Origin of the sequence: Flavobacterium sp. FlaQc-49 (assembly GCF_044005985.1) — a bacterium.
Taxonomy (GTDB): Bacteria; Bacteroidota; Bacteroidia; order Flavobacteriales; family Flavobacteriaceae; genus Flavobacterium; species Flavobacterium cupriresistens.
The window spans coordinates 1-57,671 of record NZ_JBIPCS010000010.1 but is presented as its reverse complement, the minus strand read 5'-3'; the positions used below and the strand labels follow the sequence as shown (position 1 = coordinate 57,671).

Here is a 57,671-nt window from a genome sequence, read left to right as displayed (position 1 = left end):
GGACGGCAGAAGAAATCGATTTACATCAGGATTTAAATGACTGGAATAATAAATTGTCAGATGAAGAACGTTATTTTGTAAAACACATTTTAGCCTTTTTTGCTGCTTCTGACGGAATTGTAAACGAAAACCTTGCAGAGAACTTTGTAAACGAAGTACAATATGCTGAAGCTAAATTCTTTTATGGTTTTCAAATCATGATGGAAAACATTCACAGCGAAACCTATTCTCTTCTAATTGATACTTATGTAAAAGACGAAGCAGAAAAAGCGGAGTTGTTTAATGCCTTAGAAGTTTTCCCTGCTATTGCTAAAAAAGCAGAGTGGGCTTTGAAATGGATCGAATCGGATTCGTTTGCAGAAAGACTTATTGCTTTTGCAGCCGTTGAAGGAATATTTTTCTCAGGTGCTTTTTGCTCTATTTTCTGGTTGAAAAAACGTGGATTAATGCCAGGTTTAACATTTTCTAACGAACTAATCTCTCGTGACGAAGGTGTACATTGTGATTTTGCAGTGCATTTGCATAATCACCATTTGATAAACAAAGTTCCAAAAGACAGAATTAAAGAAATTATAGTAGATGCCTTAAGTATCGAAAGAGAGTTTGTTACAGAATCTCTTCCGGTAAGTTTGATCGGTATGAATGCTACTTTAATGACACAATATTTGGAATTTGTTGCAGACAGACTACTTGTAGAGTTAGGTTGTGAAAGAGTGTATGGATCTGCAAATCCATTTGACTTCATGGACATGATCTCTTTACAAGGTAAAACCAATTTCTTCGAAAAAAGGGTTTCAGAATATCAAAAAGCCGGAGTTATGAATAGTGGTTCAGGCGGAGATAGTGATTCTCAGAAAATTAGCTTTGATGCAGATTTTTAAACAACAAGAATAATTTTAGTGGCACCCCAACACACTAAAAATGATGAAATTTTTATAACGTATTTTTAAGATTGAACTCCTTTTCCAAATCGAGGATTCAATTATTTTAACTCAATTTCAATTTGTTTTTCAAATTGGAATCAGCTAACTATTGAGAATCCTGTAATTCTCAAAATAAAATAATAAAACACACAATGTTTAAGTATTGGAATTCGTTATTCCAATGTCTTTCATTTTTTCAATAACAATAAAAAAGTAAGCTTATGTATGTAATAAAAAGAGATGGACGTAAAGAGCCGGTAATGTTTGATAAAATTACAGACAGAATCAAAAAATTGTGTTACGGTTTGAATGAACTTGTAGATCCTGTAAAAGTAGCCATGCGTGTTATTGAAGGATTGTATGATGGTGTTTCTACTTCGGAATTGGATAATCTTGCTGCTGAAACAGCTGCTTCTATGACGATTACACATCCCGATTATGCGCAATTAGCAGCTCGAATCGCAGTTTCTAATTTACATTCTAATACGACAAAATCGTTTTCAGAAACGATGTCGGATATGTATCATTACGTTAATCCAAGAACAGGAAAAGAAGCTCCTTTATTGGCAGACGATGTTTTCGAAGTAATTAAGAATAATTCTCAGGTTTTGGATTCAACTATAATTTATAACCGTGATTTTAATTATGATTATTTTGGATTTAAAACATTAGAGCGTTCTTATCTATTAAAAATAAACGGTAAAATTGTAGAGCGACCACAACATATGTTGATGCGTGTTTCTATCGGAATTCATAAAGACGATATTGCTTCTGCGATTGAGACTTATGAGTTGATGTCTAAGAAATTCTTTACGCACGCTACACCAACTTTGTTTAATTCAGGAACGCCAAAACCTCAAATGTCTTCTTGTTTCTTATTGACAATGAAAGACGATAGTATTGATGGTATTTACGATACTTTGAAACAAACGGCTAAGATTTCGCAATCGGCAGGAGGAATTGGTTTAGCGATTCACAATGTTAGAGCAACAGGTTCTTATATCAGCGGAACTAACGGAACTTCTAATGGAATTGTTCCAATGCTTCGTGTATACGATATGACGGCTCGTTATGTGGATCAAGGTGGAGGAAAACGTAAAGGAAGTTTTGCTATGTACATTGAACCTTGGCATGCTGACATTTTTGATTTCCTTGATTTAAGAAAAAACCACGGTAAAGAAGAAATGAGAACCCGTGATTTATTTCTTGGAATGTGGATTCCGGATTTATTCATGAAGAGAGTTCAGGAAGATTCAACATGGACGTTAATGTGTCCAAACGAATGCCCTGGATTATCAGAAGTACACAGTGAAGAATTTGATGCTTTGTACTTAAGTTATGAAGCAGAAGGAAAAGGAAGAAAAACAGTAAAAGCGAGAGAAATTTGGGAGAAAATCCTGGAGTCTCAAGTAGAAACAGGACTTCCGTACATGTTGTATAAAGATGCGGCTAACCGTAAATCGAATCAAAAGAATTTAGGAACCATTCGTTCTTCAAATTTATGTACGGAGATTATTGAGTACACTTCTCCTGATGAAGTTGCTGTTTGTAACTTAGCTTCTATTTCATTGCCAATGTTTGTTGAAAACGGCAAATTTGATCACGATAAATTATTTGATGTTACCAAACGTGTAACTTTGAATTTAAATAAAGTAATTGACAGAAATTACTATCCGGTAAAAGAAGCAGAAAATTCTAATGTACGTCACAGACCAATTGGTTTGGGAGTTCAAGGATTGGCAGATGCTTTTATCATGTTAAGAATGCCTTTTACAAGTGACGAAGCAAAACAGCTGAATCACGAAATTTTCGAAACTTTATACTTTGCTGCCGTTACCGCTTCTATGGAATTGGCTAAAGTAGAAGGGCCGTACTCTACATTTGAAGGATCTCCAATTTCTAAAGGAGAATTCCAATACAATTTGTGGGGAATGAAAGACGAAGAATTGTCAGGACGTTGGGACTGGGCTGCTTTACGTAAAGAAGTTATGGAACATGGAGTTCGTAACTCTTTATTAGTAGCGCCAATGCCAACAGCATCGACTTCTCAGATCTTAGGGAACAACGAAGCTTTTGAGCCTTATACTTCTAATATTTACACCAGAAGAACACTTTCAGGAGAGTTTATCGTGGTAAACAAACATTTACTAGAAGACTTAGTAAAACTGGGAATCTGGAATGAAACGTTGAAACAGGAAATCATGCGTCACAATGGATCTATCCAAAACATTGACGGAATTCCGGCGGATATCAAAGAATTGTATAAAACAGTTTGGGAAATGTCTATGAAAGATATCTTAGACATGTCACGTCAGAGAGGGTACTTTATTGACCAGTCTCAATCGCTAAACTTGTTCATGCAGGATGCTAATTTCTCTAAACTGACTTCTATGCACTTTTACGCATGGCAATCGGGTTTAAAAACAGGAATGTATTACCTAAGAACGAAATCTGCGGTAGATGCGATTAAATTCACTCTAAACAACGATAAAAAAGAAGAAACAGCACCAGCAGCGTCTACAACAGCAGCACCGGTAACTGTAGCTTCGGAAACAGAGCCTATTAGCGTTGAAGAATACAAAGCAATGTTACTTAAAGCACAAGCAGCAGATCCTGAGGATTGCGAAATGTGCGGGTCTTAATTTTAGAGATTAGATCTGAGATTTTAGATTTTTAATATAGTGTCATCAGACAAAATGGAAAAGCAGTTATTGTAATGATAGCTGCTTTTTTTTGATATCAATAATTTTATGATAAAAGTGATAATGGAAAGTTGGAGAGATGGACTTCAAAAAATTTCTTTGACAAAATTACAGAATGAGAATCTTGGGATTTCTTTAATGAATTCAAAAACAAATACAGATAGGCTTTTGGATGATTGTAGTGTGATTTTAGAGATCGAAGATGAAAAGCTGGCTACAGCGTTTTTGGAAGAAGCGAATAAAATTGGAGTTAATTGTAACATTGTACCAAAATAAAATGGACTTGAATAAGCTTATTATTGAAAATAAAAACGAATATTATAATTTGGCAATTGAATATTTAAAGAGAATAGATATTGAAGAGTATGGGCAAGGAGAGTTTAATACAAGTATTCCAAAATCTATTTCGGTTTTAATAGATCATGATTTTATACCGACTCCGTGTATCAAAATTAGATTAAATCTTCTCTTGGATCAGAAAGAGACTGGAAAGTATTTTTTATACATTAATCAGGAAAAAGAATTTATAGACGAGTTTCTTATGTTTGATTAAGAATACTTTTTTCTTCTTCTTCTTCAAGAAACGTAATTAAAGGAAATCGGAATAAAGAATCAGCCTGTTGTTGGGTTGTTCTCATTAGTTTTTTAGTCGCAATCGTGTCATTTCGCGGCACGACACTCGAGCGAAAGCGACTGACGAAGTAAATCACACTCAATATCCCATACAGTGCGTGCTCAGCGAGTGTGATTTCTCCTTCGTCGGAAAGATTTAATGGATTAAAAATAATTTTGTTTGTAACCCTAATCCAATTATTAAAAATCTGATTTATTAAGTGAAACAGTAATAAAATCTATTCCTGCAATAAAGATGTTGACCAGCCAAAATTGATTATGTTTGCGTACCTTACAGAATCTAAAATGTATTAAAAATGAATGTTAAGCTAACAGATAAAGATAAAATTAGTGTAACGAATCCGGATGAATTATACGAAATCATGCGACAGATTTTGTTTCGTGATAATAAAATAGACCGTGAGAAGGAACATTTCTGGATGATAGGGCTAAACATGGCAAACACAATCGTGTATATAGAATTAGTGAGTATGGGGAGCGTAAAAGCTTCACAAGCAGAACCAATGAATGTTTATAGAGTTGCGGTATTAAAAGGTGTTACAAGTGTGATCGCTGTGCATAACCATCCGAGTGGTAATTTAACTCCCTCTGAAGCCGACAAGGATACTACAGACCGATTAATACAAGTGGGGAAAATTTTAGATATAAAATTTTTAGACCATTTTATTATTAGTGCAGAAAAATATATGAGTTTTGTTAATATTGGATTGATGGCTCAATTAGAAAAAAGTTTAAAATATGTTGTTCCTTATAAAATAGAAGAAATAATCCGCAAACAGGAAATGGAAATCAGATTAGGGAAAGAAAAAGCGGATAAATTAAAAGAAACGACGAATCAATTAAAGGAAACAACAAACCAATTAAAAGAATCGGCAAAAGAATTTAAGGAAACCGCAAAAATAGAAAAGTCTTTAAGGATTGAATTTGAACAAAAAATTGAAACGGCTATCATCAATCTATTAAAACAGAAAATGACAATAGAACAAATCGCAGCTATTTTGAATCTTACTCCAAAAGAAGTAGAGCAAGTTAGTAAAAAGATAAAATCATAAAAGTCTTAATTTTTAGCATTCGTGTCCTTTCGGTACGAGAAATCACATCTAATATTCCATACAGTGCGCGCTCAGCGAGTGTGATTTCTCATTCTTCGAAATTACAAGCGGAGTGTGTTTTGCTCTCATAAGTTTTTTAGGTACAATCGTGTCATTTTCGAGGCATGAGAAATCATATTCAATATTCCGTACAGTTTGTCATCCTGAGGAACGAAGGATCTACGTTTGCTGAATCCGTACCGTTGAACTTCACTTTGCGGATTATCTCGTGAAGATACTTCGTTCCTCAGTATGACAAAATTGTGAAAAATAGAAACGGAGCACCTTTTGTTCATTTCGAGCGAAGTCGAGAAATCACACAAGAAACTCCATACAGTTTGTCATCCTGAGTAGCGAAGGATCTACGTTTGCAGAATCGATACCGCTGAACTTCACTTTCCGGATTATCTCGTGAAGATACTTCGTTTCTCAGTATGACAAAATTGAGAAAAATAGAAACGGAGCACCTTTTGTCGTTTCGAGCGAAGTCGAGAAATGACATAAGAAGTAGAAAGCGTACCGACTTAGATACTTTTAATTTCAGAATCTAGGTAAAATCTCAGTGTCTCAGCAACTCAGTAACTCAGAATCTTCCTCAAAACCAATTAACTATATCTCATTTTAAGACTTATTTTTTACATTATCGTACAAAAGAGGGTAATTTTGTTAAGGAATCCCTTTTTGTTTCATAAAATGTATTAATTTTTTTGGTGCAGTAAAAATAATTTATACATTCGCAGAGTATTTATTGAAAAACACAAACAAAATGACTAATAACCGTTTTTATTTTAGCAACTCTTTTTATTTCTTCTTTAGTAGAAGTGAGGATTGTGCTATGGTTATTTGAGAAAAGTAAAAGACAAATAAAACTAATATACAATCCTGATGAAAATCAGGATTTTTTTTTGAATATATGACAACGAAAATTGCAATACAAGGTATAAAAGGTTCCTTCCATCATCAGGTAGTGAAAGAGTATTTCTCTGAAAATGTGACTATTGATGAGTGTTTGTCTTTTGAGGAATTAATTGACAGTCTGCTTTCCGGAAAATCCGATCAGGCCGTAATGGCGATTGAAAACTCGATTGCAGGGCCAATTATTCCTAATTATGCTTTGATTGATAAGAATAATTTACACATTATTGGAGAACATTATTTGAGCATTCATCAGAATTTAATGGCTTTGAAAGGGCAGAAAATAGAGGATATAAAAGAAGTTCATTCGCACCCGATGGCTATTTTGCAATGCATGGATTTCTTGAAAAAATATCCCAATATTAAATTGGTTGAAGATAAAGATACAGCAGAAACAGCCAGAAGAATTCAGGAAAAACAACTCACCGGAATTGCAGCAATTGCGAGTAAAACGGCTTCTGAAATGTATGATTTAGGGATTCTGGCACCGGAGATTCAGACGATCAAAAATAATATGACCCGTTTTGTGATCATTAAAAAGCAGAATTCATTTTTGCCAGAGGACGAAATCAACAGAGCGTCAATCAAATTTGAGTTGGATCATAAAAGAGGAAGTTTGGCAGCAGTTTTAAATGTAATGAGTGACTGTCAATTGAATTTAACAAAAATTCAGTCGCTCCCGAAAATTGAAACGCCTTGGAAATATTCGTTTTTCGTAGACGTAACCTTCGAGAAATACGAAGATTTTGCCAAAGCAAAAGCGTTACTGAATATAATGGCAGAGTATTTTAAAGTGTTAGGAGAATATAAGAATACGAAACCATAGGAGGGGGGAAATTCCAAAATTTTGAAATTCCAAATTCCAAATCTTAATTAATACGGCTAAGGGATAAAGCAAATATTTTAAAGGGTTAGGAGAATATAAGAATACGAAACCATAGGAGGGGTGGAAATTCCAAAATTTTTGAAATTCCAAATTCCAAATCTTAATTAATATGGCTAAGGCCTAAAGCTTAAAGCATAAAGCAAAAAAAAACATGATTACAACAGCAAAACGATTAGATACAGTTGAAGAATACTACTTCTCTTCCAAATTGAGAGAAGTGAGACAACTGCAATCTGAAGGAAAGTCTATCATCAATATGGGTATCGGAAGCCCGGATTTGAGTCCGTCGAAAGCAGTTATTGAGGCGGTGCAATTGGCCATTCAGGAAGAGCATGCGCATGGCTATCAAAGTTATCAGGGATTGCCGGAATTGAGAAAAGGGATGGCAGATTTTTATCAGAATCAGTTTGGTGTTGACGTGAATCCGAATACGGAGATTTTACCGTTAATGGGGTCAAAAGAAGGAATCATGCATATTTCGCTGGCTTTTTTGAATGAAGGTGATCATGTTTTAATTCCGAACCCAGGTTATCCGACCTATACTTCGGTGACTAATTTGGTAGGAGCTGTTCCGGTATATTATGATTTGAAAGAAGCCAACGCTTGGGAGCCGGATTTCGAAGCTTTAGAGAAATTAGACCTTTCGAAAGTAAAAATCATGTGGTTGGGTTATCCGCATATGCCAACAGGAGCAAGAGGAAGTTTAGCGTTATTTGAAAAATTGGTTGCTTTTGCTAAAAAACACAACATTTTATTGGTCAATGACAATCCGTATAGTTTTGTTTTGAATGATAATCCGATGAGTTTATTGCAGGTTGAAGGGGCAAAAGAAGTGGCTTTGGAATTGAATTCACTTAGTAAAACTTTCAACATGGCAGGCTGGAGAGTCGGAATGGTTTTAGGAAACGCAGAAGTTATTGATGCGGTACTGAAAGTCAAAAGTAACATGGACAGCGGTATGTTTTACGGAATTCAAAAAGGAGCGGTTGCTGCTTTAAATTTTGGTAAATCCTGGTTTGAAGAACAAAATAAAATTTACAAACGCCGTCGTGAATTGACAAATCAACTGGCAGAAAAATTAGGCTGTAAAGTGTATGCAGAAGGCGTTGGACTTTTTGTATGGGCAAAATTGCCGGAAGGAATTGCATCTGCAGAAAAGTTCATAGACGAAATATTATACGAGAAACATATTTTCATCACGCCCGGAACTATTTTCGGAAGCAATGGTGAGGGATACATTAGATTCTCATTGTGTGTGAAAGAAGAAAAAGTACAAGAAGCGATAGATCGATTTTAGATTTTAGAGTTCAGATTTTAGATTTTAGATTGTTTGGATGACGAAAACGGTCAGGCTGAGCGAAGTTGAAGTGATAGATTGAATTGAGAGTTCAGATTTCTGATTTTAGAATGTAGATTTTAGATTTTTGACTCAGTTTGTCATTCCGAGGAACGAGGAATCTCCGTTGCAAGGTCGACAAAGATTGGTTTTTTTGATTAAGGAGTTACTTGCGAAGATTCCTCGTTCCTCGGAATGACAAAAAATGATGAAAATATAAAGGTCTTGAAAAAACAAAAAGCCCTAGCCCTGATAGAAGCGGCATCCTTTTATGGTGGGGTTCACCATAAAAGATACAGCGGATAGCAGGAGTAAGCTTTAAATAAAAATAAAAATGAAAGTATACGTAATAGGAATAGGGTTAATAGGAGGCTCGATGGTGTTAGACATCAAAGAGAAACATTCGAAGGCGACTATTTTTGGAATTGACAATAACGAAGAACACTTGCAGGAAGCTATTGATTTGGGGGTTATTGATCAGGTAGGGAAGTTGGAAGATCTTGGGGAAGCCGATTTTGTAATCGTTTCGGTTCCGGTAGATGTTGCACTGACGATTTTGCCGAAAGTGTTGGATTTGGTTGGAGAGAAAACGATTGTTTTTGAAGTAGGTTCTACCAAAAAACCAATTTGCGATGCCGTAACAAATCACCCCAAAAGAAGGAACTTTATTGCTACTCACCCGATTGCAGGAACAGAATTTTCGGGACCGTCGGCAGCAATAAAAGGACTGTTTCAAGGGAAAACGAATATTATTTGTGAAGTAGAAAAAACTACTTTCAAATTGCAGGAAAAGGCATTGCAACTTTTTGCAGAAATCGGAATGCGGATTCGATATATGGATCCGATTTCGCACGACAAACACATCGCTTACGTTTCGCATTTGTCGCACATTAGTTCGTTTATGCTAGGGAAAACGGTAATGAATAAAGAAAAAGACGAACAGGATATTTTTGATATGGCGGGAAGTGGATTCGAAAGTACCGTTCGTTTGGCCAAAAGTTCACCGGCTATGTGGACACCAATTTTTAAACAAAACAAAGAGTATGTAATTGAAACCTTAGAAGGATATATTGCGAATCTGACTCAGTTTAAAGATTTATTAGCAGATGATAATTATAATGCCATTTTTGAAGAAATGGAAAGTGTAAATAAAATTAAAGAGATATTAAACGGAATTACTATTAAAAAATAAACTAAAAAAAAAGATGGAAAATAAAAAAGAAATGAGAAAGTGGTTAGAAGATTTCAATTTAAATCACCCACTTGTGATAGCTGGACCATGTAGTGCAGAAACAGAAGATCAGGTATTGAAAATTGCGCGTGAATTAAAAGATTCTAAAGTAAGTGTATTCAGAGCCGGAATCTGGAAACCAAGAACGCGTCCGGGAGGATTTGAAGGTGTAGGTGAAATTGGATTGAAATGGTTACAAAAAGCCAAAGCAGAAACTGGTTTACTTATGGGAACTGAGGTAGCAACTGCAGCACACTGTAAATTGGCTTTAGAGCACGATATTGATGTTTTATGGGTTGGAGCCCGTACAACTGCAAATCCTTTTGCGGTTCAGGAAATTGCTGACACTTTAAAAGGTACTGATAAAATTGTTTTGGTGAAAAACCCTGTAAACCCGGATTTAGCTTTATGGTTAGGTGGTGTTGAGCGTTTGCATATGGCTGGAATTGAGAAATTAGGGGTTATTCACAGAGGTTTCTCTACTTACGAAAAAACAAAATACAGAAATATTCCGGAATGGCAGATTGCAATCGAATTGCAAAATAAATTCCCTGATTTACCTTTAATCATCGATCCATCTCATATTACCGGAGATCGTAAAATGATTTTTGAAGTAACACAAGAAGCTTTAGATTTGAACTACGACGGTATGATTATCGAAACGCACTACGATCCGGACAACGCTTGGTCTGATGCTGCGCAACAAGTTACTCCGGACGCTTTGAAACAAATCATCAAAGATTTGACCATCAGAAAAACGGATGATACTACAGATGAGTACAGCCAAAAAATGACTAAATTAAGAGCTAATATTGACGTTTTAGATGCTAACTTATTAGAGTTATTAGGAAAACGTATGAAAGTAGCAGACGAAATTGGTCAGGTGAAAAAAGAAGCTAACGTTGCGATTCTTCAAAACAATCGTTGGAATGAAATTTTAGGGAAAATGATACTGGAAGGAGAGAAAAAAGGACTTACAGAAGAGTTCGTTTTAAGAATGTTTAAAGCGATTCACCAGGAAAGTATTGGTCACCAGGAAAAAGTTTTCAATGCTTAATAGCTGATACTTAGGAGTCAGTATTGTTTTGTTAAAAAAGCCTGCTTCATTTTTGTGAAGCAGGCTTTTCTGTGTTAAAAAAAGCGGTATCATTGCCGAAAATTTAAAACATGAAAAAAATTACTTTTGCTTTCCTTTTACTTGTTTTATGCGGCATGAATTTGCACGCTCAAAATAAGATTGATAAACTAAACTTGACGTATGGTGTCGAGTTACCGGATGATAAACAAAAAATTGTAAAAATTATCGGAGAGACCGGCGATAAGATTTATGCTTTGGCAATTTCGGGAAAGAATGATTTTTTTCTTAAAATATTTGAATCTCAGTCTATGAAGATGATTTCTTCAAATCCTATTGTTATTCCGAAGCACGATGACAAGGAAGTAGATTTTGAAGAAATATTTTTATTAAACGATAATTTGTATGCTATCGGTAGTGTTTATAACAGAAAAGAGAAGATTTTTAATCTGATTGGCGCCAGTATTTCGGATAAGGGTGTTTTAAGCGAGAAAACAACTCTTTTGTTTAATTCTGTTGTAGCTAAAAAATCAGAAAGAGGAATGTTTTATTTCAAATTATCTCCTGATGAAAGCACTTTATTGGTTATGCATACTTCTTTGTTTCCTAAGGAAGACGCTGTTAAGTATGAAGTGAAATTAATAGATGATAAATTAAATGTACTTTTTGCGAATGCTGAAAAAGTAAAGTTCGATGATAGCAAAAAGGACTACGAATTTACTATTTCGGATTTTGAAGTGAATTTTCAGAATGATGTTTTCTTAGTCATAAATGAAAGTTACAGAGATTCAAAACAAAAAGAACAAATTGAGAAGTTTCAGATCCATACCTTCAAAAATAGTAATAGCTATAAAAAAGAGGTTGTTGATGTCGATATAAAAGGAAAAGAAATCATAAACTGTAAGATGATTTCTACATCAAAAAACACTTTAAAAATAGTTGGTTTTTATTCCAGTGTAAGAGATAACGGTAAAGGGAATAAAGATTTAAAAGGGGTTTACAATGCCACGATTGACCTTGGGACAAATACTGCTAAAGAAGTAAAATTTGAAGAGTTTGATTATGAAACAAAAGTTAAGTTAATAGGGGAGAGAAGAGCTAAAAAAGGGAAAGATATTAAGCCTCTGTACAGTATTACTACACTTATTGAAAAAGAAGATGGTGGTTTAATTGTGCTGTCTGAGTTGCAATATGTTGTGGTTGGAAGAAGTTCAGGAATAGGACCATTGGCTTTCACACCGGTAACATACGTAAAAAACGAAATTATTATAACATCTTTGAAACCGGATGGGTCTTTAGATTGGAGTAATGTTTTACCAAAAGAGCAAGTGGCATCAATTGTTACGATGTCTTTGTCATTAGGTTTTATAGCTGGAAATGGTAGTTTTACAGTAGGTGCAAGTATGATGATTCCTCTTGTAGATTTAGGAAAAGGACCTGAATATATGGGAGCGATACCGATCTATCGTGATGGTGAGTTAAATCTGATTTTTAACGATAATGTTAAGAATAAAGGCGTTACTGATATCGAAAAAATAAAAGCACTTGGCAACTATAACAATGCAGTTCCGTCACTTTTTATATTTGATAATAAAGGTGGGATGATAAGAAAAGATCCAGAGCAAGTGATTGAAAATGAATTGGTACTTCGACCGGGGGTTTATTTCAGAAAAAAGAAAGATGAATTAATTTTATATTCTTCGAGAAAAAAACAAGATAAACTTGGAAGATTATTTTTAGAAAAATAAAATCATTTAAAAAAAGCTGTGAATTTTCACAGCTTTTTTTTTAAACTCAAAGTTATTCAGCGGAAAATAGCCATTACCAAGTAAAATAGCCAATAGATAGTGACTTTTTCAAATCAGTTAAGTTTTTAGAAAAATAGAAGTGTTGTTTCAAATGAATTTGTAGAATTTGACGACTAAAATTTAATCTCCGTCACTTTGTAAAAAATATGGGAGATTTTTTGATATAGCTATCTCGCCAATTTTTTTAAATGAACTTACACCACTTATATGGTTTAGAGCATTTATTTACCGTCTTTTTTAAAATAAATTATTTTTCTTCCCAACCTTTTTAATTTTTTTTGCCTCTATAGTGATATACAATCTTAACTTTCGTGTCATGAAATCAAAAATGTACCCATTTAAGCCGGAAAAGATTCAACTAAAATTGAATTTATTGCTTTGTTTTTTATTGTTTTTAGGAGCGAAAACTTTTGCGCAAAGTCCTGAGTTAACAGTCAAAGGAGAGGAAGCTCAAAAAGTCAGAATGAGTCAGCTCATCGTCAATGTAAAAGTGGTAGGGAATATCGCTTACACGACTGCCGAAATGCATTTTTTCAATTCGGGGAACCGTCAGATGGAAGCAGAACTTATTTTTCCGTTACCTGAAAATGTTTCGGTTTCGAGGTATGCTATTGATATAAACGGGAAAATGCGCGAAGCAGTTCCGGTAAATAAAAATAAAGGGAAACAGGTTTTCGAAGCGATCGAACACCGTCGCGTTGATCCGGGATTATTGGAGAAAGTAGATGGAAACAACTTCAGAACCAGAATTTATCCTTTGATGCCAAATGGAGAGCGAATTGTAATTATTGGTTACGAAGAAGAGCTTTCAGCTTTTGATAAGAATAATTTAGCCTATCAATTAGTTAGTCGTTATCCGGTTAAACTGGATAAATTTGAGTTGAATGTTTCGGTTTTAGGGGCAGCTGCATCTCCGACAATTGCGGAAAATTTAGGCGAGGAAATTGCTTTTTCAAAATGGAATCAATCGTTTCAGACTTCATTAAAAAAGGAAAATTATCAGCCTTCTGAAAAGTTGCTTTTTAAAATTCCCATTCAGCAGAATATTCCGAGTGTAGTAATGCAGACGGTACAGGATCAACATTATTTTTATGGAAGTACTTTTATTGAAGGAAATAAGATTGCTAAAAAAATGCCGGCTTCAATCGGTTTGGTTTGGGATAATTCTTTGAGTTGCCAGAATCGTGATCTGAAAAAGGAATTGGATTTGCTAGACGCTTATTTTCAAAAAATAAAAAATACGACTGTAAGTTTGTATTTCCTGAATTATACTTTTGAAAAGGATAATGATTATGTGATATCAAATGGGAATTGGTCTGCGTTAAAAAACGTATTGCAAAGCACAAAGTATGATGGTGGTACCCGTTTCTCTAAAATAAATTTCCCAAATCACGATGAGTTCTTGTTCTTTTCGGATGGATTATCTTCTTTGAGCGAGAATGTTTTACCAAAAACGAATAAGCCAATTTATACAATTACCTCTTCCGTTTCTGCTGATTTTACTTTTTTGAATTATGCATCGATGAAGACTGGAGGTAATTTTATTAATCTGAATCAATTAAATCCGATTAATGCTTTAGATAAATTGACCAATAACACGCTGAAGTTTTTGGGGATAAAAGAAAATCTTACGGTTACAGATTTGTATCCGATGAAAGGAGCTTCTGTTTCGGGGAATTTTAGTTTTGCTGGAATTTCACTGAATCCGAAAAATGAAATCACGTTGTTGTTTGGATATTCTGGTGAGGCAATTTTAGAACGAAAAATTACGCTGGATGCGGCTGTTCAAAATACTACAGATGTTAGTATCGAAAAGTTATGGGCTCAGAAAAAAATAGCTAATCTTGATTTGCAGTACGATAAAAATGCGGAAGAAATTGAGATTTTAGGAAAAAAGTACGGAATTATAACCAAGAATACTTCGCTGATTGTTTTAGAAGAGCTTCGCGATTATATGGCGTATGATATTGTCCCTCCTGCAGAATTGCGTGCCGAATTTGACAGAATTAAAAAACAGGAACAGGATACAAACCTGGCCAAGCAGAAAAATAATTGGGAGAATATTGATGATTATTTTACAGAGCTAGATTCCTGGTGGAAACAAAATATCAAATATACAAGGACAAAACCTTTGCCGAAGCCAAAAAATAAACCCGGAGGAAGATCAAATACGGTTTCGCTAACGACTTTCAGAAGAAATTCGAGTATTACAAACGGCTATGTTTCGGGTATTGTTTTAGATGAACAAAATCAGCCTTTGCCCGGAGCTTCTGTTAGATCAGATATGGAAAGTGTTGCTGCTGATTTTGATGGGAAATTTAGGGTAAAAGCTTCTGAAAACAGTACCATTGTCGTTTCTTATGTCGGATTGGATACCGATTCATTCAATATTGGCAGAAACAATGAGGTTACGGTACGGTTACAAGAGAGTTCACGGGCACTAAATGAAGTTGTAGTCACATCAGCATTAAGTATGAGAAGCGAGGGAGGATCGGTCTCTTATGCTACACAACCCGTTTCAGAGGCTGCATATTCAAAAGGTGAAGCTAACGATGTGCCTCCTCCTCCAGCCGCGCAGGTAGATCAGGTGAAGTTTGTTTCCCCTGTTGTGGCCAGAGCAAACGAGATCACTGAAGAAGCAAATGCAAATAAGGAAAAGCGGGAGCAAGCAGAAACCATTAGTGATACTTTGAATTTTAGAGCTGGGGATATAAATTTTGACAAGAGCCAAAAGGAATCTAAAACATGGAATTCGGATCGTTTGTACCTAAAAGCATTGGCAGCAGCACCAAAAGAAAAACAATACGAGTTGTATTTTGAATTAAGAAAGGTACAGGAGAGAAATCCGGGTTTTTATTTTGATGTGGCGCACTTTTTCTACAATCAGGGTGATGTGAAAAAAGCATTGCAGGTAATTAGCAACATTGCTGATTTAGGATTAGAGAACCATCAGCTTTACAAAACTCTGACGTATACCTTACGTCAGTGGAAATCTTACGACGATGCTTTGTTTACAGCAAAACAAATTGCAAAATGGAGAGCACACGAGCCACAAAGTTTGCGTGATTATGCCTTGGCTCTGGAAGATGCAGGGAAATATCAGGAAGCTTTTGATCAATTGATAAAAGCACTTGAAGTAAATTATTATGGAGAAATGAGCGGACAGTATGAAGGAGTTGAAGATATTATTCTAATGGATATTAACCGTTTGATGCTGGAACATAAAGGTTTGAATTCGGATAAATTAGATAAAAAGTATCTTAAAAAAATGCCGATAGACATTCGGGTTGTTATGAATTGGAACCTGATGGATGTTGATTTAGACTTGCATATTATTGAACCAACAGGTGAAGAATGTTATTATGGTCATACGGTAACAGAAGCCGGAGCAAAATTTTCAAAAGATTTTACACAAGGTTATGGGCCGGAGCAATATTTAATCAGAAATGCTGTGAAAGGGAAATACCAAATCAAGACGAATTATTTTGGCGAACGTGAATTAACAGAAAGTGGTCCGGCAACCGTAATGATTGAGATTTATACCACCAAAGAAGGAAAAACGACCCGAGTTTTAAAAACCATTCAACTAGGGAAAGTAAAAGAAAATGAGCTTTTAGCAGAAATTGTGTGGTAAGCCTGTCAAATTTAGAAGGTGTTTTCTAATTTTAAAAGGCGAAGTTGCGTTGTTCAATTCTAAAAACGTAATTTTGCCTTTTAATTTTTTAGATTTAAGAGCAATCTAAAATCTAAAACCGGATATCTAAAATAAAAAAATGACAGGACTCGTTTATAAATCTACAGGGAGCTGGTACACTGTGAAATCTGAAAATGGAGATTTTATAGAATGCCGTATGAAAGGGAAGTTTAGGATGAAAGGTATTAAAAGTACCAATCCTATAGCCGTAGGAGATATTGTGGATTATGAACTCGAAGAAACCTCTGATACTTTAACAGGAACGATTCACACCATTCACGAAAGAAAAAATTATATCGTTCGTAAATCGGTGAATTTGTCTCATCAAATGCATATTATCGCTTCGAATATTGATCGGGTTTTTTTATTGATAACGATTAATAATCCACCGACAACATTCAACTTTATCGACCGTTTTTTGGTAACGGCTGAAGCCTACAATATCGAAACGATTTTGGTTTTTAATAAAATAGATACTTTTGATGAACCTACTTTAGAAGATCAATTGTATATGCAATATGTCTATCAACAAATTGGTTATAAATGTCTTCGTGTTTCGTCAACAGAAATGAAAGGTATTGAAGAGTTAAAAGAAATGATGATCGGTAAAGTAAGTATGTTTTCAGGACATTCCGGTGTTGGTAAATCAACTTTGGTAAATGCGATGGAACCTTCTTTGCATCTTAAAACTAAAACCATTTCTGAAGCCAGTAAACAAGGGCAACATACAACGACTTTTGCAGAAATGTACGATTTGTCTTTTAATGCAAAAATCATCGATACCCCCGGAATTAAAGGTTTTGGGATCGTAGACATGGAAAAAGAAGAAATCAGCGGTTATTTCCCTGAATTTTTCAAATTAAAAGACCAATGTAAGTTCAACAATTGCCTTCACAAGGAAGAACCTCATTGCGCCATAAAAGCGGCTTTAGAAAAAGATGAAATTGCCTGGTCCCGTTATAACAGTTATTTGAAGATTTTAGAAGGAGATGATGAAAATTATCGTACGGATTCTTATGACGAAGACCGAAAAGCAAGTGACGAGTTGAGGAAATAAGAGTTTTAAATTCCAAATTTTTTAAATTCCAAATTCCAAACGGGGTGGTTTGTGAATTTAAATTTATAAAAACGGTAGAGATGCACTGCTGTGCATCTCTACTGCTGTGCATCTTTACTGCTGTGCATCTTTACTGCTGTGCATCTTTACTGCTGTGCATCTTTACTGCTGTGCATCTCTACGGGTGTGCATCTCTACTGCTGTGCATCATTGCAAATGACATTTTACCATTCACCACCATATTATGAAAGTAGTTATTCAAAGAGTTTCAGAAGCATCAGTAACGGTTGACCAGAAAAAGGTTGCTGATATTCAAAAAGGATTGTTGATTTTAGTCGGAATTGAAGAGGCCGATACACAGGATGATATTGAATGGCTGACCGGAAAAATACTTAAAATGAGAATTTTTGCTGATGAAAATGAGGTTATGAATTGCTCAGTTCAGGATATTGACGGTGATATCATCGTGGTAAGTCAGTTTACACTTCATGCTTCTACTAAAAAAGGGAATCGTCCTTCTTACATAAAAGCGGCGAAACCGGAATTTGCCATACCTATGTATGAGACCTTTGTAGCATCTTTAGAAAAAGAATTTAACAAAAAAGTACAAGTGGGTATTTTTGGTGCAGATATGAAAGTCAGTTTGTTAAATGATGGCCCGGTTACCATTTTGATGGACAGTAAAAACAGGGAGTAAAAAAGTCTTAAGGATTTGTTAACAACGTCAGAAAATACTATATATTTGACGAAATTTTTTACTAATGAAATGCTCTTTTTACACGTTATTTTTTTTCCTGTTTTCTCTTGTCTCTTTTGCTCAGAAAAACTTCTACACTTCAGCTTCTATTGCAGATAGTCTCAAAGAAAATGCCAATGCTGTTGTTCGTTTAAATCAAATTGATATTGAAATTGCTTCGCAAAGAGATATGACGATTAAAACACAAAAAGTGGTAACGGTTTTGAATGAAAAAGGATTAAAATTAGTTGAAGCATTTGAACATTATGATAAAACGAGTTCTGTAAATAGTATTGAAGCTATTGTTTACGATGCTTTTGGTCTTGAAATCAAGAAAATTAGACGAAAAGATTTTAAAGATCTAAGCACAGTAAGCGGAAGCACTCTTTTTTCAGATAATCGAATTGTTTATTTAGATTATACACCCGTTTCTTATCCTTTTACGATTGTTTATACTAGTGAAGTGGAGACTTCCAATACGGCTTTTATACCCCAATGGTATCCTTTGGCTAGTTATTATTTGAGCATTGAAAAAAGTGTTCTAAATGTTACCTACCCCAATGATCTCGGATTTAAAAAGAAGGAATTCGCATTTTCAGGTTTTGATATTAAAAAAACTACAGATACCAATACCCAATTGTCTTATGTGACGGGTACGATTCTAGCGCAAAAAACCGAAGACCTTAGTCCGTCTTACAGCGATCTTTTTCCGAGAGTAATGATGGGAGTGGAGAAATTTCACTTAGAAGGTGTTGATGGAACGGCTACTACTTGGGAAGCCTTTGGTAAATGGTATGGAGATAAGATTTTAACAGGAACTACAGTCCTGCCGGAAGAAACTATTGCCAAAATAAAAGCACTTGTTGGTAACGAAAAAGATCCTGTAAAGAAAGCAAGAATCATTTATGATTATGTTCAGAAAAAATCACGATACGTAAACATCGCTATTGGTATTGGAGGTTGGAAACCAATGTACGCAACAGACGTAGACCGTTTGGGATATGGAGATTGCAAGGCACTAACAAATTATACCAAAGCACTGCTGCAAACCGTTGATGTTCCTTCCTATAATACAATTTTGTATGGAGATACTTATAAAAGAAATATTCAATCTGACTTTGTTTCCATGCAGGGAAACCATATGATTTTGGCAATTCCAACAGGGGATAGTTATACCTGGTTAGAATGCACAAGTCAGGATGATCCTTTTGGTTATCAGGGAATATTTACAGATGACAGAGACGTTTTAGTGGTGAAGCCTGAAGGAGGGGTTATTGTAAGAACTAAAATATACGATGATAAAGGAAATGCACAAACCGATAAAGGAACCTATACTTTAGATGAAAACGGAAGTTTTACAGGCTCAGTTTCAATTGTGTCAGACGGGTCTCAGTACAATTCGAAGGCAAGAGTAGAACATCTGCCACCAAATGAAAAAGAAGCACACTATAAAGAATATTGGGATAATATCAATAATTTAAAATTAGAGAAAATAACCTTTACAAATGACAAAGAGAATATCCGTTTTACAGAAAATATTCATGTAAGTGCGGAGAGTTATGCTACTATTTCAGCTAACAAAATGATTTTTGTTGTGGATGCCTTCAATCAGAGTGGTGGTAATGTAAAACGAATCAGAAATAGAAAAAATCCATTTCAAATTCAACGTGGATATCTGGATTCAGATGAAATCGAAATTAACCTGCCAGCGGGTTTTAGTATTGAATTTTTGCCTGCCCCTTACGAGTTGAAAGGGAAATTCGGAGAATACAAAACAGAAATTATTAAAAAAGAGAATAATAAATTGACATACAAACGCTCTATGTTTTTAAATAAAGGAAAGTATTCTAATAAAGAATACGACGAATACCGCCTTTTTATGGAGCAAGTAGCAAAAAATGATAACGCCAAAATTGTACTAATAAAGAACTAATCCAAATGAAAATTAATCAACTACCCATTATTGTATTCGCTTTCTTTTTTTCTCTTCTTAAGCTGACGGCTCAGGAGTTTAAATTGGGGAAAGTTTCCATTGCTGAATTAGAACAAAAAGTGCACCCTAAAGATACTGCAGCTTCTGCAGCTGTTTTGTATAAAAAAGGGAAAACAAGCATAGAATACGATCAAACAGATGGTTTTGTTACTTTGACAGAGGTTGAAACCAGAATTAAAATTTATAAAAAAGAGGGTTATGATCTTGCTAATAAGGAAGTTTGGTATTACTCTGCAAGTAACAGTAGAGAAAAAGTTTTGTTTTCAGAGGCTGCTACGTTTAATTTAGTTGCAGGTAAAATAGAGAAAACTAAGCTTAAAAGCGATGGGTCTTTTGATGAAATTATTAACAAGTACAGAAGCAGAAAAAAAATAACAATGCCTAATGTTAAAGAAGGATCTGTAATCGAATTTAAATATACGATCAGAAGTCCTTTCAGGGAAATTAGGGATTGGGATTTTCAAATGGGTATTCCGGTGAATTATTCGGAGTTTACGAGCTATGTTCCTGAGTACTATGTTTTTAATGTAAGACAAAAAGGATATGTGTTTCCTAAAGTGACAACTGATAAAAATACGAAAAGCATCACTTTTTTAAATAAAGGGGGATCAGGGGGTTCTGGATATTCTAATAGTCAGCATAATTATTTCGAAACCAAAACAAATTATATAGCAGAAAATCTTCCGGCTATGAGAGAGGAAGCTTATGTAAATAATATCGATAATTATACTTCAAGTGTTCAATTCGAGTTGTCAATGGTTCAATTTCCCAATGAACCAATGAAGGCCTATTCTACAGATTGGAACTCAGTAGTTAAAACGATCTATAATTATGATGATTTTGGCCCGGAGCTAAATAAGACAGGGTACTTTGAGGATGATTTAAAAGTAGTATTAGACGGTAAAGTTACAAGTGAAGATCGAATAATGGCGATTTTAAATTATGTAAAATCTTCCGTAAAATGGAACGATTACCTGGGGTATAGCTGCGACAGTGGTGTCAAAAAAGCGTACAAAGAAAAAACGGGTAATATTGCAGATATCAATTTAATGTTAACTGCTATGTTGCGTCATTCGGGTTTAAATGCTAATCCGGTTTTGGTAAGTACGCGTTCGAACGGAATTTCTTTATTCCCTAATAGAACCGCTTTTAATTATGTAATTGCTGCAGTTGAAACTCCAAACGGGACTATTTTACTAGATGCAACAAGTAAATATGCATCACCTAACATTCTGCCTTTTAGAGTGCTGAACTGGCAAGGTAGATTAATCCGTAAAGACGGAACTTCTGAATCGATTGATTTAGTACCTAAAAAACCATCAGGCGATAATGTTTTTATGAATTATGAGATTGATGCCGAAGGTAAAGTTACAGGAAAAGTAAGAAGACAATGTACCGATTATAATGCCATGTCTTATAGAAATGAGATAGATGGAGTAAAAGAGGATGTCTATCTTGAAAAGTTGGAGAATGAAAATAACAAAATAGAAATCAACGATTACAGCAGAACAAACGAAAAAGAAATTTTACTGCCGGCTATAGAAACCTATTCTTTTAAAGGAGACAATCTGGCCGAAGTAATTGGAGGTAAAATCTACATTAATCCAATGTTGTTTTACACCAATACAGAAAATTCTTTTAAGCAGGAAACACGTGAATACCCGGTTGATTTTGGATTCCCTTTTGCAGATAAATTCAATATCACGATTAAGTTACCAGAAGGATTTGCAGTAGAGACGTTACCGGCTCCTGCGGCGATAGCAATGGAGGATAATTTGGGGACTTTTAAGTTTAACATCGCTGAGAACAGTGGTGTACTTCAATTGTCTATCCTGCATCAAATAAATGAGGCAGTTGTTACGCCTGAAAAATATGAGATGTTAAAAGAATATTACAAAGCAATGATTGCTAAAGAAACTGAAAAAGTAGTTTTAAAAAGAATATAAAATGTTATTAAGGGTTATCGGTGTTTTGTTTTTTGTGGTTTGTTGTCCGATTGGAGTAAATGCTCAAAATCAGGAGTTAGGGAAAGTGACAATTTCGGAGCTCGAGGAAAAAGTAAATCCAAAAGATACGACTGCAGCAGCAGCAATTTTGTTTAAAAAAGGGAGAACATTCTTTACTTATAATTTAAAAAATGGATTTGTAGCCAATCATGTCTATGAATTTAAAATCAAAATCTATAAAAAGGAAGGTCTTAGTTGGGCAGATCAAAACGCACGTTATTACATTGGTTACGAAAATTTGAATGAAGATCACTTGGAGTTTTCTAATGCGGTTACGTATAATCTCGAAAAAGGCGCGATCGTAAAAACAAAACTCGACAGCGAAGGAGCCTTTAAGAAAAAGATAAACAAATATTGGAACGAGAAAACAATAACATTACCCAATGTAAAAGTAGGTTCCATTATCGAGTATAAGTATATTTTGAAATCTGAAAATTTAGTTCGATTTCCTGATTTTGAGATCCAATATAGTATTCCTGTGAATTATTTTGAATACAAAATGGAGATTCCTGAAGTATACATCTATAAACCGATATTGGTAGGAGGTTTTCCGATCGAAACAGCAGCGAAATTGGTTAAAGGATATCAGGCTTTCGAGGATCAATACAATAAAACAAGTTCGCTTTCTTATCAGCAAATCAATGCTGTTTATAAAGGAAAAGACATACCGGCTTTGGTAAAAGAACCCTATGTTAATAATGTCGATAATTATAGAGGTACTATTCAGCAAGAGCTCGAAAGAATTCGTTCTCCCGATATGCCTGACAAAGATTACACTATTACCTGGGAAGGTGTGGCAAAGAATATTTTTAAAAGTGATAATTTTGGGAAAGAACTCAACGTAAATAATTTTTTATTAGAAGATGTCAAACGATTGTTGACGAACATTGAATCTCAAAACGAGAGATTAAGCACCATTTTTAATTTCGTTCAAAACAAAATGAATTGGAATGAAGTTAATGATTGTTACACCGATAAAGGGGTAGCCAAAGCATATGCCGATCAAATGGGTAATGTTGCGGAAATTAATTTTATTTTGATAAACATGCTGAAATTGGCAGGTATAGAAGTAAATCCTGTTTTGGTAAGTACAATTGAAAATGGAGTTCCGGTTTATCCGACAAGAACAGGTTTTAACTATGTTATTGCTGCTGCGGAAATTGAGGGTAAACAAATTCTGCTTGACGCTTCTCATAAATTTACTTCTCCGAATATTTTGCCGTTAAGTGTATTAAACTGGAAAGGAAGACTTATCAAGAAAGATGGCACTTCACTGGAAATTGATTTAATGCCGAAAGTAGCGTCTAAAGAATATTCGAATATTTTAGCTAAAATAGATGCTTCTGGAGCGATTGATGGAAAAATAAGGATTCAGAGAACAGATTACGACGCTTATAGTTTTAGAATTAAAAATGCGACTAAAAGCGAAGCTAGTTATCTTGAGAAATTGGAAGAACAACTGGGAAATTTGAAAATTTCGGATTATAAAATTGAAAACAAAAAAACGACCTTAAATGATCCTATTATAGAAACGTATTCCTTTACGTCCGAAAATCAATTCGAGAGAATAGGAGGAAAGATATTTATTGATCCGCTTTTGTTTTTTACAACGTCAAAAAATCCTTTTAATCAGGAAAACAGACAAATGCCGGTTTATTTTGGTTATCCGACACAAGAGAAAATAAACGTAAACCTGGAGATTCCTGCGGGTTATATAGTAGAGTCATTGCCTGCTCCTGTTAGGATTTCGTTAGAAAATAAAGAAATGGTTTATGTTTTAAGCATTGCCAATATTGATAACAAAATTCAAATTAGTTGTACAAAAGAGATTAACAGTAGTATTTTTGCAGCAGATCAATACAGCGGATTAAAAGATTTTTTCCAGAAGATGATCGGAAGTCAAAATGAAAAAATTGTTCTAAAAAAAGTATAAAAATGGATTTGAAAAACGCACAATTAGACGTAGATACCTGGATCAAAGAACATGGAGTTCGTTATTTTAATGAATTGACCAACATGGCACAACTTACAGAAGAAGTAGGTGAAGTGGCCCGAATCATTGCCCGTCGCTACGGAGAGCAATCCGAAAAAGAAAGCGATAAAAATAAAGATTTAGGCGAAGAACTTGCCGATGTTGTATTTGTGGTTTTATGTCTGGCGAACCAAACCGGTATAGATTTACAAGCCGCTTTTGATAAGAAAATGGATTTGAAATCGGTGAGAGACAAAGACCGTCACAAAAACAACGATAAATTAAAATAATGTGATAAGTCACGGCAAAGTTTTGGTGTGTCCTTTTTTTAAAATAAATTTGCGGAAATGCATAAAACAACACGCCTAAAATGAATTTAGTACTACACACCAATCATAAAAATTTAGAAGGTCAAATAGCAGTTACAGGATCAAAAAGCGAAACCAATCGTTTGTTGTTGCTAAAAGCATTGTTTCCTAATATTACTTTAGCCAATACCTCAAACTCTGATGACAGCGAAGTAATGCAAAAAGCTTTGATTGGAAAGGATGAAATTGTAGACATTCACCATGCCGGAACTGCAATGCGTTTTTTAACAGCCTACTTTGCTGTAAACGAAGGACGCGAAGTGGTAATGACGGGTTCAAGCAGAATGCAAGAGCGTCCGATAAAAATTTTAGTTGAAGCTTTGGCACAATTAGGGGTTGAAATTTCATATGAAAAAGAAGTTGGATATCCGCCAATACGAATCAAAGGAAAAAAAGTTAGCGCTTCAAAAGTAACTTTGGCTGCCAATGTAAGCAGTCAGTATATTTCAGCACTTTTATTAGTAGCCTCAAAATTAGAAAACGGTTTAGAGCTTACTTTAGAAGGAGAAATTACTTCGATTCCATACATAAATATGACGCTCGCTTTGTTAAAAGATTTAGAGATTCAGACCAGTTTTGAAGGGAATGTGATCAAAGTTTATCCAAAAGAGACCGTTGCTTCAAAAGAAATGGTGGTAGAGTCTGATTGGAGTTCTGCCTCTTACTTTTTTAGTTTAGTGGCATTGGCAGATAGTGCATCGATTACATTAAGCAGTTATAAAAAAGACAGTTTACAAGGAGATTCGGCTTTAGTTGGTATTTACGAGAAAATGGGAGTGGAAACGACTTTCGAAGGAAATAAAATGACTTTGAAAAAACAACCCAACTTTAAACATGAAACATTAAACCTGGAATTAAACAATACCCCCGACATTGCACAAACTATTGTGGTGACTTGTTTAGGTTTAGGAATTGGGTGTCATTTAACGGGTCTTCACACTTTAAAAATCAAAGAAACGGACCGATTGGAAGCTTTGCGAATCGAGCTAACAAAATTAGGAGCCACCATTTCGGTTACTAACGACAGTCTGACTTTGGTTGCTTCAGAAAATATCAATCACAATATAAAAATTGCTACTTACAACGATCACCGTATGGCAATGGCATTTGCTCCTTTAGCACTTAAAGTTCCAATTATTATCGAAGATGCCGAAGTAGTTTCAAAATCATATCCGGATTTCTGGAATGATTTAAAAGCACTAAAATTTGAGGTTTCTGAATTGTAATTATTGATTTAACCATATAAGTAATATAAGTTCATTTAAAAAATGCGCTTATTTGGAACAACCTTCGGTTTTAACCCGGAGGTTTTTTTTGACTTGGTTTAATGTGAGTTTTTATCATGTAGATCTACAGATTTATTTGGATTGTTTTTGTTTTAAAAGTAGAATGGAGAACTGTTTTGCATTTGACATCTCTCCGATAGGTAAGCGAGCGCCCCAATCATAAAGTTTAGTTTAAATGAACTTACCTCACTTATATGGTTAAAAAAAAACACGCATTTTTGCATCTCCACGATATATAAATGAGCGCCCCAATCATAAAGTTTAGTTTAAATGAACTTACATCACTTATATGGTTTAAAAAAAGCACATTTTGAGATGTCTGCGATATATAAGTGAGCGCCCCAATCATAAAGTTTAGTTTAAATGAACTTACCTCACTTATATGGTTTAAAAAAAACACACATTTTGAGATATCCACGATAGATAAGTAAACGCTCCAATCATAAAGTTTAGTTTAAATGAACTTACATCACTTATATGGTTTAAAAAAACACACATTTTGAGATATCCGCGATAGATAAATGAGCACTCCAATCATAAGGTTTAGTTAAAATGAACTGATATCACTTATATGGTTCAAAAAACACCTTTTTTAATAAGGTCAAAGTGGCAGTAAATCAAGGACTTTTGAAAATAAACAGCAAAACACTTGACAACGCCTATCTCACAATCGTATATTTGCACTCGATTTATAATTTTAGATAAAAAATCTAAATTCTACATTCTAAAATCAACAATTCAAATATGAAATTATCACATTTTCAGTTTAATTTACCGAAAGAACTTTTAGCCGAATTCCCAGCAGAAAACAGAGACGAGTCTCGTTTAATGGTAATTGACCGTCAAAAACAAACTATAGAGCACAAAATGTTCAAAGATGTTATCAATTATTTTGATGATGGAGACGTTTTGATTCTTAACAATACTAAAGTTTTCCCGGCACGTTTGTACGGAAACAAAGAAAAAACAGGAGCAAGAATTGAAGTTTTCTTATTGAGAGAATTAAATTCTGAGCAACGTCTTTGGGACGTTTTGGTTGATCCGGCCCGTAAAATCAGAATTGGTAACAAACTTTATTTTGGTGATGACGATTCGTTAGTTGCTGAGGTAATCGACAATACTACTTCTCGTGGTAGAACATTACGTTTTTTATATGATGGTTCTTACGAAGAATTCAGAAATAAATTAACAGAACTTGGAGAAACTCCAATCCCAAAATACATCAACAGAGAGGTAACAGCAGAAGATGCTGAAAGATACCAAACTATTTATGCAAAAGAAGAAGGAGCTGTAGCGGCACCAACTGCAGGTTTACACTTCTCGAAACACCTTTTGAAAAAATTAGAAATCAAAGGAATAAACTTTGCTGAAGTAACATTACACGTTGGTTTAGGAACTTTCAACCCGGTTGAAGTAGAAGATTTGTCTAAACACAAAATGGATTCAGAAGAATTGATTATCAATCAGGAAGCTTGTGATATTGTAAATGCTGCAAAAGCAAACAGAAAACGTATCTGTGCTGTTGGAACAACTTCAATGCGTGCGATCGAAAGTTCTGTATCTTCTCAAAATACCTTAAATCCTTACGAAGGATGGACGAATAAATTTATTTTTCCTCCTCACGATTTTAGTATTGCGAACTGTATGATTACAAATTTCCACACACCGAAATCTACTTTATTAATGATGATTTCAGCTTTCTGTGGTCATGATTTAATGAAAAGAGCCTACGAAGAAGCAATCAAAGAAGAATACAAATTCTATTCTTACGGAGATGCCATGCTGATCATCTAATTAGAAATAAGATTAAAATAAGAAAACCCATCGTTAATGATGGGTTTTTTGTTTTTGGGAAGGTTTTGTTTCTTTTGTTTCAGGTTTCAGGTTTCAGGTTTGGAACCTGAAACCTGAAACTTGAAACCTGAAACCTGAGACAAACAAAAACATTTTCCTATTTTTACAAACAAAACAAAAACAATGACTTTTCTAAATACACGCGAATTCGCGAAACAACTTGACTCACAAGATGCTTTAAATAAGTATCAGGAGCAATTCATTTTTCCAAAAGTAAACGATAAACGGGTGATCTATTTTACCGGAAACTCTTTGGGATTACAGCCAAAACGGACCAAAGCCTATATCGATGAAGTAATGAATGATTGGGCAGAACTTGCTGTTGAAGGTCATTTTTATGCACAGAAACCTTGGTGGGACTATCAGGAAAGATTTGCTGAACCACTGAGTAAAATTGTTGGAGCTTTACCTTCAGAAGTGACGGTGATGAATACTTTAACGGTGAATCTGCATTTATTGATGGTTTCTTTTTATCAGCCAACCGCAACGCGTTATAAAATTATCTGCGAAGAAAAAGCCTTTCCTTCCGATCAGTACATGTTCCAAAGTCAGGTACATTTTCATGGATATAAACCCGAAGACGCGATTGTAGAAATCAAACGTCGTGAAGGAGAACACAATATTCGTCTGGAAGATGTTTTGGCAAAAATAGAAGAAGTGGGTGATGAACTGGCTTTGGTTTTAATAGGTGGTGTAAATTATTACACCGGACAAGTTTTTGACATCAAAACCATTACTGCAGCAGGACATAAGGCAGGAGCAAAAGTAGGTTGGGATCTGGCACACGCTGCCGGAAACATCAAACTGGAACTGCACGACTGGAAGGTAGACTTCGCAGCCTGGTGCAGTTATAAATATATGAACTCAGGACCGGGAAATGCTTCGGGTTGTTTTGTGCATGAAAAACACCATACTAATCCTGATTTGCCTCGTTTTGCAGGCTGGTGGGGACATAATAAAGAACGTCGTTTTAAAATGGAACCGACTTTTGACCCTGTTAATGGAGCAGGAGGATGGCAAATTAGTAACTTACCAATACTTTCATTGGCTCCCTATTTGGCTTCCGTAGAAATGTTTGCCGAAGTAGGTATGGAGGCGCTGATTGCTAAAAGAGATCATATTACGGCTTACTTAGAATTTGTTTTGCAAGAAATCGATAAAGAAGTAGCGAGTACTTTCGAAATTATTACTCCTTCAAATCCGGAAGAAAGAGCGTCACAATTGTCTGTATTTTTACATGGCGAAGGAAGAAGTTTATTTGACTATTTGATGAAAAATGGCGTTATAACAGATTGGCGTGAACCTAATGTAATTCGTTTAGCCCCAGTACCATTGTATTGTTCTTATGAAGATATGTATGATTTTGGACAAATTCTTAAAAAAGGGATTTTAGCCAAACAATAAGCAATCGTGTAATTCTGTAATTTTTCGATCGAATCCTATAACATATGGGTTGGGTATTCTGCTTTATTTTGTAGGGTATAAATGTAAAATCCAACAACATGAAAACAGTATGTGTACTAATTGTAACCTTAATGATCATTTCCTGTCAAAATCAGGATAAGATGGATCTCAATAAGGCAAGGCAAGCCAGTATTGATTCGATGAAAGTAGAGATTAGCAAGCAAAGGATTATCGATTCAATGAAGGTTGAAATGGCCAGATTGGAAAGTGAAAAAGAAAAAGCAGAAGCTCAGAAAGTAGTCGTGATGAATGAGCAGCGTGACGAAAGAGCAACGCCACCACCAACTGCCAAAAAGAAAGGCTGGAGTTCTGCGGCAAAAGGCGCTGTAATTGGTGCCGGAGTAGGCGCTATTACCGGAGCAGCAGTGAGTAAGAAAAAAGGACAGGGAGCTGTGATCGGAGGATTGGCCGGAGCCGGAATTGGTGCCGGAACAGGAGCGATTATAGATTCCAAAAAGAATAAAAAAGAATAAATTTAAATATAAAAGCCCCGAAGTTCTAGTTGAACTCGGGGCTTTCCGTTTTTAGCAATGTTCAGGAACTTTAATTTCCGTTAGCTCTACTTTATAAGAATTAAATTGCTCCTTAATTTGGTTGAAATCAGCTTTAAAGTATAAGGTTGATTCCAATAAATTTTGATAATATTCAATGCCCTTAAAAAGATTGGATTTAAAAGTATTCCATTTTTTTAATTGATTGGAAGTAACTTCCTCTGTTGTATTTTCAATTTCATTTCTAAGGTAATCCAAATACATTTTTAGTTCTTTTACCAATAGATTGGGACGGTTTGAAGTTCGTAAAACGGATTTATTTCCATAGATGTGTTGCAACATTTCTTTTAAGGAAACTTCCTGATCAAAGTAGGCCATATTGGGACCGGGACAGATTACAACACCCTGAGCCTGCCCTTTTATTTTAATTTCATTTTCCAGATAACTGGCGTTGGCCAAACCAACACATAAGCAAGATTTCTCGGTAATTTTTGTTCTCTCTTTTTCATAAACAGCAGCTGAAATCATGCTTTTTGAATTTTCCAGTTCCGCCAGTTTTATGTCTTGGTATTTTTTTGAAGCCGTACAAATTCCTGTTGGATCGTATTCCTTGCTTAAAGCCAGAAATCGCTTGGGACAAGAACTCCCCGCTTTGTTTTCCTGAATACGTTTTTGTTTTAGTAGTTCATTTGTCGAATTTTTTAATGAATTGAAAGGAACTCCTAAAGGCGAAATGTGACTTAAATAAAGATCTTCTTCTTTGGCATTGATCAATAAGCTTCTGGTTTCCTGATCGACAGAAGTGGCTTCGGGAACCAGTAAAAAAGGAGTACCCCATCCAATCGAATCGATTTGATAGGTTTCTAATAAAAAGTCATGTTCTTCGGCAGTTCCAACCCCGCCCTGAACGGTAATTTTTGTCGCTAAAGCCTGTTCAGGAAAAGATTTGTTTTTTTGCTGTAATGCCTTAATCATTAATTCGTGGGACGATTGTACTAATTGTTCTTTTTTTTGCCTGAATTCGTCTAAAATCGGCCCTAAGAGCAGTCCGTCCGTAGCGAAAGCGTGGCCACCACAGTTTAAACCCGACTCGATGCGGTATTCTGAAACCCAAAGCCCTTTTTTGGCTAAAAAATTGCCCTGAATCATAGCAGAACGAAAATCACTAACTTTTAGAATAATTTTCTTTTTGAGTGCATTTTTTTGATCGGGATAAAAATCAGGGAAATTCTCAAAATAACTAAAAAGTCTCGGATTCATCCCAGCCGACAATACGATAGAGGAATCGAGATTGCTGTTCGCAAAGCCTCTTAAAGCGGCATGAGCATCATTAAACGCAATCGGAAGTTGGGTATTCCTGACAAAATTGTCTTTATCGAGTTTCGTCATAATATTGACATCAATAGCACCCGCCGAAAGATGCGATTCAATGTAATTTTGAATATTTTCCTTGAAAGAAATTCCATCCTCAAGTAAATTCTGAAAACCTTTTTTGATGATGGAGGTATTCGGTAACATGGCCATGAAATTCTCAAGAACTGCTTTGCTCTCCGCCAATTCTGTTTTGAAATTTTGAAATTTTTGCTTTACAATTTTATCGACTAAATTGAGATAAGAAGTGATGCGTTCCGCACGGTGATCCTGAATTTTTTGACTTATTTCCTGATACGGCTGATTGAATTTGGTGCTGTAAAAAAGCCTCATTTTTTCGATTAACTCATCATCGGCAATAGAGATTACAGATGAAATACCATATTGCGCAACCCGAATCGGACTGTCTATAGTATAAGCAAGCCCCATTACCGGAATATGAAAAGTGTGTAGATTTTTCTGTGTCATTTACTTTTACGTTAAGAAAGCAAATGTTGGAAAAAAGATTCGCTAAAAAGCTGATAAATATCATCTTTAACCTGAATTCGATTAATATTTAAAATTTTAAAATGTTCTGCACCTGCAAGGTCTTTTTCGACTTTGTAGGTGTAAAACATAAACTTATGATAGCTATAAGGTCGATACCTCTAAACCAGAATTTTTTTCAAAGATTCAGCAATAGCACGCCATAAAAAATTGTAAAATGATTTCTCGGGAATGCGATCTAATGCCACAGCAGCTTTTTTGGCCTTCTCATCAGAATCATTTTTCAGAATTATATTGGCTATAGCCGTTTTGAGTTTGGCTTTCTTTTCAGGATTCTTCTTTTGAAAAAGGGTTACTTTTAAATCATCATAAACTAAAGAGGCATTTCCGGTTGCATTGCCATCGTTTCCGTAAAAATTAAATTGATACGTTTTAAAAGTTCCCGTAAAAGAAGTGTTTATATAGGGCTTGGTAAATCTAGCCAAAGCCGCCACATCAAAATTGGAGATCCTTCCCTGAATGTGAAAGCTGTCTTTCGGGTCCAAAACATTAAAACTCCAATTAACATGCAAAGCCGAGTTCTTCATGAATTGACAATCCACCGTAATTTTGGTGTCATCCGCTTTTTTTAACTCAAAACCACTTTGGATCGCAGTGGTCTGAAGATTGAAATGATCAAAAGTTAAAATACCCGGACCTTTAGAGAAGTCGATCTCTTCTTCATAAACCAATTTTGATTTTCGGATTTGTAAAGAATCAATTTTCATCGGGAATTTAATTTTTCGCAGCAAAGCATTATACAAAGGCTTCTTGCTTAAATCGTCTTTTGGTATTTTACTGCGGTAAATATTCGCATCCAGATGGTTTACAACCAAAGAAGAAGCATTAAAAAAGAAACGGTTGTTTTTGAAACCCCACTTCAGGTTGTTCAGATGCGCGGAGTCAAGCTTTAGGGTATAAATATCTTTTTCTTTTTCCAGTTTTTGCACAAAGACTTTTCTCGAATATTCCGGTAAAACCGAGAATTTATTGATTTTTAAAAAGTTATTTTCGGTACTAATCTTACCGACTGTAATACGATAAAAGGAGCTGGGTTTGTAATATAAGCTGTCACAAACCAAGGTGTATTTTTTGTAGTGCAACGGAATTTTTTCTTGTAATGTAGCGTCGGTAATCAAAATACCTTCGAGCTTCAAAAGAACTTTTTTGATCGTAAAGATCGGTTTGCTTGTTTGTAAGGAAACAACATCTACGGCGCCGTCATTAAGGTAAACGTTGGAAACGGCTATTATTTTTCGGAAAGGAGCAATGATTTCTGTCTCGATACTTTTGCTGTTGTTTAAAAGCTTTGTGCCTTTTTTGTATAAAATGATACGGGGTTTGTTGATGATAATACTTTCGGCCTGAATAACATTACGAAAGACCAAATCCCAGATGTTAAAATGTTTAATTGTAATAGATTCAATTTTTGTGAAAAGTCCATTTTTACTGTCCTTAGGCTGGTTTTTTGGATGAACGACTAAGGTGTACGCATGGATATTCCTGGACAGTAATGCCACATCGATTTTCTCATAATTGATATGATAGGCGGTTTTGTTTTTCTCGTGAATAATGACTGGCAGTTGTTTTTTTATCCAATAATTAAGACCGCTATTGGCTAAAAGCACAAAAACAAAGACTAAAATGATACCGATTGTTATTTTTTTATAGATAGACATTATTATTGTGTTAACTTTAATACATAAATTTAAACTTTTATAAAGAATGGTTTTTATATGATTCCGTTTTTAAATTACATGATTACTAAATTGTCTGTCTGTTTATACTTTTTTGCATATGAGAAAAATTAAAAAAATCCTGTTGGTTTTATTGGTCGTAATTGTTGCTCTTGGAATTGGGTTGTGTGGTTATATATTTCACTTGAAACCCAAGTATGAAGGAGAATTACAACTTAATAATCTGGAAAAAGAAACAACCGTTTATTTTGATGATTTTGGTGTTCCTCATATTTATGCGAGTTCAGAAAAAGATGCGATGACGGCTTTGGGTTATGTGCATGCGCAGGAAAGATTGTGGCAAATGGAGTTGTTACGTCGCATTGCACCGGGAAAATTGTCTGAGATTTTTGGTTCGGTAGCCCTTAAAAACGATAAATTTTTCTCCGGAATTGGGATCGAAGAGGCGTCGGCGAAAGCCATTTCTAAATTAGACAAAAACAGTCCGAGTTATCAGTTAACGATGGCCTATTTAGATGGAATTAATCAGTATCTCGAAGAAGGAGTAACCCCGATTGAGTTTACGCTGGTAGGTGTAAAAAAGGAAAAGTTTACGATAAAAGATGTTTATAATATTTTCGGATATATGTCTTTTAGTTTTGCGATGGCGCAGAAAACGGATCCGTTATTGACTAATATTCGCAATAAATATGGTGCTGAATATGTAAAAGATTTAGGGATCGAAGGAGAGTTTAATACCACACAGCTTAAAAGTTCAAAAGAAAATTTAGAAGAATATACGGCGGTTGCAAAATCGGTTGCTGCCTTGTTGGATAAATCGCCAATTCCACCGTTTATTGGAAGTAATAGTTGGGTTGCCGGGCCACGGAAAACGAAAAGCGGTAAAGTGATTTTTGCTAATGATCCGCACATCGGATTTTCTCAGCCTGCAACTTGGTACGAAGCGCATTTGATTGCTCCTGACTTTGAGTTGTACGGATGTTATCTGGCCGGAACACCTTTTCCGTTATTGGCGCACAACCGAAATTATGCCTACGGGTTAACCATGTTTGAAAATGATGATATTGATTTCTATCAGGAGAAAAACAAAGCTGATGATACCAATCAATATCAAACCCCAACAGGTTTTAGTGCCTACGAAACCAGAAAAAAGACGATCAAAGTTAAAGATACATCAGACGTTGTTATGACTATTAAATCCAGTCGACACGGACCGATTATGAATGATATATTAGATCATTTGGATAAAAGAAATCCAATTGCCATGTCGTGGACGTATACCAGAGAGCCAATCCAGATTTTGGATGCTGTTTACGGAATTTCGCACGCTAAAAGCAAAGATGATTTTAGAAAAGCAGTTAAGTTAATTGCAGCGCCGGGATTAAATGTAATGTATGGGGATGCCAAAGGAAATGTGGCCTGGTGGGCAACAGGAAAATTGTACAAACACAATAAAGGTGTGAACTCCTTTTTTATTTTAGACGGTGCCAGCGGAAAAGATGATATTACAGAACAGTTGGATTTTGAGAAAAATCCGTCTTCCGAAAATCCAAAGTGGGGATATGTGTACTCAGCAAACAATCAGCCCGAAGCGGTTGACGGTTATTTGTATCCGGGATATTATCTGCCGGAAGATCGTGCTAAAAGAATTTCGCAGTTAATGGATGCCAAATCAGATTGGGATAAAGAAGCGATTAGTAAAATGATTTACGATAATACCTCTCCGGTTGCAGCAGGGACAGTTCGGAATTTAATTTCGAATTTAGACAACAGCAAACTTTCAACAGAAGAACAGCAAGCCATTACGGTTTTAAAATCATGGAAAGGAACGAATAATCTTGAAGACGTTGCACCAACGATTTACAGCAAATGGGTTTATCTCTATTTGAAAAATACCTTTGAAGACGAAATGGGCAAGGAGAATTTTGATTTATTCTTAGGGACACATATCGGAAAACAGATTATTGCCAGACAGATTGTCAATGAGAATTCGGTATGGTGGGACAATATCAAAACTCAAAAGGTAAAAGAAACCAGAAATGAGATTGTTTCAAAATCGTTTCATGACGCTATAGGCTCCCTTCAAAAGCAATTGGGAAATCAAGTTTCAGATTGGAAGTGGGCTAAAGTACATACTGTTGAACACGAACACCCGTTAGGAAAAGTAGCAGCATTGCGAAAATTATTCAATGTTGGTCCTTACGCTTCACCGGGAACCAATGAGGTAATTAATAATTTATTCTTCGGATTAAATACGGAAGGTCAATACCATGTAAAAGGTGGTCCGTCTACAAGAAGAGTGGTCGATTTCTCGGATATAGAAAACAGTTGGAGCATCTTGCCAACAGGGCAATCAGGAAATCCGTTCAGCAAACATTACGACGATCAGGCAGAAATGTACAATGCAGGAAAGTTTAGAAAAATGAAATTGAATAAAGAGGAAATTGTAAAGACTTCGACTAAGTTGGTTTTAAAGCCGAGATAGTGAGAAGTGAAATGTAAAATGTCAGAAGTGAAAATTTTCACCTCAAGACTTTTTCTTTCACCCTTTGCACCTCCAAACCTAAAAAAATTGGGGATAAAAGTTTTCGAACTTTTATCCCCAATTTTTTTATTTAGACACTAAATATTTTCCTTTAACAATATCCCGGGTGTAAATATCAAGATTATTAAGCAGTACCTTGTTTGTTGTCATTGCGTTTGTGGTTTGGTAACCGTTGTCTTTTTCGTAGGTCTTTAATAAGGTTTCAAGCTCTACTTCATTATAAAAGGCAAACATATTATAAACAGCATCTCTGAAGTTTTTAAAATTGATGGTTTCTGTTATTTCTATGGTTTTTTGATCGTTCCATTTTTCTTTAGACGCCGTTTCATTTATTTTGCTCAAACAATAATCAACAAAATAAGTTTTGTAATTGGTAGCCTCAATAATTCGGTTGATTATGATTGTGTTTTGCTGTGAGGGCATTGGTATGGCATTAGAAGAGGTTTGTGACTTACAAATCGCTGGAACAAACAATAAAAATACTAAAACCGAAAGGGAATGCTTTTTTAAATTTTTCATAGGTTATTTTTAAAATTAGATACAACTTGTACAGTTGTAACTGGGGTGATTTGGGATTATAAGATTTTTTTTGGGCACGCTAAAATAGTATTTTTTGTTTTAAATGTCCAATGAAAAGAACACTTTCAAACTAAAAACTCCGATACGACAGCTTTAAAAAGTGTCGTATCGGAGTTCGTAAGAGAACGATTACCTGTAATCGGATATGGGTCTTTTAATGTTATTTTCGGGAGGTTCGCATGGCTTTTACGATTTTTAGATTTTGGTCTTTAGACAGTTTTTGGTATGCTTCAGTTTCCATTCCGTAAAGAGCCACTTTCCCTTTTTCGTTATTGTGTATACCCCAGCCATACCTTTTGGTCAAAGGAGAGGCACGCAGACAGGCTTGTCCTTTCGAAAAGAATTTCTCACGGGCTTCCTCATATTCTGATTGGGTTAAATCATTTTTGTCGGCGAAAACCTGAAACAGAACATCGTCTGACGAATATTTATAAGGATTAGCATGAATCAGGTCAAACTCGATAGTGGCAATAGTTTTGGCTTCGCCTTTTTGTCTCGGAATTTCACCACCGGCAGCGGGACAATCTTCCGCTACTTCAATAAAAGTGTTTTCGTAGTTTGTGGTATGAACTTTCATCTGGTCTAGTTATTAATAAAGAGTAAGCTAAAATAATGATTTTCAATTAAAAACTCCGATCGTATAGCGGTTAAATCTATGCGATCGGAGTTTACTAACTAACGATTATTGTTTTGTTATTTTTTAGAAATTTCCTCCAAAACCTTTTTCCCGCTTTCATTTGAGGGATCAAGTGTTACCGATTTTGTGTAATTTTCGATGGCCAACTTAGTGTTGCCATCTTTCAAATAGGCCTCTCCTAAACTGTCATAAACATTTCCAACTTTAGGGAAAGTTTCCACATTGATTTTGAACATTTCTATCGCTTCTTTTGTTTTTCCGCTTTGTAATAATTGATACCCCGCGTTATTTATCTCTCCCTCTTTGATGCGGTAGGTCGGGTCTGCTTTTAGTTTTTTATAACTGTCAATTCCCGCGGTTAGCCCTTTTGTATTAAAAACCTCAGACAATTCAAGTGCCATTGATTTTTTCGCTTGATTATAAGGTTGATTGTATAAAATAGCTCTGATCGCAGTATTCATTTCACCCAAAACAGTACCTCCTGTATTGTTCAATAAAACAACGAGATTTTTATCTGCCGGAACACGGGATATTAGGGTGTTAAATCCATTGATTCCTCCACCGTGTTCTACTATTTTTAATTTGCTTTTATCGCTGTTTAAAAGTTCATCGATAAACCATCCGTATCCATAAGACTCATCACCGAAACTGATATAAGGTTTGAATAAGGAATCCATAGAAGCAGCTGACAGTAATTTATTGGTGTACAATGCCTGGTCCCAAAGGTATAAATCCTCTACAGTAGAATACAAAGAACCTGCCGCATACGGAATACTCATATCAATATAAGACGAATTAATGAGCTTTTTGCCTTGTTTTTCATAACCTGCAGCTCGTTTTTTTAGAATAATTTCGTTGTGGTCATAACCGGTATTTGCCATTTTTAAAGGAGTCAGAATAGTTTCCTGTAAATATTGCTCATAGGTTTTTTGAGTGATTTTTTCAATAAGATAACCCAATAGAAAATAACCCGAATTGCTGTATCTGAATTTTTCGCCTGGTGTAAATTCAAGTGGCAGATTTTCAAAAGTTTTTATAAACTCTTGAGGGGTATAAGGTTCTTTGCTTTTTTCTTCCAGAAATTTAGGAACCGAGGTATAATTTGGAATTCCAGATGTATGCGTAAGCAAATGATGAATTGTTATTTTGTCGCCCGTTGCTTTTGGGTAATCCGATAGATAAGTGGTGATTGGAGCATCCAGTTTTATTTTGCCCTCTTCTGCCAGTTTTACAATTAAGAAAGCGGTAAATTGTTTGCTGATCGAACCCAATCTGAATTTGGTGTCAGTTTGATTGGGAATATTCCATTCCATATTGGCCTGTCCGTATCCTTTTTTGAAGATGACCTTTCCGTGTTCTGCAACCAGTACAGATCCATTAAATTGGCCGTATTGGTTGTATAAACTCATTAGCTGATCTATTTTTTTAGCCTTGTCTTGTGCAAAAGAGAGGTTGAAGGTGAAAAGTGCAATAAAGCAAATTACAAATGATTTAAATAAAGAACGGTTCAATTGTTTTTTCATGATGATTGATGGTTAGTGTCTAAAGTTAATAAATAATTGCATCCCTGCAGACTAATTTGTTAGACGACTGGTTTTACATTTAGTTTCACTATCAATCCGTTTTTTTTATTTTATAAACGAGGAAGTATTAAAATTTAATGAAGTATTATTTTCGAAAGATTTGTGTTCATAACTAACGATTCGTTTCAATTTCCAGTCGTTCACTTTTCGTTCCCATATATGAATAAATTTTCCGGTTGCTTGCGGAATGTCATTGGCAAAAAAGGTATGTTCGCCCAATTGTAAAGCACCAAAATCTCCTAATTTAGTTATAGTACAGGAGTTTAATTTTCGGATTACTTTTTCGGGTCTTGCATAATTTCCAATTAAAGCTTTTATTTTACCGCCATAAGGAACGTTTAACCCGTATCGATCATCATAAAATTCGACGTCATCGCATATTATTTTTTTGAAAAGAGCAGCATCATATTGATTGAATGCAATATCAAAGAGTAGGCTGTCCATCCTGATGATGTCAGTTTTTAAAAGTTCTGCTTCTAAATCTTCGTTTTTTGTCTGGTCTAATGTTTCTCTGCTTAAAAACAGCATAAAGAGAACGAGTAGGTTTATCATCGGCATCATGATTACTGTTTTTTAAATTCAGTTATTTCGTTTCAATAGCAATGATTTTTTTACCATTTTCACCTAAATAGTGCAAAAGTAGTTTCTTATAAACTTTGTAACCATCATCTACATTGGTAAAAATAAGCAGTCCTTGTTTGGTCTTTGGTAAGAGAAAAACAAGGGTTTGTACGCCTTGATCTGCGCCCCCGTGTGATAAAGCATAAGTGTCATTTTCAAGATCATATATTTCGAAACCCAATCCGAAGTATTTGTTTTTTTTCTCTTTACTAACCTGAGGGGTAATCATGTCATCAAAAACTTTTTTACTCAAACCGTCGCCGTTCATTACACTACATAAAAAGGTTCCATAATCTTTGATGGTGGTTAGCAGATCATCGGCAGCGTTTGCGGTTTTATTTTTGTTTGTTTCATAGGCATTTCCTTTAGTGTCGTAACCAATGGCAAATCTGGATTCATCGGTTTTAGCATTCCAGAAAAATTGAGTATCGGTCATTTGCAGCGGCTCAAAAATTAATTCTGCCGCTAATTGGTTCAATGGCTTGTGGAATTTTTTTTCTAATGCTTTTCTCAAATATTCAAACCCTTCTCCCGAATATTGATGCTTAGTACCCGGTTTAAATTGAATGTCTAATTTGCCGGATTTGTTCATATACCTCCAATTCGGAAAACCGGTCTGGTGGCTTATAATAAGTCTCGTTGTAATTAATTTGTTGTTAGGGTCATTGGCAATATCCGGATCTGTCCAGTATTTGTAGATCGGTTCGTCCAGATTCCATTTTCCTTGACTGACTAATTTCAATGCCACAATTGCAGTGATTGGTTTTGTTAGGGAAGCGACATTCCATATCGTATTGTACGGTGCGCTGACTTCTTTTTTAAGGCTGCCGAAAACTTTTATTTGTTTCAATTTTCCGTCAGCGATAACTCCAATTCCTAAAGCGGGGATATTATTTTCTTTAAGCCATTTTTCGGTTACTTCCTCTTCATCAAAAAGAGTAGATTGATCAGCTGTTGAGTCAGGCATTTGATGATCGTAACTTAACGATCTGGCTAATTTCCAGTTTTTGTTTTTTAAAAGCCAGAGATGCGTAAATTTGGCATAACTTCCTGCTTGTTCCGGTTTTCCTGGTGAGATTTCATAAAAGCGATGTCTTCCCATTTGTATGGCACCATATACGATTCCGTTTTTGTATAAAGGATAAACCTCAGTACTTCCAGTAACCAATTCTCTGCGATATCTATAAGGTCTTGACTTGTCACATATTCCTTTTTTTAAGTTGATTAAAAATTGGGCTTTGTTTGAGATACTGTCTTTGTCATGATAAAATTCAAAATCTTCCGTATATAAATTTTCAAATTGAGAGACGTCACAAGTGTTAAAACCAACATTAAACAGTAGGCTGTCTTTTGACATAATAGTTTTGTACAGTTCAGAGTTTTTTTCTTCCTGCGAAAATCCGGATTGGATTTGGAAGAATAAAAGACCAGTTAAAATTAGCTTTAACTGGAATAGATTTGATTTCTTGAAATTCATTTTTTGATTGGTGTGATTGATTTTACAATAGTAAAGAAATTACTGATCAAGAAATTGTACAAATGCGAAATACTATCTTTTCTTGGATAGAAAGTAAAAATCCGGATTGAACATTTTTGGAGTTGTTTTCGTCACATCTTTAAATTTTTTTATAAAATGCGATTGGTCAAAATATTTATTATAAAGTGCAACATCGGTCAGGCTTAGTTTTTCCTGACTCATATGGACCATTTGATCAACCGATTTTCTAAATTTTAGTAGCTGAATGTATTTTTTGATGGTAAGTCCGGTTGCCGCCTGAAACTTAATTTGTAAGGAGCGCTGTGATAAGTTTATAATTTTTCCAATTTCAGAAATTGAAATTTCTTCTTCATGAAGTCTGATGATTTCGCAGATTTTTTCAATTGTATTTTTAGACGGATGTAAAGCATCTAATTCTTCGAAATAAGTATTGATAACATTCAGCAAATCTGAAATAGAACTGTTTAAACGATAATCAATTTCGTCATCGAAAGGAAGTTCTGTTGGATCTATTTTAAGAATAGCATCTGTAAAATTGCTTAAATCATATTTAGGAAACATCGAAAGTGTCCAGGGGTGTAATTGCGTAATGGTTACTTTAGTTCCAGGTTGGATATTCACTAAAACTTTATTGGTCATTTGCGAACAAAAATAGAGCCCCTCTGTCATGAGATACTTTTTTTTGCTGGTGTGAACTTCTATAGACCTTCCGCTTACAATTGCTAAGTTAAAACAGCCATTAGGCAGAATGAGTTTATTCTCGATTAAAGTTTCGCCAATACTATTGTCAAGACACCAAATTTTATTGACAAAGCGTTCACTTTTTTCACTCACATAAAATTCTGAATAGAGGTTCATTTGCTTTATTATGTTGTTGAAAACCGTTAGAATTGACTCGTTTTTAGTGACAAACGAAAATAGTGTTTTTTTAGGTTTGAAGCAAGATGAGGTGCAAAGTTGCAGAGGTACAAGGGAGCAAAGGAGTAGCGGTGTTATTTGAGATTTATGCTCACGGAAATTTTCACGCAGATTTTACTGATTTAATAGTTTCGTACAGACAAACAAATCCGTCCAATCTGCAAAATCTGCGTGCAAAAAAAACATTGTAACTAAGCTTCTTAACGATTTTTTTAAGGAACAGAACCCTGACAACAAGATGTAGGATTATTTTTTAATAGGCCTATGCTCGTAACTAACAATACGTTTTAAAACCCAGTCATTGTTTTTTCGTTCCCAGATATGAATAAATTTTGCAGTCCCAACCGGAACACCATCCACCAGAAAAGTGTGATCTCCCAATTGTACCGCGCCAAAATCCCCTAATTTATCAATAGTAGTGGAGTTTAATTTTCGGGTAACCTTTTCAGATCGGGCACATTTTTCATTAAAAGTTTTTATTTCGTGCTCTTTCGAATTATTTAATCCAGAACGATCGTCGAAAAACTCAATATCGTCGGCTATAATTTTTTTGAAAAGATCCGTTTTACATTCATTAAAAGCAACCGTGAAAAGCAGGCTGTCCATTTTGATGATTTCTGTTTTCAGATTAGCCATTTTCAGAACTTGTTCATTTGTTTGCGCTTTTATCATTTCGCTAATTAGGAAGATAAAAAGAAAGAGGATTGGTTTTTTCATGCCTTGGTCAGATCAAATTAGGTTTTAGGATGGTGCTGAAACATTATTTTTTAACAGTAAACAATTCAACAGTGGACGTTTTCTTAAATGGATCATTAAAGAAATTTAACAATACCAAGTTAAAAAGATCCGGTTTCTCATAAGAACCAAAATGTGTTGCGCCGGGCATCACAAAAAAGTTGGAGTTCTCGATGTTATCGAAAATTTTAATCGAATGTTCCAGTCTGATAGCATCTCTGTCGCCAGACATAACTAGTACAGGGCATTTTATTTTATGTAAATCTTTTTCAGAGATATTAGGCTGGTATTCCAGTAGATTATAAAGATTTCTGACATGCGAATCTTTTGTCGTTTTTAAGGTCTCCTTTACTACATCATCAATTTCATCATAAACCGCTTTTTTGCCCGGAAATAAATTGGCTCCAAAAGTAGCGACTTTGCTAACTTTTTCAGGATGGTTTATCGCAAGCAATAGACCTAGAATGCCACCATCGCTTTGGCCCCAAACATAAGCACTGTCAATTTTTAAAGAATCTAACAACGTGCTGACATCGTTGGCCATTTGCACATATTTTAGCTGTTGGTTGGACGGATCAATTGATTTTCCGTGCCCTCTGCTGTCGATGGCTATAACCTGAAAGTATTTTTTAAAATATTCGATTCGGTGCCCATGACCTTTAATTGACCCGCCATTTCCGTGAAGTAACACCAAAGGCTTTCCGCTTCCGTAAACCTCATAATACATTTTGATGCCGTTAATGTCTTTATAGTTCCCGGCTTCTTTATTGTCGCCATAGGGAGTAGTAAGGTTATTTTGAGCAATTAATGTTCCTATAGTAAGGAAACAGATAAGAAATAAGACCGATTTTTTCATGATTTTTGGTTTTTTGATTGATTGAATGATTGGTAATATTAGGAGTAGCAAATGTATTACGAGTACTTTTTCACTAAGTCACTTAGATCATTTTCCTTCAGAATTTTGTCCAGGTATTTCCCTCTGCTGCTGGTTGCTCTTTGGTAAGGTGCGAAAAGATTAGTTGATTTGTTAAATTCGGTGTTGAGGTTTTTTAATTCTTCTTTTTCAGAGTCCGTTAGTTTTCGATTTTCTTTTTCCTGATTGAATTTGATTAGTTTCTTTACAATAATCTCTTTGTCGATAATGTCATTTTCAGAAGCATTCAAGGTGCATATGCCATAGATACCATTGTTGTAATGCTTCCATTCCTCTTCAAATGCCATGTCTAATCTTTCTTCATCTACACGATTGTTTTCATCGAATAGATTTTGATACGCAAATTCTTTGGTGCCGTGATTTAGCAAACGCTGGATAAAGTTTTCTCTAAATTTCTGTTTTACGTCCTCACTGTTGTTTTGGGCAGTTTTTAAATTGTTTAAAAGACTTACAACATTTTTGCTAAAGTATTTTTTTGTTGTTGAAATCGAGTGGGAGTCATTTAAAGAAGAAGATATTTTTATCTCAGAATGGATCAAATAAGAATAGGAAGGAATTAATTTTTCGACAATAAACTTTTCAATTTCAGCTGTTTCAAAATGGGTAAGTGTCGCCAGATTTTCGAGTTCGATGTAGTTATCTTCGATGTATTTTAGGTTTGATTCCATTTTGGTAGGGTATTGTTTAGTTATAATTTCTGAGTAGTAAAAATAGATTTTTTCTACTGTATTTTGTTCTGAAAAATGAAGATTTTCGAAGAAACAGCTGTTACGATGAGCAGAACTGGAACTCTTTTGTAATGTTCCAATAGCGATAACAAACCACAAAGGAGAGGAGAAATCGTGCCAACGGTCTTTTTTTGTGGACGGCTGATAGGTATTTAGGGGGCTTAAATGCTAAATATTTGCTTTATTTTAAAGTTTTGTGCATTTATTACTTATTTTTACGGTCTTATTATTTAGATTTTTCTTGATGCAAACTCCACTTAAAATTGCTGTTGTCGGTTCTGGATTGGTAGGATCGTTATTAGCAATTTACCTTAAAAAAGCAGGTCATACCGTTCATGTTTATGATCGTAGTCCTGATATTCGCCAAATCAATTTTTCGGGACGTTCTATCAATCTGGCAATGTCCAACCGTGGTTGGAAAGCTCTTGATGCAGTTGGTGTTGGTGATGCGGTTCGCGAAATCGCAATCCCAATGGACAAACGCGCCATTCATTTGGTAGACAAACTAAATTTTCAAAATTACGGTCAGGAAGGCGAATCGATTTATTCGATTTCAAGAGGGACTTTAAATAGAAAAATGATTGATCTTGCAGAACAAGCCGGAGCAGAGTTTTTCTTTGAACAAAAAATCTGGGATGTAACACTCAATGATGCTACGCTGCATATTGGCGATACCGAAAGAGGCGAGTGGGAAGAGAAAAAATTTGATATGGTTTTTGGTGCCGATGGTGCTTTCTCAAGAATCAGACACCGCATGCAACGTCAGAGTATGTTCAATTATTCACAAGAATTTTTGAATATGGGCTATAAAGAATTGAATATTCCGGCAAATTCTGATGCTACACATAAATTAGATAAATATTCTTTTCATATTTGGCCACGTGGCGAGTACATGTTGATTGCGCTTCCTAATTTAGACGGAAGTTTTACCTGTACCTTGTTTATGCCATTTGAAGGCGAAAATTCGTTTGCGTCTTTAACAGACCGTAAGAGTGTGGAAGAGTTCTTTGAAAAAAACTTCCCGGATTCGATAGAAGTAATTCCAAAACTGGCAGAAGATTTCTTTAAAAATCCAACCAGTACTTTGGTTACCATGAAATGTTTTCCGTGGACATATGAAGATAAAATTGCTCTAATCGGAGATGCCTGCCATGCAATTGTCCCGTTTTATGGACAAGGTATGAATGCCGGTTTTGAAGATATCACGGTTTTAAATGAAATGATCGAAAAGTACGGAGATGATTGGAAAAAAGTTTTCTCCGAGTATCAGATCTCGCGTAAGCCTAATGCAGATGCGATAGCAGAACTTTCGTATCGCAATTTTATGGAAATGAGTACTAAAACTGCAGATGAGAAATTCTTGTTGCAAAAGAAAATCGAAAAAGCATTCTCAGATAAACATCCCGATAAATGGATTCCATTATACAGTCGTGTGACTTTCAGCGATCGTCCCTATACAGAAGCCTTGGCGATTGGCGATTTCCAAAACGCAATCATGGATGAGATTCTAAAATTGGATAATATTGAAAATATTTGGCACACTCCCGAAATCGAAAACAGGATTTTGGAGTTGTTAAATCAATAAAAAACAACGCGACAGGTTTCCAAAACCTGTCGCGTTTAATTTTTTATTTCTTAAATATCTTAGACAAAACACCAAAAACACCTCTGATAAAAGTAGCGCTCGTTACAACTTTTAAAACAGATTTACCAACCACACTTGCAGTACTAGGTTCTGATTTGGATTGTTTTTGAGAAGTTTGAGCCTCTTCCTGTTCCGAACTCGCTTGTTGCGCATCGGTTATTTTTTTGGTTAAGATTTCGTAAGCACTTTCACGGTCAAGCTCTTCGCTGTATTTTTTTACCAGTTTCGATTTACCATTGATCACTTCAATTTCATCGGCAGATAAAACGTCCATTCGGCTCATTGGCGCACGCATCATGGTTGCTACAAGCGGTGTTGGAACTCCTTTTTCATTTAATGCTGTAACCAATGCCTCTCCAATCCCTAAGCTCGTCAATAATTCATCTGTTTTGTAGTAGGCTGAGGTAGGGTAGTTGTCCGCTGTTTTTTTGATTGCCTGTCTGTCATTGGCTGTAAAAGCCCTAAGCGCATGTTGAATTTTTAATCCTAATTGTGCTAAAACACCACTCGGAACGTCCATTGGATTTTGTGTAACAAAATAAATGCCAATACCTTTAGAACGAATTAGTTTTACAATAGTTTCAATTTGTTCAAGTAAAACTTTACTGGCTTCATTAAAAATTAAATGCGCTTCATCAATAAAGATTACCAGTTCAGGCTGATCAGAATCTCCTTTTTCAGGCATCTGCTGGTAAATTTCAGCCAATAAACTCAACATAAAAGTCGAGAATAATTTGGGTTTATCCTGTATGTCCGTTAGGCGAATAATGTTTACGTATCCTTTTCCGTTTTCATCAATACGCATCAAATCATCAATTTCGAAAGATAGCTCTCCAAAAAACAAATCGCCACCCTGTTGTTCCAATTCGATTATTTTTCTCAGAATAGTTCCGGTTGTTGCGGTTGAAATTTTACCATAAGCCGCTGCAATTTCATCTTTTCCTTCTTCCGTAATATAATTGATTACTTTTTTAATGTCTTTCAAATCCAGTAAAGGCATCTGATTGTCATCACAATATTTGAAGATTACAGAAACAACTCCCGTCTGCGTATCATTTAGGTCTAAAATTCTGGAAAACAGTACAGGGCCAAATTCAGAAACAGTAGCACGCAAACGAACCCCATTTTGTTTGGATAGGGACATAAGCTCTACAGGAAACGCAGCTACATTATATGGAATGTTTATTTTAGCGTGGCGTTCTGTAATAAAACCTTCTTCTTTCCCTTCTTTTGCAATTCCGCTAAAATCTCCTTTAATATCCATCATCAATACAGGTATTCCTGCATTTGATAATTGTTCCGAAAAGACCTGAATTGTTTTGGTCTTTCCCGTACCTGTTGCGCCGGCAATTAGTCCGTGACGGTTTAAAGTTTTTAAGGGAATCTTAACATGGGTTTCGGCAAGTGCTTCCCCGTCCAGGATTGCGCCTCCCAAGATAATACTGGCACCTTTTGAAGAATAGCCATTGTTTATATCTTGAATGAAATTGTCTTTTTTATTCATGTTTTTATTCGTAATTTAGATGATTATAAGAGTTTTGCTGTGTTTTTTAACAGTTTGACCTTGTTTTTTTTAGTAGGAAAAAGCTTTTTCAGTATAAAAATAAAACAAAAAATAATTTCGCAACTTTTTAAGAAGATATCAGCGGAATGTTGGAATATTTACTAAAACGTTGTAATTTTCCCAAAAATCATCCTGTTTTTTGTTTTATCTAAAAAGTAACAAAGGCAATTTAATGAGATATTTTTTAAATTGACGTTAAATTTCCTTCAATTAAATTAAAAAAAGTTTTTTTATTTAAACTAAACGTATAAATTTGCTCCTCTACAAGTTAAATATAACTAAAAAATAAAATTATTTAAAACTATTAAAATTAAAAAAAATGGCAAACGTTAAAGTTAAAAAAGAAAGCACTTCAAATGGAGGAGGAATGATTACCGGAATCATTATTGTTGCGTGTATTTTAGTTGGGGTGTTTATTTGGAAAGTAATCATGGGAGATGCTTCTAACTTCGAGGGAGGAAATCCAGAAACTGGACATCCGATCAATACTTTAGGACAAGTATACAAAGGTGGTTTTATCGTACCAGTATTATTAGGTATGTTTTTAATGGTTGTTGTTTTTTCTATTGAAAGATTCATCGTTATCGGTAAAGCAGCTGGAAAAGCTAATTTAGATAAATTCATGAAAAGCGTTCAAGGAAGCATTAAAGAAGGAAACATCGAAGCTGCAATCGCTTCTTGTGACAAACAACAAGGTTCTGTTGCAAATGCAATTAAATCTGCTTTAATTAAATACCAAGACGTTAAAAAAGAAGGATTCAACAGTGAAGAAGCTTCAGAAGTAATCCACAAAGAAATCGAAGAGGCAACTTCATTAGAAATGCCAATGTTAGAAAAAAATATGACTATTATCTCTAGTTTAGTTTCATTAGGAACTTTAGGAGGATTATTAGGAACTGTATCTGGTATGATTAAAGCGTTTGGTGCATTAGCTTCTGCTGGTACTCCGGATCAAGCTGCTCTTGCAACAGGTATCTCTGAAGCACTTATCAACACTGCAACAGGTATCTCTACTTCAATCTTAGCAATTGTATCTTACAACTTCTTTACTTCTAAAATCGATGATTTAACTTACTCAATTGATGAGGCTGGTACTACAATCGTAAATACTTACAGAAGATTCAGAGGAAGTTTGAAACAATAATTAATTTTTGATATTTAATATATAAATTAATTATATCAAAGTAAAATAAAAGAGAATGGCTAAAATAAAAATGAAAAAAAAGTCAACATCGACAGATATGACTGCCATGTGCGATGTTGCGTTCCTTTTGCTTACGTTCTTTATTTTGACAGCTACTGCTAAGGTGCCGGAAGCACTTCCTGTAGATATGCCTTCTTCTGTTGCACAAACTAAATTACCGGATTCAGATTTGGCAATTATTACAATAGGAAAAGGAAAAGACGGGAAAAGCAAAGTGTTTTTCGATATTAAAGGAAGAGAGATTCGTAAAAGAACTCTTGAAGGAATGGGAGCAAAATTAGGCGTAACTTTTTCAGAAGAAGATAAAACTAAATTTGCCTTAATGGATGACTTCGGTGTTCCATTAGCAAATTTAAAGCAGATTATCGATATGAAAGCGTCTGATAGAACTAAAGCGAATCAACCTGGTATTCCAATCGATTCTTTAGACAATCAATTAAAAGAATGGCTTTTGATTTCAAGAAGAGCTGCTATTGACCTTGATGATAAAGAATTGCAAATTGCAATTAAAGGAGATGCTAAAGAACAATATCCGCAAATCAAAAAGATAATGGATATTTTGCAAGATCAGAAAATCAATTCCTTTAACTTAGTTACAGGTATGAGAGGAAGAGACTTTTAATTAAAAAATATACACTAAAATGGCTGAATTAAATACCGGCGACGGTGGTGGCGGAAAAGGTGGTAAAGTAAGAAGTAAAAAGCAGAATTCAAAAGTCGATTTAACGGCAATGGTGGATTTGGCATTCTTATTGATCACATTCTTTATGTTAACCACATCGTTGTCAAAACCTCAATCGATGGATTTGTCTCTGCCGGATAAAGATCCTGTAAAAGATGAAGTACCTGTTAAAGTAGATGAAAATCGTACGATGACAGTTATGCTAGGTGCAGATAATAAAATGATTTATTACATGGGATTATTGGCAACTCCAATTGCGGGGCCTAAAGATATCGCATATGGTAAAGATGGAATTCGTAGAGAATTATTATCTAGAAAAAAATCTGTTTTGGCTTATTCTGCAGCAAAAGGGAAACCAAAAAATGGGATTATAGTTATTATCAAACCAACTAAAAAATCGAATTATCGTAATTTGGTTGATATTTTAGATGAAATGGCTATTACCGGAGTGGAGACTTATGCGATCGTTCCTGAGTTTACACCGGAAGAAACGAAATTGATAGATAAAAAGCAAGAGTAATCTTGGTTCTTCAACCTAAAAATCAAGAAAAATGAAATTAGATATTATAAAAAATCAGTGGCTTGATATCGTATTCGAAGGACGTAATAAGATATATGGTGCATATGAGTTAAGAAAATCGAACGGTAAGACGACTGTAAAAGCGCTTATCATTGGATCAGTTATTTTTAGCTTTGCTGTGGCAGCTCCTCTTATTGCAAGTCTTTTACCGGATTCTAAAGAAGAAGAGGTGAATAACGATATTAAGATTGCTACGGTAAAATTACCTCCAAAGAAAGAGGAAGTTAAACCTAATCAACCACCACCACCACCACCACCACCAAAAGTGGATCAGGTGAAGTTTGTGAAGCCTGTGGTAGCTAAGGCTAATGAGGTTACTGAAGATCCACCTAAAATTGAAGAACTTAAAGATAAAAAAGTAGGTTCTGAAACAATCAAAGGAGATCCAAACGCAAAACTTGTAGTAGATGAGCCAGTTGGTACTGGTCCTGTATCTCAGGTGGTAGAAGAAGATAACAGTGTATATAGTACAGCTGGTATCGAAGTAAAACCGGATTTCCCTGGAGGAATTGAAAAGTTCTACAAATTTGTAGGAAACAATTATAAAACACCAGATGAAGAAGGTTTAAAAGGTAAAGTTTACGTTACTTTTGTAGTAGAGAAAGACGGTTCATTAACCGACATTAAAGTTTTAAGGGATATCGGTTACGGTACGGGAGCAGAAGCAATTCGTGTTCTTAAAAAATGTCCAAGATGGACTCCCGGCGAGCAAAATGGTAAAAAAGTTAGGGTACTTTACTCTTTACCTATTACTATTCAATCTGCAGAATAATGTTAAAAGATATGCTTAATAATATTCAGAAGAAATCGCTCAAAGAGCGATTTCTTCTTGTTTTAGGAATACTGTTTTTTTTAATATATCTTGTGCTTGGTTTAATGATTATGTTTTGGAAGAAGCTTCCATTAGATATGGAACCTAAATACAGATATGCTTTTGGTGGTTTATTGATCGTTTATTCAGCCATCCGTTTCCTGAGATTAATTAATTCAAACGCAGAATAGTTTATGTTAAAATATAGTAAAGTTTTTGGTTTAGTAGCTTTTGTCTTTTTGTTTGCCATGTGCAATCAAAAAAGCAAAAACGATGAGAGCAAAGAGACAATCTTAAAAGGATCTTTAGATATTACGGTTGACGAAACTATAAAGCCAATCGTTGAGGATCAGGTTGCGGTTTTTGAAGGAACATATTACGATGCCAAGATTGCAGTTAAAGCGAAATCTGAAGCAGAGCTTATTAATGATTTGTTAAATCAAAAAGCAAAAGTAGTTGTTACAACAAGAACCTTGTCCAAAGAAGAAGAAGAGAGGTTTGCAAAGAGTAAAATAAAGCCAAGAATTACGCCTTTTGCAACAGATGCGATAGCTTTGATTTCAAGTAAAAGCAATAATGATACTTTAATTGCGTTGAAATCTGTAATTGATTTTATGCAAGGGAAAACAGATACCGGTATTAAAGGATTGGTATTCGATAATCCTAATTCCAGTACTGTCCGTTACATGAAAGAGTTGGCAAAGGTTAAAGAGATTCCAACTATCGGTGTTTTTTCATTTAAAACAAATGAAGAAGTTATTAAATTCGTTTCGGAAAATGATGGTATGATCGGTGTAGTTGGAGTGAATTGGTTGTCTCAGCCCGCTCCGAATATGATCGATTTGATTAAGAAAATAAACGTTTTAAGTGTTAAAGGTTTAAATGATGATACATATTATAGCCCATCACAAAACGATCTTGCTGAAGTGAAATATCCTTTGGCACGTGATTTGTTTATTATAAATTGCCAGGGATATTCCGGTTTAGGAATGGGGTTTGCTTCATTCATTGCTGGAGACATTGGTCAACGTATAGTTTTAAAATCAGGTTTACTACCGGTGAGAACTCCGGGAAGAAAGCTTAAAATTAGAAGTCAGATTATAAAAGATAAAGAATAAATTAATTACTATAAAGATGAATAAATTTAAAATTTTTAGTTTTGCCTTAGTTGCTTCAGTTTCTGTAGCAAAAGCGCAAGACATCAACCAGGCTAAGAAAGCAATTGACGCGGAACAATTTCAAAAAGCGAAATCATTGCTAAAATCAATAATTAAAGCAAAACCATCTGATGGGGAAGCTAATTTTGTTTTAGGGAATATTTACCTAAATCAATCTGTTATTGATTCTGCTAAAATTTATTACCTAAATGGAATTGAAGCAGCAGATAAGAAAAACCTAAACTATATTGGATTAGGTCAAATCGATCTAAACAATAAAAATACAGCGGCAGCTCAGGCTAATTTTGCTTTAGCGACTAAAGATATTAGACGTAAGGATGTAAATGAGTTTATTTACATTGGTAGAGCTTATATCAATTCGGATAACCCGGATTATAAAAATGCAATTGCAAGTTTGCAAAAAGCATTAGCTATTGAACCACAAAACGCTACTGCTCTTTTGACAATTGGAGATGCTTATTATGGTGCTAATAATCAAAATGACGCTTATAAAGCTTACCGTGATGCATTTACTGCTGATCCAACACTTTTGAGAGCGAAAATGCAATTAGGGGTTTTATTGAAAGGGGCTAAATCTTACGAAGAAGCAATTAAATCTTTTAATGAAGTTATTACTTTAGATGTTAATTACGGACCGGTATACAGAGAGTTGGCTGAGACTTATTACAAATGGGCAAGAAACAAACCTTCAACTTCTACGGTTAACTTGCAAAAAGCAATTACAAACTACGAGAAGTATTTAAGTCTTACGGATTATTCATTAGATTCTAAAATGCGTCACGCTGATTTCTTAATCTTGGTTAAAGATTATAAAAATCTTGAAGTTGTAGCAAATAAAATGATTGCTGAAGATAAAGTTAATCCTAGAATCTTCAGATATTTAGGATATGCAGCTTATGAGAATGGAAACTATGATGTTGCTATTAAATCATTAGAGGATTATATTAAAGTACCAACAAATAAAATTATCGCAAGAGATTATTTATATCTTGGTTATGCTAAAATTAAAAAAGGTACAAATGCAGAAGGTGCAGTTGATGCAGCTGCTTTTGATTCAGGTTTAGCTGAAATTAAAAAAGGAGTTGCTTTAGATCCTACTGCTGTTGAAGAGCTTGGAGATTTTGGAAAAGAATTATTTGGTAAAAAACAGTTTGTACAAGCTGCTAGTCTTTTTGAATTGACAGCTATGAATACGGAGTCAAAAAGTTATTTGACAGATAATGTGTATTATGGTATTGCTCTTTACTATGCAAATGTAAATAAAACGGCTACTGCTCCTGAAGTTATTGCTGCTTTAGGTAAAGCTGATGCTGCTTTTGACAGAGTATTGGTTGCTTCTCCTACTTATGAAGAAGCTTACTTGTACAAAGGAAGAATCAACAACTTATTGGAGAAAGATGATCTAATCATTAAAAACTACGAAGAGTATGTTACTAAAATAACTGCTAAAGGTGCTGAAGAATTGGCAAAACCAGCTACAGTTAAAAAAGTAGTTGAAGCTTACAACAGTATCGGTGCAAGTTATGCTAATACAGATAAAGCGAAAGCAATTGAATATTTCAACAAAAGTTTAGTTTTAGATCCTGCTAATGCTTATGCGGCACAGTCAGTGAAAGCTTTGAAATAATTAAAGTCTTTTATTAAATATAAAACCGGTAGTTCTCATTGAACTACCGGTTTTTTTATGTTCCGTATTTAAATGACTATCTTTGCACTTTAAAATAAAATAATGTTAGCTAAAGAAATACAATTAGAAGTGAATAAAGGTGCTATGTTGCCTTTGATGGAAGAGTTTTATACGATTCAGGGAGAAGGTTTTCATACCGGAACTGCTGCTTACTTTATTCGTATTGGAGGTTGTGATGTGGGCTGCCACTGGTGTGACGTGAAAGAAAGTTGGAACGCAGAATTGCATCCGCCAACAAGTATTGATGTAATTGTAAAAAATGCTTCGACGTATGCGGATACTGTTGTAATTACGGGTGGTGAGCCTTTGACATGGGATATGAGTTTGTTGACGCAACAATTAAAAGATAAAAATTTAAAAGTCCATATCGAAACTTCAGGTGCCTATCCATTGTCTGGAACATGGGATTGGATTTGTCTTTCTCCAAAAAAGAATAAATTGCCAACTCAAACCGTTTATGATAATGCACATGAGTTAAAAGTGATTATCTACAATAAACATGATTTTATTTTTGCCGAAGAACAAGCAGAATTGGTAAATGATAGCGCAATTTTATTTCTTCAACCCGAGTGGAGTAAAAAAGAAGAAATGACTCCATTGATTGTGGACTATGTAATGAATAATCCAAAATGGCGTGTTTCACTTCAGACACATAAATATTTGAATATCCCTTAGATACTAAAACAAAAAAATCTCTTCAATTGAAGAGATTTTTTGTTTTTAATACCGAAGGCACAGTGAGTATGAAAGATACAATTGAAAGTTATTTCCAGTTCTTGTGTTTTTTCAATGTAGTTATATGAGCTAAATGATGTTTGCCATGCCAGGCATAAGTGGCTATCATTTGCTTTATCTTAATTTCAGAATTATTTTCCGGATGTATGAAGCTTTTTTCGAGTTCAGTTTCCGATAGATTCTTCATAATAAAAGCTAGTCTGAAATGGAGGCCTTCGCGTAATGATAAAGTGGGTTCTATGGGCATTTTTAAATTATCGGGTAAGTCAGACCATAAAACTTCATCATATGCTTTTATTACAGGATTGTTTTCGGTCAAAGCCCATTTTATTCTTATAAAACAATTCATATGGCTTTCGGCACAATGATGTATCACTTGTCTAACGGTCCATCCGCCGGGACGATAGGGGGTGTCAAGTTGTTCTGTTGATAAATGGATCGTTTCCTGTTTTAATTTTTCAGGGAATAATGAAATCTCTTCGATTTGACTAAAAAGATACTCTTTCGAATAGGTTGTAGGTGTAATGAACTTCCCAATAGGATACTTTAATTTTTCTAAATCTAAATTTTTCATAAGTTTAAAAAAGAGTGTTAAATTGAAAGTCTGGCAAGATAATCATAATGTTCGCCTTCCAGAATAAGTTCGCATTTTAGTCCGTTAGCTATTGCGGCGTTCTGAAGTGTGTTGTAATCTAGATACAGCCAATTAAAAGGTTCTTCTTTTTCGCCTTTGTAGCTGATATTAAAAACAAGTTCTCCGTAATAATCAGTACTGGACGGAATCCATTTGCCGCCATCTTCATCTTCATCAAACATATAAATAATGTCTGAGCTGTCCAATAAAATTTGCCCGCCTGTATTCAGTAAGGATTTTAATTTTGATAAATACTGATTGCAATTTTCCAGTTTTCCAAAAATACCAACGCCATTCATTAATAATACAATGGTATCAAATTTTTCTCCTTCAAAATCTAGTATGTTTTGGACTTTTACATTTTTAACTCCTCTAAGTTTGCAGGTTTCTATTGCATGAGTAGAAATATCTATAGAAGTGACCTCTAAATTTCTGTCATTTTGTAGCGATAAACTATGACTGCCCGCTCCGCAGCCTACGTCCAGAATTTTTCCGCTTGCCAGTTGTAATGCTTTTTGTTCTATTTTCGGCATTTCATTATAAGAGCGGAATAAATAATCAACGCTCATCTCGTCTTCTTCAGAAATCGAAGTTTCGGTAATAATATTTTCAGGTGAATTTTGGGTCTGAAAATCATACATTGCTTTTCCAAAAAGATCTTTCATTGTATTTTTAGTTCAAAGTTTAAGGTTTCAAGTTTAAAGTTGTTTAATTTTGCAGGTCAACTTTAAATTTTAAACTTGAAACAGATTTTAAATAACTTATATAAGTTAGCCAAAGATAAGCATATCGAAAACAAAAAGTATTTCGATAAGCTTAAAAAGAAACAACCTAAAAACTTAGACTATGTGATGCAGGAATTGCATGATAAAGAGTTTAAGAAAACGGATTGTTTGCAATGTGCCAATTGTTGTAAAACAACCGGGCCCTTGTTTACTTTGGCTGATATCGAAAGGATTTCAAAATCTTTCAGGCAAAAGCCACAGCAATTTATAGAACAATACCTTCAGATTGATGAGGATAAAGATTATGTGTTGAAAAGTGTACCTTGTACTTTTTTGGATAATGAAAATTATTGCATGATTTACGATGTCCGCCCGAAAGCTTGCAGGGAATTTCCGCATACCGATCGAAAAAAGTTTCAGCAGATTACAGATCTTACTTTAAAAAATGTTGCGATTTGTCCAGCCGCGTATAATATCGTCGAGGAGATGAAGAAGCGACTTCCTTTGTAAATTGAACTCCGTTCCGCACTTAAATATTATATAATTGTTTTTGGAACAATTTGTTTTTGTTTTTTTAAACGTATTTTTGACTGATGCGAGGGCATACACTAATTTTAAGACAACTGAAAATTGAATCTAGAATACTTCATTGCTAAAAGACTTATTACTGCTAAAAATTTTAAAAGCAGTATTTCGGCTCCGATTATAAAAATTGCCATATCGGCTATTGCTATTGGTATTATTATGATGTTGGTTTCTGTAGCAACAGGAATTGGTCTGCAGCAGAAGATCAGAGAAAAGGTTTCTGCTTTTAATGGTCAGGTGATTATTTCGAATTATGACAATAATAATTCGGAAGTGACTATAGTTCCTATTTCAAAAAAGCAGGATTTCTATCCCAATTTCAAATCTGTTCCCGGAGTAAGTCACATACAAGCGATTGCAAGTAAGGCTGGAATTATCAGAACAGAAAGTGCTTTTGAAGGAATTATATTCAAAGGAGTAGGAGTAGATTATGATTGGAATAATATAAAAGAATATCTTGTTGAGGGCAGATTGCCTGATTTTACTAAAGCCTTAAATGAAGAAGTTATAATTTCCAGATTCCTGGCCGATCGATTAGGTCTTAAAGTTGGAGATCATTTTAATACTTTCTTCATTAAAGAGGAGCAGGGTAAAATGCCGAACAGTCGTCGTTTTGTGATAACAGGAATTTTTAGTTCGGGTTTTCAGGATTTTGATGCTACTTATATAATAGGAGATATACGTCATATTCAACGAATCAATAAGTGGAGTCCGGATCAGGTTGGGGCTTTTGAGGTTTTTGTTAATGACTTTAGTGAAATCAGAGCTACAGGAAATCAAATCTACGAACAAACGTCATCAAGTTTAGATACTAAAACAATAATAGAGAAGTACAGCTATATTTTCGACTGGTTGCAACTTTTTGATTTTAATATTATCGTTATCCTTGTTATTATGATTTTGGTTGCTACTATTAATATGGTGGTAGCGCTATTGGTTCTTATTTTGGAGCGCACACAGATGATCGGGATATTGAAAGCGTTAGGTGCAAATAACTGGGCGGTTAGAAAGATATTTTTATACAATGCGTTTTACCTTATTGTGAGAGGCCTTTTTTGGGGTAATCTGATCGGGATCTCATTATTGCTAATTCAACAGCATTTTGGAATCGTTCAGCTTAATCCGGAAAATTACTATGTTAATCAAGCGCCGGTATATATAAATTGGGGTTATGTGATTTTGCTGAATCTGTTAACTGTTACAGTTTGTTTTCTGGTGTTATTGATCCCATCTTATATAATAACCAAGATCTCCCCAGTAAAAGCCATTCGTTTCGATTAGTTTCTCTCTATATGGTACACCCCAACCCGACAGGTTTTCAAAACCTGTCGGGTTTATTTTTTAAAAACCCCAGCAAAATCAGCCCTTCCAAAAGAACAGCAACAAGACAAAACTAAAGCGTGAAAGAAAATTCCTAAAAACCACAAAAGCCTAAGTTTTGTAAAAACACCATTACCAGTAAGTTAAGAAAAAGATTGAAAAAAAGGTAAAATAACCTCTTCAAAAAGCTTGTAGAAACGAATAAAGGGGCTACTTTTGCACCCGCAACAAGACAGATGTTCCCTGATAGACTGACAAGAAAAGAGGATTAATTTTTTAGAAAAGTTTGAGAAAACAAAATAAAAAAAAAGATTCAAAAAAGCTTGTGAGATTTGAAAACGCTGCTTACCTTTGCACCCCGCAAAACACGCAAGTTCATTGAGAGATTGGTTGAGAAAAGAAGAAAATTGGAAACGAAAAGTTTCTAAA

48 protein-coding genes (1 of these 48 running past the window's edge) are annotated in these 57,671 nt (G+C 34.9%); 33 read left to right on the top strand and 15 right to left on the bottom strand.

Annotated features, from left to right (window positions below):
• From ACHRV3_RS18075 to ACHRV3_RS17975, 21 genes are all read left to right on the top strand, one after another.
• A protein-coding gene (locus ACHRV3_RS18075; protein WP_047778999.1) for a ribonucleotide-diphosphate reductase subunit beta crosses the window boundary here: on the top strand, window positions 1-881 show its 3' portion. Its footprint begins 109 nt before the window's first position; only the last 881 of its 990 coding nucleotides appear in the window; its start codon lies beyond the left edge, outside the window; its stop codon occupies window positions 879-881.
• 263 nt (window positions 882-1,144) lie between these two features.
• On the top strand, window positions 1,145-3,565 hold the full coding sequence (locus tag ACHRV3_RS18070; protein ID WP_395435773.1) for a ribonucleoside-diphosphate reductase subunit alpha: 2,421 nt from the start codon (window positions 1,145-1,147) through the stop codon (window positions 3,563-3,565).
• A gap of 108 nt (window positions 3,566-3,673) precedes the next feature.
• Window positions 3,674-3,901 (top strand): hypothetical protein, encoded by a 228-nt coding sequence (locus ACHRV3_RS18065; protein ID WP_395442787.1) that lies wholly within the window; start codon window positions 3,674-3,676, stop codon window positions 3,899-3,901.
• Between the two features lies 1 nt (window position 3,902).
• Window positions 3,903-4,178, top strand: a complete 276-nt coding sequence (locus ACHRV3_RS18060; RefSeq protein WP_395435775.1) for a hypothetical protein — start codon at window positions 3,903-3,905, stop codon at window positions 4,176-4,178.
• Between the two features lie 376 nt (window positions 4,179-4,554).
• On the top strand, window positions 4,555-5,310 hold the full coding sequence (locus ACHRV3_RS18055) for a JAB domain-containing protein (RefSeq protein ID WP_395428134.1): 756 nt from the start codon (window positions 4,555-4,557) through the stop codon (window positions 5,308-5,310).
• A gap of 952 nt (window positions 5,311-6,262) precedes the next feature.
• Window positions 6,263-7,090, top strand: a complete 828-nt coding sequence (locus ACHRV3_RS18050; protein WP_395435776.1) for a prephenate dehydratase — start codon at window positions 6,263-6,265, stop codon at window positions 7,088-7,090.
• Between the two features lie 211 nt (window positions 7,091-7,301).
• On the top strand, window positions 7,302-8,447 hold the full coding sequence (locus ACHRV3_RS18045) for a pyridoxal phosphate-dependent aminotransferase (RefSeq protein ID WP_395435777.1): 1,146 nt from the start codon (window positions 7,302-7,304) through the stop codon (window positions 8,445-8,447).
• 373 nt (window positions 8,448-8,820) lie between these two features.
• Window positions 8,821-9,678, top strand: coding sequence for a prephenate dehydrogenase (locus tag ACHRV3_RS18040; protein ID WP_047778977.1), 858 nt, complete (start codon window positions 8,821-8,823; stop codon window positions 9,676-9,678).
• 13 nt (window positions 9,679-9,691) lie between these two features.
• A complete protein-coding gene (locus tag ACHRV3_RS18035; protein ID WP_047778976.1) occupies window positions 9,692-10,774 on the top strand; it encodes a bifunctional 3-deoxy-7-phosphoheptulonate synthase/chorismate mutase type II in 1,083 nt (360 codons plus the stop codon).
• A gap of 110 nt (window positions 10,775-10,884) precedes the next feature.
• Window positions 10,885-12,540: a hypothetical protein gene (locus tag ACHRV3_RS18030; RefSeq protein ID WP_395435778.1), complete on the top strand. Its 1,656-nt coding sequence runs from the start codon at window positions 10,885-10,887 to the stop codon at window positions 12,538-12,540.
• A 376-nt stretch (window positions 12,541-12,916) separates the two neighbouring features.
• Window positions 12,917-16,234 (top strand): VIT domain-containing protein, encoded by a 3,318-nt coding sequence (locus ACHRV3_RS18025; protein WP_395435779.1) that lies wholly within the window; start codon window positions 12,917-12,919, stop codon window positions 16,232-16,234.
• 139 nt (window positions 16,235-16,373) lie between these two features.
• Complete coding sequence (gene rsgA, locus ACHRV3_RS18020) at window positions 16,374-17,351, top strand: ribosome small subunit-dependent GTPase A (protein WP_047778974.1); 978 nt, start codon at window positions 16,374-16,376, stop codon at window positions 17,349-17,351.
• A gap of 244 nt (window positions 17,352-17,595) precedes the next feature.
• Window positions 17,596-18,048 carry a D-aminoacyl-tRNA deacylase gene (gene dtd / locus ACHRV3_RS18015; RefSeq protein WP_395435780.1) on the top strand — a complete coding sequence of 151 codons (453 nt, stop codon included), beginning with the start codon at window positions 17,596-17,598 and terminating at the stop codon, window positions 18,046-18,048.
• Window positions 18,049-18,112: 64 nt separating this feature from the next.
• Window positions 18,113-20,020, top strand: a complete 1,908-nt coding sequence (locus ACHRV3_RS18010) for a DUF3857 domain-containing protein (RefSeq protein ID WP_395435781.1) — start codon at window positions 18,113-18,115, stop codon at window positions 20,018-20,020.
• 5 nt (window positions 20,021-20,025) lie between these two features.
• On the top strand, window positions 20,026-22,026 hold the full coding sequence (locus ACHRV3_RS18005) for a DUF3857 domain-containing protein (RefSeq protein WP_047778972.1): 2,001 nt from the start codon (window positions 20,026-20,028) through the stop codon (window positions 22,024-22,026).
• 1 nt (window position 22,027) lies between these two features.
• Window positions 22,028-24,019, top strand: coding sequence for a DUF3857 domain-containing protein (locus ACHRV3_RS18000; RefSeq protein ID WP_395435782.1), 1,992 nt, complete (start codon window positions 22,028-22,030; stop codon window positions 24,017-24,019).
• Window positions 24,020-24,021: 2 nt separating this feature from the next.
• Window positions 24,022-24,348, top strand: a complete 327-nt coding sequence (locus ACHRV3_RS17995; RefSeq protein WP_012022600.1) for a nucleotide pyrophosphohydrolase — start codon at window positions 24,022-24,024, stop codon at window positions 24,346-24,348.
• Window positions 24,349-24,428: 80 nt separating this feature from the next.
• On the top strand, window positions 24,429-25,652 hold the full coding sequence (gene aroA / locus ACHRV3_RS17990) for a 3-phosphoshikimate 1-carboxyvinyltransferase (protein ID WP_395435783.1): 1,224 nt from the start codon (window positions 24,429-24,431) through the stop codon (window positions 25,650-25,652).
• 804 nt (window positions 25,653-26,456) lie between these two features.
• Window positions 26,457-27,506 (top strand): tRNA preQ1(34) S-adenosylmethionine ribosyltransferase-isomerase QueA, encoded by a 1,050-nt coding sequence (queA, locus tag ACHRV3_RS17985; RefSeq protein ID WP_047778968.1) that lies wholly within the window; start codon window positions 26,457-26,459, stop codon window positions 27,504-27,506.
• Between the two features lie 183 nt (window positions 27,507-27,689).
• Window positions 27,690-28,970, top strand: coding sequence for a kynureninase (gene kynU / locus ACHRV3_RS17980; RefSeq protein WP_395428220.1), 1,281 nt, complete (start codon window positions 27,690-27,692; stop codon window positions 28,968-28,970).
• Window positions 28,971-29,068: 98 nt separating this feature from the next.
• Window positions 29,069-29,503 carry a glycine zipper family protein gene (locus ACHRV3_RS17975; RefSeq protein ID WP_395435784.1) on the top strand — a complete coding sequence of 145 codons (435 nt, stop codon included), beginning with the start codon at window positions 29,069-29,071 and terminating at the stop codon, window positions 29,501-29,503.
• A 51-nt stretch (window positions 29,504-29,554) separates the two neighbouring features.
• Here ACHRV3_RS17975 and ACHRV3_RS17970 read toward each other — a convergent pair whose 3' ends face one another.
• Entirely contained in the window at window positions 29,555-31,360 is a 1,806-nt protein-coding gene (locus ACHRV3_RS17970; RefSeq protein ID WP_395435785.1) for a hypothetical protein, read from the bottom strand.
• A gap of 179 nt (window positions 31,361-31,539) precedes the next feature.
• Window positions 31,540-33,096 carry a hypothetical protein gene (locus tag ACHRV3_RS17965; protein WP_395435786.1) on the bottom strand — a complete coding sequence of 519 codons (1,557 nt, stop codon included), beginning with the start codon at window positions 33,094-33,096 and terminating at the stop codon, window positions 31,540-31,542.
• A gap of 118 nt (window positions 33,097-33,214) precedes the next feature.
• Between ACHRV3_RS17965 and ACHRV3_RS17960 the strand changes: the two genes are divergently transcribed.
• Window positions 33,215-35,599, top strand: a complete 2,385-nt coding sequence (locus ACHRV3_RS17960; protein ID WP_395435787.1) for a penicillin acylase family protein — start codon at window positions 33,215-33,217, stop codon at window positions 35,597-35,599.
• A gap of 126 nt (window positions 35,600-35,725) precedes the next feature.
• Here ACHRV3_RS17960 and ACHRV3_RS17955 read toward each other — a convergent pair whose 3' ends face one another.
• From ACHRV3_RS17955 to ACHRV3_RS17915, 9 genes are all read right to left on the bottom strand, one after another.
• Entirely contained in the window at window positions 35,726-36,178 is a 453-nt protein-coding gene (locus ACHRV3_RS17955; RefSeq protein ID WP_395428228.1) for a hypothetical protein, read from the bottom strand.
• A gap of 220 nt (window positions 36,179-36,398) precedes the next feature.
• Window positions 36,399-36,815: a DUF6157 family protein gene (locus tag ACHRV3_RS17950; protein WP_047778961.1), complete on the bottom strand. Its 417-nt coding sequence runs from the start codon at window positions 36,813-36,815 to the stop codon at window positions 36,399-36,401.
• 116 nt (window positions 36,816-36,931) lie between these two features.
• Entirely contained in the window at window positions 36,932-38,398 is a 1,467-nt protein-coding gene (locus ACHRV3_RS17945) for a serine hydrolase (RefSeq protein WP_395435788.1), read from the bottom strand.
• Between the two features lie 105 nt (window positions 38,399-38,503).
• Window positions 38,504-39,019, bottom strand: coding sequence for a nuclear transport factor 2 family protein (locus ACHRV3_RS17940; RefSeq protein ID WP_395435789.1), 516 nt, complete (start codon window positions 39,017-39,019; stop codon window positions 38,504-38,506).
• 22 nt (window positions 39,020-39,041) lie between these two features.
• A complete protein-coding gene (locus tag ACHRV3_RS17935) occupies window positions 39,042-40,556 on the bottom strand; it encodes a serine hydrolase (protein ID WP_395435790.1) in 1,515 nt (504 codons plus the stop codon).
• Between the two features lie 72 nt (window positions 40,557-40,628).
• A complete protein-coding gene (locus tag ACHRV3_RS17930; RefSeq protein WP_047778958.1) occupies window positions 40,629-41,435 on the bottom strand; it encodes an AraC family transcriptional regulator in 807 nt (268 codons plus the stop codon).
• Between the two features lie 306 nt (window positions 41,436-41,741).
• Window positions 41,742-42,212, bottom strand: coding sequence for a nuclear transport factor 2 family protein (locus tag ACHRV3_RS17925; RefSeq protein WP_395435791.1), 471 nt, complete (start codon window positions 42,210-42,212; stop codon window positions 41,742-41,744).
• Between the two features lie 43 nt (window positions 42,213-42,255).
• Window positions 42,256-43,086 carry an alpha/beta fold hydrolase gene (locus ACHRV3_RS17920; protein ID WP_395435792.1) on the bottom strand — a complete coding sequence of 277 codons (831 nt, stop codon included), beginning with the start codon at window positions 43,084-43,086 and terminating at the stop codon, window positions 42,256-42,258.
• 56 nt (window positions 43,087-43,142) lie between these two features.
• A complete protein-coding gene (locus ACHRV3_RS17915) occupies window positions 43,143-43,832 on the bottom strand; it encodes a DUF6058 family natural product biosynthesis protein (protein WP_395435793.1) in 690 nt (229 codons plus the stop codon).
• A gap of 304 nt (window positions 43,833-44,136) precedes the next feature.
• On the opposite strand from ACHRV3_RS17915, the gene ACHRV3_RS17910 reads away from it, so the two are divergent.
• Window positions 44,137-45,477, top strand: a complete 1,341-nt coding sequence (locus ACHRV3_RS17910; RefSeq protein WP_395435794.1) for an FAD-dependent oxidoreductase — start codon at window positions 44,137-44,139, stop codon at window positions 45,475-45,477.
• Window positions 45,478-45,520: 43 nt separating this feature from the next.
• Here the strand turns inward: ACHRV3_RS17910 and ACHRV3_RS17905 are convergent, their stop codons facing one another.
• Window positions 45,521-47,041 (bottom strand): helicase HerA-like domain-containing protein, encoded by a 1,521-nt coding sequence (locus tag ACHRV3_RS17905; RefSeq protein WP_395435795.1) that lies wholly within the window; start codon window positions 47,039-47,041, stop codon window positions 45,521-45,523.
• A 379-nt stretch (window positions 47,042-47,420) separates the two neighbouring features.
• Between ACHRV3_RS17905 and ACHRV3_RS17900 the strand changes: the two genes are divergently transcribed.
• The 8 genes from ACHRV3_RS17900 to ACHRV3_RS17865 all read left to right on the top strand — a co-directional run bounded on the left by ACHRV3_RS17900 (window position 47,421) and on the right by ACHRV3_RS17865 (window position 53,918).
• Window positions 47,421-48,245 carry a MotA/TolQ/ExbB proton channel family protein gene (locus ACHRV3_RS17900; protein ID WP_047778952.1) on the top strand — a complete coding sequence of 275 codons (825 nt, stop codon included), beginning with the start codon at window positions 47,421-47,423 and terminating at the stop codon, window positions 48,243-48,245.
• Window positions 48,246-48,300: 55 nt separating this feature from the next.
• Window positions 48,301-48,927: a biopolymer transporter ExbD gene (locus ACHRV3_RS17895; protein WP_230003552.1), complete on the top strand. Its 627-nt coding sequence runs from the start codon at window positions 48,301-48,303 to the stop codon at window positions 48,925-48,927.
• A gap of 19 nt (window positions 48,928-48,946) precedes the next feature.
• Window positions 48,947-49,507 (top strand): ExbD/TolR family protein, encoded by a 561-nt coding sequence (locus ACHRV3_RS17890; protein ID WP_395435796.1) that lies wholly within the window; start codon window positions 48,947-48,949, stop codon window positions 49,505-49,507.
• 31 nt (window positions 49,508-49,538) lie between these two features.
• The gene (locus ACHRV3_RS17885; RefSeq protein WP_230003548.1) at window positions 49,539-50,339 is read left to right on the top strand and encodes an energy transducer TonB; all 801 of its coding nucleotides are present in this window, start codon (window positions 49,539-49,541) and stop codon (window positions 50,337-50,339) included.
• Entirely contained in the window at window positions 50,339-50,569 is a 231-nt protein-coding gene (locus tag ACHRV3_RS17880) for a hypothetical protein (RefSeq protein WP_026983456.1), read from the top strand. Before ACHRV3_RS17885 ends, ACHRV3_RS17880 begins: the two co-directional genes overlap by 1 nt.
• A 3-nt stretch (window positions 50,570-50,572) precedes the next feature.
• Window positions 50,573-51,496 carry a PstS family phosphate ABC transporter substrate-binding protein gene (locus ACHRV3_RS17875; protein WP_395435797.1) on the top strand — a complete coding sequence of 308 codons (924 nt, stop codon included), beginning with the start codon at window positions 50,573-50,575 and terminating at the stop codon, window positions 51,494-51,496.
• A gap of 16 nt (window positions 51,497-51,512) precedes the next feature.
• Window positions 51,513-53,183 (top strand): tetratricopeptide repeat protein, encoded by a 1,671-nt coding sequence (locus ACHRV3_RS17870; RefSeq protein ID WP_395435798.1) that lies wholly within the window; start codon window positions 51,513-51,515, stop codon window positions 53,181-53,183.
• A 102-nt stretch (window positions 53,184-53,285) separates the two neighbouring features.
• Window positions 53,286-53,918, top strand: a complete 633-nt coding sequence (locus ACHRV3_RS17865; protein ID WP_395435799.1) for a 7-carboxy-7-deazaguanine synthase QueE — start codon at window positions 53,286-53,288, stop codon at window positions 53,916-53,918.
• A gap of 88 nt (window positions 53,919-54,006) precedes the next feature.
• Here the strand turns inward: ACHRV3_RS17865 and ACHRV3_RS17860 are convergent, their stop codons facing one another.
• Window positions 54,007-54,552, bottom strand: coding sequence for a YfiT family bacillithiol transferase (locus ACHRV3_RS17860; protein ID WP_395435800.1), 546 nt, complete (start codon window positions 54,550-54,552; stop codon window positions 54,007-54,009).
• Between the two features lie 17 nt (window positions 54,553-54,569).
• The gene (locus ACHRV3_RS17855; RefSeq protein WP_395435801.1) at window positions 54,570-55,277 is read right to left on the bottom strand and encodes a class I SAM-dependent methyltransferase; all 708 of its coding nucleotides are present in this window, start codon (window positions 55,275-55,277) and stop codon (window positions 54,570-54,572) included.
• A gap of 75 nt (window positions 55,278-55,352) precedes the next feature.
• Here ACHRV3_RS17855 and ACHRV3_RS17850 point away from each other — a divergent pair, with 75 nt between their 5' ends.
• Together ACHRV3_RS17850 and ACHRV3_RS17845 are read left to right on the top strand one after the other, a co-directional pair.
• Window positions 55,353-55,847, top strand: coding sequence for a YkgJ family cysteine cluster protein (locus ACHRV3_RS17850; protein WP_395435802.1), 495 nt, complete (start codon window positions 55,353-55,355; stop codon window positions 55,845-55,847).
• 120 nt (window positions 55,848-55,967) lie between these two features.
• Window positions 55,968-57,203 (top strand): ABC transporter permease, encoded by a 1,236-nt coding sequence (locus ACHRV3_RS17845; RefSeq protein ID WP_395435803.1) that lies wholly within the window; start codon window positions 55,968-55,970, stop codon window positions 57,201-57,203.
• Window positions 57,204-57,385: 182 nt separating this feature from the next.
• On the opposite strand, the gene ACHRV3_RS17840 is transcribed toward ACHRV3_RS17845, so the two are convergent.
• On the bottom strand, window positions 57,386-57,671 hold a 286-nt coding region (locus ACHRV3_RS17840; RefSeq protein ID WP_395435804.1), incomplete at its 5' end, for a hypothetical protein.

What these genes read in the sequence shown, in the direction of transcription:
- ACHRV3_RS18070 (WP_395435773.1), top strand. Translation starts at nt 1,145, where the DNA reads ATGTATGTAATAAAAAGAGATGGACGTAAAGAGCCGGTAATGTTTGAT.
- ACHRV3_RS18065 (WP_395442787.1), top strand. Translation starts at nt 3,674, where the DNA reads ATGATAAAAGTGATAATGGAAAGTTGGAGAGATGGACTTCAAAAAATT.
- ACHRV3_RS18060 (WP_395435775.1), top strand. Translation starts at nt 3,903, where the DNA reads ATGGACTTGAATAAGCTTATTATTGAAAATAAAAACGAATATTATAAT.
- ACHRV3_RS18055 (WP_395428134.1), top strand. Translation starts at nt 4,555, where the DNA reads ATGAATGTTAAGCTAACAGATAAAGATAAAATTAGTGTAACGAATCCG.
- ACHRV3_RS18050 (WP_395435776.1), top strand. Translation starts at nt 6,263, where the DNA reads ATGACAACGAAAATTGCAATACAAGGTATAAAAGGTTCCTTCCATCAT.
- ACHRV3_RS18045 (WP_395435777.1), top strand. Translation starts at nt 7,302, where the DNA reads ATGATTACAACAGCAAAACGATTAGATACAGTTGAAGAATACTACTTC.
- ACHRV3_RS18040 (WP_047778977.1), top strand. Translation starts at nt 8,821, where the DNA reads ATGAAAGTATACGTAATAGGAATAGGGTTAATAGGAGGCTCGATGGTG.
- ACHRV3_RS18035 (WP_047778976.1), top strand. Translation starts at nt 9,692, where the DNA reads ATGGAAAATAAAAAAGAAATGAGAAAGTGGTTAGAAGATTTCAATTTA.
- ACHRV3_RS18030 (WP_395435778.1), top strand. Translation starts at nt 10,885, where the DNA reads ATGAAAAAAATTACTTTTGCTTTCCTTTTACTTGTTTTATGCGGCATG.
- ACHRV3_RS18025 (WP_395435779.1), top strand. Translation starts at nt 12,917, where the DNA reads ATGAAATCAAAAATGTACCCATTTAAGCCGGAAAAGATTCAACTAAAA.
- rsgA (WP_047778974.1), top strand. Translation starts at nt 16,374, where the DNA reads ATGACAGGACTCGTTTATAAATCTACAGGGAGCTGGTACACTGTGAAA.
- dtd (WP_395435780.1), top strand. Translation starts at nt 17,596, where the DNA reads ATGAAAGTAGTTATTCAAAGAGTTTCAGAAGCATCAGTAACGGTTGAC.
- ACHRV3_RS18010 (WP_395435781.1), top strand. Translation starts at nt 18,113, where the DNA reads ATGAAATGCTCTTTTTACACGTTATTTTTTTTCCTGTTTTCTCTTGTC.
- ACHRV3_RS18005 (WP_047778972.1), top strand. Translation starts at nt 20,026, where the DNA reads ATGAAAATTAATCAACTACCCATTATTGTATTCGCTTTCTTTTTTTCT.
- ACHRV3_RS18000 (WP_395435782.1), top strand. Translation starts at nt 22,028, where the DNA reads ATGTTATTAAGGGTTATCGGTGTTTTGTTTTTTGTGGTTTGTTGTCCG.
- ACHRV3_RS17995 (WP_012022600.1), top strand. Translation starts at nt 24,022, where the DNA reads ATGGATTTGAAAAACGCACAATTAGACGTAGATACCTGGATCAAAGAA.
- aroA (WP_395435783.1), top strand. Translation starts at nt 24,429, where the DNA reads ATGAATTTAGTACTACACACCAATCATAAAAATTTAGAAGGTCAAATA.
- queA (WP_047778968.1), top strand. Translation starts at nt 26,457, where the DNA reads ATGAAATTATCACATTTTCAGTTTAATTTACCGAAAGAACTTTTAGCC.
- kynU (WP_395428220.1), top strand. Translation starts at nt 27,690, where the DNA reads ATGACTTTTCTAAATACACGCGAATTCGCGAAACAACTTGACTCACAA.
- ACHRV3_RS17975 (WP_395435784.1), top strand. Translation starts at nt 29,069, where the DNA reads ATGAAAACAGTATGTGTACTAATTGTAACCTTAATGATCATTTCCTGT.
- ACHRV3_RS17970 (WP_395435785.1), bottom strand. Translation starts at nt 31,360, where the DNA reads ATGACACAGAAAAATCTACACACTTTTCATATTCCGGTAATGGGGCTT.
- ACHRV3_RS17965 (WP_395435786.1), bottom strand. Translation starts at nt 33,096, where the DNA reads ATGTCTATCTATAAAAAAATAACAATCGGTATCATTTTAGTCTTTGTT.
- ACHRV3_RS17960 (WP_395435787.1), top strand. Translation starts at nt 33,215, where the DNA reads ATGAGAAAAATTAAAAAAATCCTGTTGGTTTTATTGGTCGTAATTGTT.
- ACHRV3_RS17955 (WP_395428228.1), bottom strand. Translation starts at nt 36,178, where the DNA reads ATGAAAAATTTAAAAAAGCATTCCCTTTCGGTTTTAGTATTTTTATTG.
- ACHRV3_RS17950 (WP_047778961.1), bottom strand. Translation starts at nt 36,815, where the DNA reads ATGAAAGTTCATACCACAAACTACGAAAACACTTTTATTGAAGTAGCG.
- ACHRV3_RS17945 (WP_395435788.1), bottom strand. Translation starts at nt 38,398, where the DNA reads ATGAAAAAACAATTGAACCGTTCTTTATTTAAATCATTTGTAATTTGC.
- ACHRV3_RS17940 (WP_395435789.1), bottom strand. Translation starts at nt 39,019, where the DNA reads ATGATGCCGATGATAAACCTACTCGTTCTCTTTATGCTGTTTTTAAGC.
- ACHRV3_RS17935 (WP_395435790.1), bottom strand. Translation starts at nt 40,556, where the DNA reads ATGAATTTCAAGAAATCAAATCTATTCCAGTTAAAGCTAATTTTAACT.
- ACHRV3_RS17930 (WP_047778958.1), bottom strand. Translation starts at nt 41,435, where the DNA reads ATGAACCTCTATTCAGAATTTTATGTGAGTGAAAAAAGTGAACGCTTT.
- ACHRV3_RS17925 (WP_395435791.1), bottom strand. Translation starts at nt 42,212, where the DNA reads ATGAAAAAACCAATCCTCTTTCTTTTTATCTTCCTAATTAGCGAAATG.
- ACHRV3_RS17920 (WP_395435792.1), bottom strand. Translation starts at nt 43,086, where the DNA reads ATGAAAAAATCGGTCTTATTTCTTATCTGTTTCCTTACTATAGGAACA.
- ACHRV3_RS17915 (WP_395435793.1), bottom strand. Translation starts at nt 43,832, where the DNA reads ATGGAATCAAACCTAAAATACATCGAAGATAACTACATCGAACTCGAA.
- ACHRV3_RS17910 (WP_395435794.1), top strand. Translation starts at nt 44,137, where the DNA reads ATGCAAACTCCACTTAAAATTGCTGTTGTCGGTTCTGGATTGGTAGGA.
- ACHRV3_RS17905 (WP_395435795.1), bottom strand. Translation starts at nt 47,041, where the DNA reads ATGAATAAAAAAGACAATTTCATTCAAGATATAAACAATGGCTATTCT.
- ACHRV3_RS17900 (WP_047778952.1), top strand. Translation starts at nt 47,421, where the DNA reads ATGGCAAACGTTAAAGTTAAAAAAGAAAGCACTTCAAATGGAGGAGGA.
- ACHRV3_RS17895 (WP_230003552.1), top strand. Translation starts at nt 48,301, where the DNA reads ATGGCTAAAATAAAAATGAAAAAAAAGTCAACATCGACAGATATGACT.
- ACHRV3_RS17890 (WP_395435796.1), top strand. Translation starts at nt 48,947, where the DNA reads ATGGCTGAATTAAATACCGGCGACGGTGGTGGCGGAAAAGGTGGTAAA.
- ACHRV3_RS17885 (WP_230003548.1), top strand. Translation starts at nt 49,539, where the DNA reads ATGAAATTAGATATTATAAAAAATCAGTGGCTTGATATCGTATTCGAA.
- ACHRV3_RS17880 (WP_026983456.1), top strand. Translation starts at nt 50,339, where the DNA reads ATGTTAAAAGATATGCTTAATAATATTCAGAAGAAATCGCTCAAAGAG.
- ACHRV3_RS17875 (WP_395435797.1), top strand. Translation starts at nt 50,573, where the DNA reads ATGTTAAAATATAGTAAAGTTTTTGGTTTAGTAGCTTTTGTCTTTTTG.
- ACHRV3_RS17870 (WP_395435798.1), top strand. Translation starts at nt 51,513, where the DNA reads ATGAATAAATTTAAAATTTTTAGTTTTGCCTTAGTTGCTTCAGTTTCT.
- ACHRV3_RS17865 (WP_395435799.1), top strand. Translation starts at nt 53,286, where the DNA reads ATGTTAGCTAAAGAAATACAATTAGAAGTGAATAAAGGTGCTATGTTG.
- ACHRV3_RS17860 (WP_395435800.1), bottom strand. Translation starts at nt 54,552, where the DNA reads ATGAAAAATTTAGATTTAGAAAAATTAAAGTATCCTATTGGGAAGTTC.
- ACHRV3_RS17855 (WP_395435801.1), bottom strand. Translation starts at nt 55,277, where the DNA reads ATGAAAGATCTTTTTGGAAAAGCAATGTATGATTTTCAGACCCAAAAT.